At 67.2% G+C, this 57110-nt stretch carries 56 protein-coding genes (2 of these 56 cut by a window edge); 32 read left to right on the plus strand and 24 right to left on the minus strand.

The features are described from left to right. A protein-coding gene (locus ACQP2T_RS55855) for a hypothetical protein (RefSeq protein ID WP_433512849.1) crosses the window boundary here: on the minus strand, positions 1 to 399 show its 5' portion. It extends 108 nt beyond the left edge of the window; the window shows 399 of its 507 coding nt (coding positions 1–399); it begins with the start codon at positions 397 to 399; the stop codon falls past the left edge of the window. A gap of 86 nt (positions 400 to 485) precedes the next feature. On the opposite strand from ACQP2T_RS55855, the gene ACQP2T_RS55860 reads away from it, so the two are divergent. Then, positions 486 to 1025 carry an SMI1/KNR4 family protein gene (locus ACQP2T_RS55860; protein WP_433512850.1) on the plus strand — a complete coding sequence of 180 codons (540 nt, stop codon included), beginning with the start codon at positions 486 to 488 and terminating at the stop codon, positions 1023 to 1025. 46 nt (positions 1026 to 1071) lie between these two features. On the opposite strand, the gene ACQP2T_RS55865 is transcribed toward ACQP2T_RS55860, so the two are convergent. Beyond that, on the minus strand, positions 1072 to 1863 hold the full coding sequence (locus ACQP2T_RS55865) for a DeoR/GlpR family DNA-binding transcription regulator (RefSeq protein WP_433512851.1): 792 nt from the start codon (positions 1861 to 1863) through the stop codon (positions 1072 to 1074). A 156-nt stretch (positions 1864 to 2019) separates the two neighbouring features. Between ACQP2T_RS55865 and otnK the strand changes: the two genes are divergently transcribed. The 4 genes from otnK (at position 2020) to ACQP2T_RS55885 (ending at position 5385) form a co-directional block, all read left to right on the plus strand. Further along, positions 2020 to 3312, plus strand: coding sequence for a 3-oxo-tetronate kinase (gene otnK / locus ACQP2T_RS55870; protein ID WP_433512852.1), 1293 nt, complete (start codon positions 2020 to 2022; stop codon positions 3310 to 3312). Next, positions 3309 to 4013 (plus strand): class II aldolase/adducin family protein, encoded by a 705-nt coding sequence (locus ACQP2T_RS55875; RefSeq protein ID WP_433512853.1) that lies wholly within the window; start codon positions 3309 to 3311, stop codon positions 4011 to 4013. The genes otnK and ACQP2T_RS55875 overlap by 4 nt, the downstream gene beginning before the upstream one ends. Next, entirely contained in the window at positions 3982 to 4929 is a 948-nt protein-coding gene (locus ACQP2T_RS55880; RefSeq protein WP_433512854.1) for a DUF1152 domain-containing protein, read from the plus strand. Before ACQP2T_RS55875 ends, ACQP2T_RS55880 begins: the two co-directional genes overlap by 32 nt. 96 nt (positions 4930 to 5025) lie before the next feature. Beyond that, positions 5026 to 5385, plus strand: a complete 360-nt coding sequence (locus ACQP2T_RS55885; protein WP_433512855.1) for a hypothetical protein — start codon at positions 5026 to 5028, stop codon at positions 5383 to 5385. 101 nt (positions 5386 to 5486) lie between these two features. On the opposite strand, the gene ACQP2T_RS55890 is transcribed toward ACQP2T_RS55885, so the two are convergent. Genes ACQP2T_RS55890 through ACQP2T_RS55920 form a run of 7 tightly spaced genes read right to left on the minus strand, consistent with a single transcriptional unit; the run spans position 5487 to position 13315 of the window. Beyond that, the gene (locus ACQP2T_RS55890; RefSeq protein WP_433512856.1) at positions 5487 to 6680 is read right to left on the minus strand and encodes an ATP-grasp domain-containing protein; all 1194 of its coding nucleotides are present in this window, start codon (positions 6678 to 6680) and stop codon (positions 5487 to 5489) included. Then, a complete protein-coding gene (locus ACQP2T_RS55895; protein WP_433512857.1) occupies positions 6677 to 8011 on the minus strand; it encodes a condensation domain-containing protein in 1335 nt (444 codons plus the stop codon). Before ACQP2T_RS55895 ends, ACQP2T_RS55890 begins: the two co-directional genes overlap by 4 nt. After that, on the minus strand, positions 8008 to 9690 hold the full coding sequence (locus ACQP2T_RS55900; RefSeq protein ID WP_433512858.1) for a non-ribosomal peptide synthetase: 1683 nt from the start codon (positions 9688 to 9690) through the stop codon (positions 8008 to 8010). The genes ACQP2T_RS55895 and ACQP2T_RS55900 overlap by 4 nt, the downstream gene beginning before the upstream one ends. Before the next feature lie 2 nt (positions 9691 to 9692). Further along, a complete protein-coding gene (locus ACQP2T_RS55905) occupies positions 9693 to 10496 on the minus strand; it encodes an ABC transporter permease (protein WP_433512859.1) in 804 nt (267 codons plus the stop codon). Further along, on the minus strand, positions 10483 to 11241 hold the full coding sequence (locus ACQP2T_RS55910; RefSeq protein WP_433512860.1) for an ABC transporter permease: 759 nt from the start codon (positions 11239 to 11241) through the stop codon (positions 10483 to 10485). Before ACQP2T_RS55910 ends, ACQP2T_RS55905 begins: the two co-directional genes overlap by 14 nt. Then, on the minus strand, positions 11238 to 12209 hold the full coding sequence (locus tag ACQP2T_RS55915) for an ABC transporter ATP-binding protein (RefSeq protein ID WP_433512861.1): 972 nt from the start codon (positions 12207 to 12209) through the stop codon (positions 11238 to 11240). The genes ACQP2T_RS55910 and ACQP2T_RS55915 overlap by 4 nt, the downstream gene beginning before the upstream one ends. Continuing rightward, positions 12206 to 13315, minus strand: coding sequence for a GNAT family N-acetyltransferase (locus ACQP2T_RS55920; protein WP_433512862.1), 1110 nt, complete (start codon positions 13313 to 13315; stop codon positions 12206 to 12208). Before ACQP2T_RS55920 ends, ACQP2T_RS55915 begins: the two co-directional genes overlap by 4 nt. A gap of 335 nt (positions 13316 to 13650) precedes the next feature. Here ACQP2T_RS55920 and ACQP2T_RS55925 point away from each other — a divergent pair, with 335 nt between their 5' ends. From ACQP2T_RS55925 to ACQP2T_RS55940, 4 genes are all read left to right on the plus strand, one after another. Next, positions 13651 to 16110: an L-tyrosine/L-tryptophan isonitrile synthase family protein gene (locus tag ACQP2T_RS55925; RefSeq protein WP_433512863.1), complete on the plus strand. Its 2460-nt coding sequence runs from the start codon at positions 13651 to 13653 to the stop codon at positions 16108 to 16110. A gap of 62 nt (positions 16111 to 16172) precedes the next feature. Continuing rightward, a complete protein-coding gene (locus tag ACQP2T_RS55930) occupies positions 16173 to 16676 on the plus strand; it encodes a hypothetical protein (RefSeq protein WP_433512864.1) in 504 nt (167 codons plus the stop codon). After that, complete coding sequence (locus ACQP2T_RS55935; protein ID WP_433512865.1) at positions 16673 to 18910, plus strand: bifunctional polysaccharide deacetylase/glycosyltransferase family 2 protein; 2238 nt, start codon at positions 16673 to 16675, stop codon at positions 18908 to 18910. Before ACQP2T_RS55930 ends, ACQP2T_RS55935 begins: the two co-directional genes overlap by 4 nt. A gap of 71 nt (positions 18911 to 18981) precedes the next feature. Beyond that, positions 18982 to 19965, plus strand: a complete 984-nt coding sequence (locus ACQP2T_RS55940; RefSeq protein ID WP_433512866.1) for a BtrH N-terminal domain-containing protein — start codon at positions 18982 to 18984, stop codon at positions 19963 to 19965. Here ACQP2T_RS55940 and ACQP2T_RS55945 read toward each other — a convergent pair. Next, positions 19962 to 20906, minus strand: coding sequence for a GntR family transcriptional regulator (locus tag ACQP2T_RS55945; protein ID WP_433512867.1), 945 nt, complete (start codon positions 20904 to 20906; stop codon positions 19962 to 19964). The genes ACQP2T_RS55940 and ACQP2T_RS55945 overlap by 4 nt on opposite strands. Before the next feature lie 136 nt (positions 20907 to 21042). Here ACQP2T_RS55945 and ACQP2T_RS55950 point away from each other — a divergent pair, with 136 nt between their 5' ends. The 4 genes from ACQP2T_RS55950 to ACQP2T_RS55965 all read left to right on the plus strand — a co-directional run bounded on the left by ACQP2T_RS55950 (position 21043) and on the right by ACQP2T_RS55965 (position 24421). Then, the gene (locus ACQP2T_RS55950; protein ID WP_433512868.1) at positions 21043 to 22083 is read left to right on the plus strand and encodes a hypothetical protein; all 1041 of its coding nucleotides are present in this window, start codon (positions 21043 to 21045) and stop codon (positions 22081 to 22083) included. A gap of 57 nt (positions 22084 to 22140) precedes the next feature. Next, a complete protein-coding gene (locus ACQP2T_RS55955) occupies positions 22141 to 22602 on the plus strand; it encodes an NUDIX domain-containing protein (RefSeq protein WP_433512869.1) in 462 nt (153 codons plus the stop codon). 32 nt (positions 22603 to 22634) lie between these two features. Beyond that, a complete protein-coding gene (locus tag ACQP2T_RS55960; protein WP_433512870.1) occupies positions 22635 to 23234 on the plus strand; it encodes a DUF3885 domain-containing protein in 600 nt (199 codons plus the stop codon). Positions 23235 to 23374: 140 nt separating this feature from the next. Then, the gene (locus ACQP2T_RS55965) at positions 23375 to 24421 is read left to right on the plus strand and encodes a DUF418 domain-containing protein (RefSeq protein WP_433512871.1); all 1047 of its coding nucleotides are present in this window, start codon (positions 23375 to 23377) and stop codon (positions 24419 to 24421) included. Here the strand turns inward: ACQP2T_RS55965 and ACQP2T_RS55970 are convergent. Continuing rightward, positions 24402 to 24818: a hypothetical protein gene (locus ACQP2T_RS55970; RefSeq protein ID WP_433512872.1), complete on the minus strand. Its 417-nt coding sequence runs from the start codon at positions 24816 to 24818 to the stop codon at positions 24402 to 24404. The genes ACQP2T_RS55965 and ACQP2T_RS55970 overlap by 20 nt on opposite strands. Positions 24819 to 24906: 88 nt before the next feature. Between ACQP2T_RS55970 and ACQP2T_RS55975 the strand changes: the two genes are divergently transcribed. Together ACQP2T_RS55975 and ACQP2T_RS55980 are read left to right on the plus strand one after the other, a co-directional pair. Further along, a complete protein-coding gene (locus ACQP2T_RS55975; RefSeq protein ID WP_364008224.1) occupies positions 24907 to 25335 on the plus strand; it encodes an RrF2 family transcriptional regulator in 429 nt (142 codons plus the stop codon). A 33-nt stretch (positions 25336 to 25368) separates the two neighbouring features. Beyond that, positions 25369 to 26586: a globin domain-containing protein gene (locus ACQP2T_RS55980; protein ID WP_433512873.1), complete on the plus strand. Its 1218-nt coding sequence runs from the start codon at positions 25369 to 25371 to the stop codon at positions 26584 to 26586. A 49-nt stretch (positions 26587 to 26635) separates the two neighbouring features. On the opposite strand, the gene ACQP2T_RS55985 is transcribed toward ACQP2T_RS55980, so the two are convergent. Together ACQP2T_RS55985 and ACQP2T_RS55990 are read right to left on the minus strand one after the other, a co-directional pair. Beyond that, the gene (locus ACQP2T_RS55985; protein ID WP_433512874.1) at positions 26636 to 27283 is read right to left on the minus strand and encodes a GNAT family N-acetyltransferase; all 648 of its coding nucleotides are present in this window, start codon (positions 27281 to 27283) and stop codon (positions 26636 to 26638) included. A gap of 80 nt (positions 27284 to 27363) precedes the next feature. After that, complete coding sequence (locus ACQP2T_RS55990) at positions 27364 to 28308, minus strand: LysR family transcriptional regulator (protein WP_433512875.1); 945 nt, start codon at positions 28306 to 28308, stop codon at positions 27364 to 27366. Positions 28309 to 28422: 114 nt separating this feature from the next. Between ACQP2T_RS55990 and ACQP2T_RS55995 the strand changes: the two genes are divergently transcribed. The 9 genes from ACQP2T_RS55995 (at position 28423) to ACQP2T_RS56035 (ending at position 36958) form a co-directional block, all read left to right on the plus strand. Continuing rightward, on the plus strand, positions 28423 to 29265 hold the full coding sequence (locus ACQP2T_RS55995; protein ID WP_433512876.1) for a sugar phosphate isomerase/epimerase family protein: 843 nt from the start codon (positions 28423 to 28425) through the stop codon (positions 29263 to 29265). Continuing rightward, entirely contained in the window at positions 29262 to 30023 is a 762-nt protein-coding gene (locus tag ACQP2T_RS56000; RefSeq protein ID WP_433512877.1) for an SDR family NAD(P)-dependent oxidoreductase, read from the plus strand. The genes ACQP2T_RS55995 and ACQP2T_RS56000 overlap by 4 nt, the downstream gene beginning before the upstream one ends. 32 nt (positions 30024 to 30055) lie before the next feature. After that, the gene (locus ACQP2T_RS56005; protein ID WP_433512878.1) at positions 30056 to 31390 is read left to right on the plus strand and encodes an MFS transporter; all 1335 of its coding nucleotides are present in this window, start codon (positions 30056 to 30058) and stop codon (positions 31388 to 31390) included. A 253-nt stretch (positions 31391 to 31643) separates the two neighbouring features. After that, entirely contained in the window at positions 31644 to 31997 is a 354-nt protein-coding gene (locus ACQP2T_RS56010; RefSeq protein WP_433512879.1) for a hypothetical protein, read from the plus strand. 80 nt (positions 31998 to 32077) lie between these two features. Then, positions 32078 to 33619 (plus strand): amino acid adenylation domain-containing protein, encoded by a 1542-nt coding sequence (locus tag ACQP2T_RS56015; protein ID WP_433512880.1) that lies wholly within the window; start codon positions 32078 to 32080, stop codon positions 33617 to 33619. Then, complete coding sequence (locus ACQP2T_RS56020) at positions 33616 to 34896, plus strand: hypothetical protein (RefSeq protein ID WP_433512881.1); 1281 nt, start codon at positions 33616 to 33618, stop codon at positions 34894 to 34896. The genes ACQP2T_RS56015 and ACQP2T_RS56020 overlap by 4 nt, the downstream gene beginning before the upstream one ends. Positions 34897 to 34928: 32 nt before the next feature. Beyond that, positions 34929 to 35705: an enoyl-CoA hydratase-related protein gene (locus ACQP2T_RS56025; protein ID WP_433512882.1), complete on the plus strand. Its 777-nt coding sequence runs from the start codon at positions 34929 to 34931 to the stop codon at positions 35703 to 35705. A 24-nt stretch (positions 35706 to 35729) separates the two neighbouring features. After that, on the plus strand, positions 35730 to 36239 hold the full coding sequence (locus ACQP2T_RS56030) for a sigma-70 family RNA polymerase sigma factor (protein WP_358026731.1): 510 nt from the start codon (positions 35730 to 35732) through the stop codon (positions 36237 to 36239). Continuing rightward, a complete protein-coding gene (locus tag ACQP2T_RS56035) occupies positions 36239 to 36958 on the plus strand; it encodes an anti-sigma factor family protein (protein WP_433512883.1) in 720 nt (239 codons plus the stop codon). Before ACQP2T_RS56030 ends, ACQP2T_RS56035 begins: the two co-directional genes overlap by 1 nt. 111 nt (positions 36959 to 37069) lie before the next feature. Here ACQP2T_RS56035 and ACQP2T_RS56040 read toward each other — a convergent pair whose 3' ends face one another. Both ACQP2T_RS56040 and ACQP2T_RS56045 read right to left on the minus strand, forming a co-directional pair. After that, positions 37070 to 37720 (minus strand): DUF3159 domain-containing protein, encoded by a 651-nt coding sequence (locus ACQP2T_RS56040; RefSeq protein WP_433512884.1) that lies wholly within the window; start codon positions 37718 to 37720, stop codon positions 37070 to 37072. Next, on the minus strand, positions 37717 to 38862 hold the full coding sequence (locus ACQP2T_RS56045; RefSeq protein ID WP_433512885.1) for an FAD-dependent oxidoreductase: 1146 nt from the start codon (positions 38860 to 38862) through the stop codon (positions 37717 to 37719). The genes ACQP2T_RS56040 and ACQP2T_RS56045 overlap by 4 nt, the downstream gene beginning before the upstream one ends. A gap of 167 nt (positions 38863 to 39029) precedes the next feature. Here ACQP2T_RS56045 and ACQP2T_RS56050 point away from each other — a divergent pair, with 167 nt between their 5' ends. From ACQP2T_RS56050 to ACQP2T_RS56065, 4 genes are all read left to right on the plus strand, one after another. Continuing rightward, complete coding sequence (locus ACQP2T_RS56050; RefSeq protein ID WP_433512886.1) at positions 39030 to 39569, plus strand: TetR family transcriptional regulator; 540 nt, start codon at positions 39030 to 39032, stop codon at positions 39567 to 39569. Positions 39570 to 40077: 508 nt separating this feature from the next. Next, positions 40078 to 42099, plus strand: a complete 2022-nt coding sequence (locus ACQP2T_RS56055; protein ID WP_433512887.1) for a sugar transferase — start codon at positions 40078 to 40080, stop codon at positions 42097 to 42099. A gap of 74 nt (positions 42100 to 42173) precedes the next feature. Continuing rightward, positions 42174 to 42731, plus strand: coding sequence for an N-acetyltransferase family protein (locus ACQP2T_RS56060; protein ID WP_433512888.1), 558 nt, complete (start codon positions 42174 to 42176; stop codon positions 42729 to 42731). A 164-nt stretch (positions 42732 to 42895) separates the two neighbouring features. Beyond that, positions 42896 to 44044 (plus strand): ankyrin repeat domain-containing protein, encoded by a 1149-nt coding sequence (locus tag ACQP2T_RS56065; protein WP_433512889.1) that lies wholly within the window; start codon positions 42896 to 42898, stop codon positions 44042 to 44044. Positions 44045 to 44069: 25 nt separating this feature from the next. Here the strand turns inward: ACQP2T_RS56065 and ACQP2T_RS56070 are convergent, their stop codons facing one another. The 6 genes from ACQP2T_RS56070 to ACQP2T_RS56095 form a co-directional block, all read right to left on the minus strand. Continuing rightward, positions 44070 to 44366, minus strand: coding sequence for a hypothetical protein (locus tag ACQP2T_RS56070; RefSeq protein ID WP_433512890.1), 297 nt, complete (start codon positions 44364 to 44366; stop codon positions 44070 to 44072). A gap of 92 nt (positions 44367 to 44458) precedes the next feature. Continuing rightward, positions 44459 to 44914, minus strand: a complete 456-nt coding sequence (locus ACQP2T_RS56075) for a VOC family protein (protein WP_433512891.1) — start codon at positions 44912 to 44914, stop codon at positions 44459 to 44461. Positions 44915 to 46076: 1162 nt separating this feature from the next. Next, the gene (locus tag ACQP2T_RS56080; RefSeq protein WP_433512892.1) at positions 46077 to 48164 is read right to left on the minus strand and encodes an NACHT domain-containing protein; all 2088 of its coding nucleotides are present in this window, start codon (positions 48162 to 48164) and stop codon (positions 46077 to 46079) included. Positions 48165 to 48554: 390 nt separating this feature from the next. Then, positions 48555 to 49073, minus strand: coding sequence for a MerR family transcriptional regulator (locus ACQP2T_RS56085; protein ID WP_433512893.1), 519 nt, complete (start codon positions 49071 to 49073; stop codon positions 48555 to 48557). Between the two features lie 700 nt (positions 49074 to 49773). Further along, a complete protein-coding gene (locus ACQP2T_RS56090; RefSeq protein ID WP_433512894.1) occupies positions 49774 to 50838 on the minus strand; it encodes a Shedu anti-phage system protein SduA domain-containing protein in 1065 nt (354 codons plus the stop codon). A 545-nt stretch (positions 50839 to 51383) separates the two neighbouring features. After that, entirely contained in the window at positions 51384 to 51980 is a 597-nt protein-coding gene (locus ACQP2T_RS56095; protein WP_433512895.1) for a hypothetical protein, read from the minus strand. Positions 51981 to 53138: 1158 nt separating this feature from the next. On the opposite strand from ACQP2T_RS56095, the gene ACQP2T_RS56100 reads away from it, so the two are divergent. Beyond that, entirely contained in the window at positions 53139 to 54167 is a 1029-nt protein-coding gene (locus tag ACQP2T_RS56100; protein WP_433512896.1) for a hypothetical protein, read from the plus strand. A 110-nt stretch (positions 54168 to 54277) separates the two neighbouring features. Here the strand turns inward: ACQP2T_RS56100 and ACQP2T_RS56105 are convergent, their stop codons facing one another. Next, a complete protein-coding gene (locus ACQP2T_RS56105; RefSeq protein WP_433512897.1) occupies positions 54278 to 55012 on the minus strand; it encodes an XRE family transcriptional regulator in 735 nt (244 codons plus the stop codon). A gap of 150 nt (positions 55013 to 55162) precedes the next feature. On the opposite strand from ACQP2T_RS56105, the gene ACQP2T_RS56110 reads away from it, so the two are divergent. From ACQP2T_RS56110 to ACQP2T_RS56120, 3 genes are all read left to right on the plus strand, one after another. After that, positions 55163 to 55516, plus strand: coding sequence for a hypothetical protein (locus ACQP2T_RS56110; RefSeq protein WP_433512898.1), 354 nt, complete (start codon positions 55163 to 55165; stop codon positions 55514 to 55516). Then, positions 55500 to 55973, plus strand: a complete 474-nt coding sequence (locus ACQP2T_RS56115) for a GntR family transcriptional regulator (RefSeq protein ID WP_433512899.1) — start codon at positions 55500 to 55502, stop codon at positions 55971 to 55973. Before ACQP2T_RS56110 ends, ACQP2T_RS56115 begins: the two co-directional genes overlap by 17 nt. Positions 55974 to 56046: 73 nt before the next feature. Then, entirely contained in the window at positions 56047 to 56622 is a 576-nt protein-coding gene (locus ACQP2T_RS56120) for an HD domain-containing protein (RefSeq protein ID WP_433512900.1), read from the plus strand. Here ACQP2T_RS56120 and ACQP2T_RS56125 read toward each other — a convergent pair. Both ACQP2T_RS56125 and ACQP2T_RS56130 read right to left on the minus strand, forming a co-directional pair. After that, the gene (locus tag ACQP2T_RS56125; RefSeq protein ID WP_433512901.1) at positions 56590 to 57066 is read right to left on the minus strand and encodes an NUDIX hydrolase; all 477 of its coding nucleotides are present in this window, start codon (positions 57064 to 57066) and stop codon (positions 56590 to 56592) included. The two genes, ACQP2T_RS56120 and ACQP2T_RS56125, sit on opposite strands and share 33 nt — an antisense overlap. A 3-nt stretch (positions 57067 to 57069) precedes the next feature. Then, a protein-coding gene (locus ACQP2T_RS56130; protein ID WP_433512902.1) for a helix-turn-helix domain-containing protein crosses the window boundary here: on the minus strand, positions 57070 to 57110 show its final stretch. The gene runs 700 nt beyond the window's last position; 41 of the gene's 741 nt are visible here — the last part of the coding sequence; the start codon falls outside the window, past its right edge; its stop codon occupies positions 57070 to 57072.

The raw sequence follows: 57110 nt of genomic DNA on the forward strand, positions 1-57110 counted from the left end.
GCGGGGATCGGTTACCCACACGTCGTAGTCGGTTTGGACCAGCGACTCTTCGCCGGTGAACCAATGCAGGTCGTAGCGCCTGGTTGGCAGGTTGGCGATGTCCGTCTTTGTGAATGGCACGTTCTTCGACATCACGGCTTCGTACCGCTCGATGAACCGCCAGGTGTTGCCATCAACCCAATCGTCGTCGAGGATCTCATCCAAGCCGACCTGCTCGCCCAGCGGACCGGCATCCTCGGCCTCGTCCCATAGCACGCGTAAGAAGAAGCTCGTATCGCCATCCAGCAGCGCCTGGTCGTACTCATCGGCGTCGTAATACGTGACGAAGACGCGCAACCGGACCCGCCGCTGCCCCGGTTCCAGCGCCATCACGCGGATTCCGTAAAGGTCTGTACTCATCACATTCCCCGTCACGATCAAGGCGTCCGACGTCGATGATCGTATAGAAGTCGTAGTTCTTCTCGGGCGACAGTACAGTCGACGCCGTGGCATACGACCCCGCGCCGCTTGAGCAGCTCACTACCCTTGTTCCCCCGCCGCCCTCACCGGTCTTCGGCATTCGTGCCTGGGATGAGGTTTTCGCGGATATCGGGATGCGGCTTCCGGATGATTACGTCGCCTTCATAGAACGCTACGGGAGCTGCGACTTCGCCCGCTGGCTGTATGTCTGCGACATACGCCTGCTCACCAAAGAGCAGTGCGCCGCGTTGCCTGAGGAAATGGACGACTACCGAGACCTCAGAGAGGACTCTCCCGAAGATTTCACGCTCGCCATGTGGCCCGAACCCGGGGGGTTCTTCAGCTGGGGCAGCACTGTCAACGGCGATGCGATCGGCTGGTTGACCGTGGGCGAGCCCGAAGTCTGGCCGGCGATCATCGTTCCTCACGAGGCCGAGCAAGAGCCACCCATCGCGGAGACCATGACCGAGTGGCTGGTGGGTTGGGCATCCGGTGCTCGATACGACACGAGTGGATTCGCGGAGGGTGTCGAAGGCCATCCGCTCGTCTGTGAGCCGCTGTCATAGGGCTGGAGGGAGTCAGGCGGCAGACCGTACCGGAGCGGAGAAGGCGCTAGATCCCGGCCAGCTCAAGGTCGGTGCCGCCGGCGCGGATCCCTTCGGCGGCCGCCTCCGTGAGTGCGGCGTCGGTGATCACCATGTCGAAGGCGCTCAGCGGCGCGACCCGGTACATCCCGAAACTTCCGTACTTCGACGACCCGGCCACCAGCACCGAGCGTGACGCCGCTTCCATCGCCGCCTGCTTGATCTCCACCTTGGCGGCGGTCGGGGTGGTGACGCCGCGGATGAGGTCCCACGAGCCGGCGCTGATGAAGGCCACGTCGAAGGCGAGCTGCCGTACGGTGGCCGCGGCCAGCCGCCCCACACTGGAGCGATTGTCGGGCTCGACCTGGCCGCCGGTGTGGATGACGGACAGGTACCTGGCCGCCTGAAGCTCGTCGACCGTGGTGAAGTCGTTGGTCACCACGGTCAGCGCCTCGCGCGGCAACAGGAACGAGACCATGGACAGGATGGTCGTTCCGGCGTCGAGGTAGACGGTCATGCCGTCCTTCACCAGCTCGGCGGCGGCCCGGCCCATGGCCCGCTTCTCGGGCTGCTCGATCAGCGACTTGTCATGGAACGTCGGCTCGGTATGCACCTGGTGGGCGATGCGTACACCGCCCGGCACGGAGAAGACCCGCCCCTGCCGCTCCAGCTCCGCGATGTCGCGCCGGACCGTCATGTGCGAGACGCCGAAGATCTGGGTGATCTGCTGAACGCTCAGCACACCCTCGCGCCGCAGCTGCTTGAGCAGCCGTTCGCGGCGCTGGTCCGGGATGAGTGGGGGCTCCTCCGGGGCGGTCATCGTGCGTCTTCCCTCCCTGTCGGCTCCATTCTGTCCGCTCCTCTGTACGGCTCGGCACCGGCAGTGGTGCGGATTCACAGAAGCTCGTCATTGATTCACATCTGCGTAACGTATTGTACTTTAACTTCACATGAACGCTGTCCGGAGGGCTGAGCCATGCCGTACCTAGGGGCCGTCGCCGATGACTTCACAGGAGCGACGGATCTCGCCACGATGCTGGTCGCCCGCGGGTTCCGCACCGTGGTGGCCGTCGGTTCCGGCGGCCTTGTCGACTCCCAGGCCGATGCCGTGGTGGTGGCGCTGAAGTCGCGCACGGCGCCCGTCGCCGACGCCGTGCGTGACTCGGTGGCGGCGCTGGACGCGTTGCGCGCCGCGGGATGCGAGCGCTTCTACTTCAAGTACTGCTCCACCTTCGACTCCACGCCCGAGGGCAACATCGGCCCGGTGGCCGACGCGCTGCTGGACGCGCTCGGTGAGACCCGTACGGTGGTGGTGCCCGCCTTCCCGGCGACCGGCCGCACCGTCTATCGCGCCCGGCTGTTCGTTCACGACGACCTGCTCGACGAGAGCCCCATGCGCGACCACCCGCTGACGCCCATGCGGGATTCGCACCTCGGCCGCCTGCTGTCCCCTCAGACGCGGCGGCGGGTGCACTTCATCGGTCACGACACGGTACGGGCCGGCGCCTCGCACATCCGTACGGCCCTGAACGCCCCGGAGGCCGACGGCGCGCTGACCGTCGTCGACGCCACCACGGACGCCGACCTGCGCGCCATCGCGGCGGCCACCGCCGACCTGCGGCTGGTGACCGGCGCGGCCGGTCTGGCACTCGGCCTCACCGGCCCGCACCCCGGATCCGCCCGAGCGCTCGCCCGCCCCGCCGATCCCCGGTTCGGCGTGGTGCTGTCCGGCAGCGCGTCGGCGGCGACGCGCGCACAGGTCGCCCATGCCCGCCCGGCGCTCCCCCACCGGCGCCTCGATCCGGTGGCGCTACGCCGCGACTTCGAGGGCGCCGTCGCCGACCTGGTCGGCTTCGTCACGGCCAGCTGGCACGAGGACCCCGACCGACCACCGCTGATCTACTCGACCGGTCCGGGCGATGACCTGGGCGCGGACCTCGGCCCGGACGCAAACCTGGACGGGGACCTCGGCCCGGACGCAAAGCTGGATGCGGCGCTCGTGGAACGCGCGCTCGCCCGGTGCGCGGCCGACCTGGTGGCAGCCGGGGCCCACCACCTGCTCGTGGCCGGTGGCGAGACATCGGGAGCCGTGGTCACCGCACTCGGCGCCCGGACCCTGCGCATCGGCGCCGAGATCAGTCCGGGCGTGACCTGGTCGCGTACGGAAGCGCGGTTGAACGGCCGCTGCCTGCCGATCAACATCGCCCTCAAATCCGGCAACTTCGGGGAGACGGACATCTTCACCACCGCATGGGACAAGCTGTCGTGAGCGCCGAACTGATCGAAGCGGGCGCCCACCTGGCCGCCCTCGGCCTGAGCCCCGGCTCGTCGGGCAACCTCAGCGTCCGCGAGGGCGACCGCCTGCTCATCACCCCGACCGGCGCCGACCTGTCCGCCCTGGACCCCGAGGGGCTGTCGGTCCTGGACGAGCACGGCACGCACGTCGCCGGGCCCATGCCGTCGAAGGAGTTCCCTCTGCACCTCGCGCTCTACCGGCGCGATCCGGCCGCCAAGGCGGTCGTCCACCTGCACGCACGGCACGCCGCCGCCGTCGCCTGCCTGCCGCCGTGGTCGCCACGCAGCGCGATCCCGCCGCTCACGCCGTACTTCGTCATGCGGGTCGGACAGACGCCACTTATCGGGTACGCCGCTCCCGGGGACGCGGCCCAGGCCGGGGAACTGGAACGGCTCGACTTCCCGTTCCGGGCCGCGCTCCTGCAGAACCACGGCCCGATCGTGACCGGCTCGTCGATGAGTGCGGCGGTGGACGCGGCCGTCGAGGTCGAGGAGGTCTGCGCGCTGCTCCTGCTGCTCGGCGACCGCGAACCCCGCTTCCTCGCCGACGCGGAGATCCGCGAGCTCACCGGCAGGTACGGAACTCCCTGGGGCACAGGCGCGGACGAAAATGGGCCCACGTCTCTACGGCAAGATGTGACGCATGTTCGGCACACCCCTGTCCGCCCGGCTTGAGCGTTCCAGCCGGATCCTCGTCGCCGGTGCGGGCGGAGGCTTCGACGTGTACGCCGGGTTGCCCCTGGCCCTGTCTCTTCGGGAGGCCGGCAAGGAAGTGCATCTGGCGAACCTGTCGTTCAGTCACCTCGATGCCCTCGACCTGGGCGTCTGGCTGTTCGAGGATGTGGCGGAGATACGCCCGGACACCGAGGCCCGCGACTGGTACTTCCCCGAGGGCTGCCTGGCCCGCTGGCTGGCCAGGCACGGCCAGCCGTCGACCGTGTACGCCTTCCCCAAGGTGGGCGTCCGCCCGCTGCGCGCCGCGTACGCCAAGCTCGCCAAGCACCTCGACCTGGACGCGGTCGTCTTGGTGGACGGCGGCACCGACATCCTCATGCGCGGCGACGAAGCCGGCCTCGGCACCCCGGCCGACGACATGACGAGCCTGGCTGCCGTCCAGGCTCTCGACGTCCCTGAGAAGATCGTGGCCTGCCTGGGCTTCGGGGTGGACGCCTATCACGGCGTCAACCACGTACAGGTCCTGGAGAACCTGGCGGCCCTGGAACGCGACGGCGCCTACCTGGGCGCGTTGTCGGTCTCCAGGTCCACGAAGGCGGGTGCGCTCTATCTCGACGCCGTCGCGCACGCCCAGGCCGAGCTGCCGGCGTACCCGAGCATCGTGAACGGCTCGATCGCGGCGGCCGTGCGCGGCGAGTTCGGGGACGTGCGCTTCACCGACCGGACGAAGGGCAGCGAGCTGTTCGTCAACCCGCTCATGGCCATCTACTTCGCCGTGGACCTGGACGCGCTGGCCCGGCGCTCGCTCTATCTGGACCGGCTCCGGGACACCGAGCTCATGCGCCAGGTCGCCTCCGTCATCGAGACGTTCCGCGACGAGGTGACACCCCGCCCGCCGAAGGCGTTCCCGCACTAGAGACTCCCGCCCGAGCATGTCGTGCGAGGTCATTGCCATGTTCCTCAGGATTTGCCCCAGTCCCCCATTACGCTGCTCCGCATGAACCAAACGGCCATGATCGAGACCTGGCGTCGCCTGCTGGACCCCGCCAAGTCCTGGGTGCTCTTCGCCAACGGAACATGCGTGATCTTGATGGAGCCGACCGACGATCTCGGCCGGCAGGCGACCTCGCTCTTACGGGAGTACGGTCCCGTTCACACGGGCACCCCGGCCGGAGACTTCGACATCGTTGACCTGGACGACGCACCCGGTTGGGCCGTAACCGGCCATCATCCCGACGTTCTCACGTATGTCGATCCCAGCGAGTTGGAGAACCACGAGGATCTCGCGGTCGGCCTCTTCGGCCGTAGCAAGCGCGATCAGGACGGGCACGATTTGATCGTCATTCACATCGAAGACAAACACGCCGCCTGAGGACCAAGGCCTAGCAACGACGTGCCGCAGAGCGCCGATGCCCGGCTGATGTATATGCGGGTGATCCGGGAAAGTGCCGCGCCGGATGACCTGCGGCGTGGTCAGGCCGACTCCGGCGTGCCCATCAGCTTGCCGAGGTCGGTGACCGCCGTCCGGAGTTGGCCGGTCAGCGACTCGCCGTCGTCCGTGGACCAGCCGAGGGCGTACCCGGCCCTGGCCCAGTTCGCGGTCAGCGGTGGAAGGCGGCAGCCGGCCGCCGCGAGCTGCCGGACGATCTTGACGTCCGGCAGGCCGGCGAGCACCTCCACCGGGGCGACGTTCCGGCGGACGATGCCGGAGGCCAGTAGAAAGCGCACTTCCGCCCGGCGGGCGGGGGGTGGGTGGTCCGCCGCGAGCGGCTGGCCCAGTGCCAGGTGCGCCTGGTCGAGGTAGAGGTCGCGGCCATGCACCGCGGACACCAGTTCGGTGATGTAGTCGCCTGCCGGCCGGACCGTCCCTTCCAGCAGGACGGGGCGGCCGTCGTCGAGCTTCACCTCGACGTGCAGGATGGCCGACTCGATCTGCCAGGCGGCGATCAGGTCTCGGACGAGCGCACTGACGGCGGCATCGGGGCGTTCGGCCTGGTCGGTGGTGTGGGCGACTTCGAGGAAGCCGGTGGGGCCGCCTGTCTGCTTGCGGGTCAGCGAGGAGAAGGCCAGCTCGCCGCCCCGCACCACGGCCTCGACGCTCGCCTCCGCTCCGGGCAGGTACTCCTCCACGATGCCGGTACGGCTCGGCGAGATCGCTCGCACTCTCGGCCAGCGGTCCAGCGCCTCTTCGACGTTGTGTACGGCGAACACGGCGGCGCTCGCGGAGGCGTCCGGCGGCTTCAGCACCGCGGCCTGGACACCGGCGGCGAAAAAGCGTACGAGATCGTCGGGGCCGGTGACGGCCGAGTGCCGGGGGCCGGTCAGGCCGTGCCGCTGGCCGGCCCAGCGCTGGCTGATCTTGCTGCGGGCGATGCGCGCCGCGCCGACGCCCGGACCCGGCAGGCCCAGTTCCCGCGCCACCGTCGCGGCGGTGATCAGCGATCCCTCGGCCAGCGTGGTCACCCCGTCGTGGCCGAGCGCCATCCGCGCCAGCGACTCCACATCGGCCTTCTCATCACGGACCTCGACCGGATGGAAGCGATCGACGGCGTGCTCGAAACCGCCGGCGCTGACCCCGTCCGCGAGGGTGACCGACAGGCCGGCGCGCAGCCAGGTGGAAAAGGCCCACTCGCGGCGCGGGTCCGCGCCTATGACGAACAACCTCACCGGTCTGTACTCCCAACTGTCCGGCCGCCCACGCTTTCGGCGAACCGGTCGAGGTTTGCGATGGTGCTCTCCCAGAGCGCGAGGACGTCCGCCTCGCTGTAGCGTTCGGGCTTGTACCGCAGGGCCGCCCGCAGGCCGCCGCCGTCGTCCTCCGACCAGTACGTCAGGAGCGCCCCGTCCGGTCGCCCGAGGTGGACAGGGAACTCCTCGATCTCGGTGCCGGCGAAAGCGGCCGGGCGCAGGGCGGGGCCCATCCGCAGCGGCTGGGCGTTGAACGAGATGTACGGCAGCGACATCGAGTGGGTGAACCATTCCGGCACGGTGTCCGCGACGACCAGCGCCCATGGAACGCGTGCCGAGTCCAGCGCCGCGACCACCGCCTCGCGGAACGACCGCATCTGCTCCGCTGGATCGGCATGCCTCCTGCCTCGATTGACGACGGCTACCTGGTCGGCGAACCAGCCCACCGAGCCGTGCAGGTCGGGGCGGGGACGACCGGCGACCGCCATGATCGTCGCAGCGGGGAAATGCTCGCCCAGTTCGGCCGACGCCGCGTCCAGGGCGGCCAGGACGAGCTGGAGCCGGGTCAGCCGGAACCGCTTCGCGGCCGGCAGCAGACGCTCGTACGAGTCCGCGTCGAGCTGCCGCTCGATCCGCGGAACGTCCGCCCCGCCGGCGAGCCTCTGATCGGCGGCCCCCCGACCGACAGGCCTCCGCCCAGCGGGCCCCCGGTCGGGGAGGAGGATGTGCCGCGCGAGCTTCCGGCGCAGGTTGAGCCCGGCTGTGGACTCCAGGTAATCGTTCTGGCGTTCCACCCAGCCGACGTACGCGCCCGGCGCCGGGGGCAGGTTCGTGGTCGACGCGCCGATCTCCAGGTCGTAGAGGCGGTACAGGTCGTCCAGGAGGATCCGCCGCGACCACGCGTCAGAGACCAGGTGGTCGACCACCATCCCCAGCAGCGTCTCCGCGGTATCCGGAAGCGGGATGGCGACCAGCCTGGCCAGCGGTCCCCGCTCTAAGTCGAACGGCCGCTCGGCCTCCCGCACCAGCGCCTGCCGAGCTTCGGCGAGGTACGGCAGCCGTACCAGGTCGACCGGGTCGGCCGGGTCCAGCCGCCACAGCGGCTTGTGCGGGTCGAAGGACGTGAGCAGGATCGGGTGCCGCCGTTGCAGCCGGAGCCAGGCCAGGTTCAGTGCGGCGAGGTCCAGTGAACCGCGTACGCGCAACGCGGAGATCGTGTGCTGCGGCCGGTAGAGCCCGGCCTCCGCGTCCTCGACCAGCCGGAGCAGGCGGCTGCGCTGGGTCCACGACGGGGTGATCGGGCCGGTCACCCGAGGCTCCGGTCGGCGAGGTAGCGGGAGATCTCTTCGACGGTGGGGTGGTCGAAGACCAGACCGTAGGGGATCTCCGCTTCCAGCTCGTCCTCCAGCCGGGCGGCGATCTCCATCGCGGACATCGAATCGACGCCGAGCTCGAAGAGATCCGCGGTGAACGGGACCGATTCGACGCCCAGGACACGTCGGCAGGTTTCGACCACCAGCGCGTTCCCCCCGGTTTCGGCGTCGACCTCGACCTCAACCGGGGCCGGGGCGCGCAGGTCTGTGCGGTCGATCTTGCCGTTCGGCAGCAGCGGCAGGTCCGTACGCACGACGAACTCATCCGGAACCGCCGCGGCCGGTAATTCCCGCAGCACCGCCTCCCGCAACACCCGAACCGGCGGCACGGCCGGATCCCCCACGAGACAGGCGACAAGCCGTGCGTCGCCCGCGACGACCACGGCGGCCTCGCGGACGCCGGCCACGCCGCGCAGCACCCGTTCGATCTCCGGCAGCCGCAGCCGGACACCACGCACCTTGACCTGCTGGTCCAGCCGGCCGAGCAGATGCAGCGACCCTCGCTCGTCCCATCGCCCAAGGTCGCCGGTGCGGTACACCTGCTCACCCGTGGGAGCCGTCTCGAACGTACTGTCCGTGCCGAGGTATCCCAGTGACCGATACGGCGTCGTCAGCACCACCTCACCGACATCGTCGGGCTCCCAGGACCCCGGCCGCAGTACGCCGACCGAGCACCCGGGCAACGGCCGCCCGACCGGCAACGGGCCGGTGCCCGGCTCGTCAGGCACTTCGAAAGCGCACTGGGCCAGGGTGGTTTCCGTTGGTCCGTACAGATTGACCACCCGGCTGCCGGGCGCCACCCGGCCGCGCCAGTCGTTCACCAGCTCCGCGTGCAGCGGCTCCCCGGCGAAGAAGGCGGCCCGCAGGGTCGGCACGGCGGTGTCCACGGCGGCGGTCGCCAGCCACCGCCGGACCAGCGACGGAACCGTGTGAACCAGCGTGATCCCGTACGTCCGCGCGAACGAGAAGACCCGTCCGGCGTCCCGCGACCGCGACCCCGGCAGGCAGAGTGTGGCGCCGCTGATCAGGGGGGTGAAGATGTCGCGCAGCACCACGTCGAAGGACCAGCTCGTCAGTTGCGCCATCCGGTCGCCCGGTCCGACCTCGAAGGTGTCCCGCTGCCAGCGGACGAAATGGGCGAGCGAGTCGTGCGCGCCCAGCACCGCCTTCGGACGCCCGGTGCTGCCGGAGGTGAAGCAGAGGTACGCGGGCGAGCGGGCGTCTAGCTTGGCGGGCTCGGCCAGCGGTTCCACCTGCTCCGGGACGGCCATCGGCCGGGTCTGTCCAGGCTCGAAGAGGTCGTCCGCGCGTACCAGGAAGCGCGCCACGCTGGTCATAGAGTCACGAAGCTCCGGCGACAGCACCGGATCGATCGGGAGGATCACGCAACCGGCGTAGAGCGTGCCGGCAAGGGCGATCACCGACGCCGGTGTGCCGCCGTCCTCGACGGCCACTACCTCGCCGGGCGCGGCGCCCAGCGCACGCAGCAGCCCGGCGAAGCCGCGGGCCCGCCCGATGAGTTCCCCGTACGAGACAACGCCCGTCGGGCCGGTGATGGCCGGCGCGTCGGGACGCGCGGCTGCCGCCGTTTCGAGCAACTGTGGAAGATATGTCATGGTCAAATCCATCCGTCGGTGTCATGTGTACGGGCCCGCCGCGCCTGCAGCGTCAACAGGACCGCGGCCACCGCCAGCCAGCCCAGGCCGACGGCCGCCTCGGCGGCGGCGTGCCCCAGCCAGGGCCCGCCCGCGAGCGCGCCGCGTATGGCGAGCAGCCCGTTGGTCATCGGCAGTCCGTGTGCCACTGCCTCCAGCGCGTCCGGCAGCCGTTCGAGCGGCGCCACCGCGCCGGTCAGGGCCAGCAGCAGGTAGCTGGCGACGTTCGTGATGAAGGAGTCGACGCGCTGGGTCATCGCGAACGCCGCTACGGCCATCCCCAGCGCGCTGGTGGACAGCGCCACCAGCACCACCAGCCCACTGGCCACCCACATGCCCGCCAGCAGCGCGGGCCGGTCGAAGAGCAGGCACGCCGCCGTCGCCGCCACCAGCCCGCCCAGCACGCCCTCCGCGGTGAAGATCCACCATCGGGTGGCCGCCACCACCGGCAGCGGGATCCAGGCCAGCCGCATCCGGTAGAGGATCCCGAAGATCCGGTCCTCGACCAGGATGTCGGCGGCCTTGATCACGGTCGCGATGGTGACCACCTGCAGGGCCGCGCCGACCAGGGCGAAGTCCCGCCCGGCCGGACCGGCCCCCATCAGGCCGACGTACGCGACGAACAGCGTCTGCAGGATCGCCCGTGGCAGCGAGCTCGCCAGCACCACCCGCAGTGGATAGACCGCCCGGTATTCGCGCCACGAAAGGATCGCGACCGTACGCAGGGCGGCGACGGTGCGTAGGGCGGTGGGATCAGACCAGCTCAAGGGTGCCCTCCGCGCGAATCCGCCGCAGTACGGCGCGCAGGCCGACGACGGCGCCCACCGCGTACCCGGCGGAGGTCGCCACCAGGAGCAGCCAGTCGCCCAGCTGCTGTCCTCGTCCCGAGGCGGCGTCGAGCAGCAGCTCGCCCGCCCACCGCAGACTGATCAGCGTCGAGAGCTGTTGCGCCCAGCCCGGCAACAGGGCGGTCGGCACGAACAGCCCGCCCAGGATGAACACGGGATAGATGAGCGTCTCGGCGATCCGCACCGCCGAGCGGGCCAGCAGGAACACCGAGCACAGCAGCAGCCCGAGCGAGGTCGCGGAGATCAGCGTGGCCAGCGCGGTGAGCGTGAAGACGACCGGTGCGGCGATGCCGACCGGATGCCCGGCCACCGCCGCCACCACCCCGACGGTCAGCACCGTCAGGGCCGCCGACCGCAGCACCGCGCCGAGGCTCTTGCCGATCAGCACCACCACCAGCCCGGCCGGTCGGCTCACGATGCCCGGCAGGATGCCACGCTGCCGCTCCTGCCGCAGTACCAGCCCGAACCTCCACACGGTCGCACCCCACAGCCCGAGCAGCCCGCAGCCGATCGCGGTACGGGTGCCGGCCGCGGCCGGTCCGGAGGCCAGCAGGGTGATCGCCATGAACACCGCCGGCTGCACGACACCGGCCATCACGCCGGCCAGCCGCGTCTCGCTCTTGAACTGGACCCGGGCGGCGGCCATCAGCACGCGGGCGATCATCGACCACCGCCATGGCTGAGATCTCGGAAGATCTGTTCCAGACCCACCGGCTCAACGCGTACGTCGGCGATCTCGCCGTGCGGCCACTGCCGGGCGAGTTCGGTCAGCGTCGCCGGCTCCCAGCGGGTCACCTCGTAGCGGGCGGTCCACATGCCGGATCCGGCAGGCTGGGCATCCACCAGCCGTACACCCGACTGTCCGGCGTCGCCGCCCGGCCACACCGGCTCGTCCCCGCGCACGCTCACCGTCACCGCCGCGGCCGAACCCGCCTGGCGCAGCAGTTCCTTCAGCGGCAGGTCATGGGTGAGCCGGCCGTCCTGAAGGATCGCCACCCGGTCCGCCAGATCCTCGATGTCCCGCAGGTAATGGCTGGTCAGCAGGATGCACGGCCGATAGCCGGCGGCCCCGGCGGCCAGCTCGCCGACCACTCGGCGCAGCCGGTCCGCCTCTATGGGGTCGAGTCCGACGGTGGGCTCGTCCAGCATCAGCAGCTTCGGCGCGGCCATCAGCCCGATGGCCAGGTGCAGGCGCTGCTTCATGCCCCGCGAGTACGTCTCCACCGGCCGGTCCGCCACCTTCTCCAGGGCGACCATGGCGATCGCCTCGGCGGCCCGCCGCTCCAGCCGCCGGTGGTCCAGGCCGGACAGGGTGCCGAAGAAACGCGCGTTGTCGCGGCCCGACAGCCGGCCATAAAGGCCCTGCTCCCCGCCGAACACCACCGACAGCAGGCGCCGTACCTGCCGGGTCCGGGTGGCCACGTCCACTCCGCCCACCCGGACGCTGCCGGAGGTCGGCAGCAGCAGGGTGCTGATCACCTTGATCAGGGTCGTCTTCCCCGCGCCGTTGAGCCCCAGCAGGCCGACCACCTCGCCCGCCTCAGCCGTGAAGGAGACCTCGCGCAGCGCCTCGACGATCCCCGGCCCGGTCTTGAAGACACGGCCTACCGCGTTCACCTCCAGCGCGGTCACCAGGGCACGTCCCAGTCCTCCGCGGGGAGCACCCGTTCGTCGTACCGCCCCCGCCACGCGCGCCGCTCGGCGGCGCAGCGCTCCGCCGGGACACGGGCGGATCCGTCGCACGGCACCGCCACCGTCCACAGCGGGTGGAGTCGCGCGCCCCGCTCGGCCTTCACCCGCGCCGACTCGATGCCCAGGTGCAGGCGGCGCAGTCGGGCCCGCTCCATGTACTGAACAGGCAGGTAGTAGGACAGATTGAAGTACTCGTACGCGTTCGCCAGCCGGGCGTAATCGAAGCCGATCATCCGCGCATAGAGCGTGTCGCCGAACCGATACTGCAACGCGCCGGCCACCAGCCGCCCCTCCCTGCGCACGGTGAACGCCACGCTCTCGTCGTCGAGGAACTCGGCCTGCGAGCCCAGCACCCGCCGCATCGACTCCGGGGTGGTGCGGTAGCCGTACTTCTGTTGCAGGTTGGCGACCAGCGTGGCCAGCGCCTGCCAGCACTCGCTCAACGGCTGCTCCGCCAGGTCGTAGGCGGCCTGCTCGAACCGGCGCCGCTCCCGCATCGTGCTCTTGCGCCGCCTGCCGCCCAGGCCGGCCAGGTACGTGTCCCACCCGTCGGCGGTCAGGCACGCCTCGACCGTGTCGAACGCCACCGACCCGCCCTCGGCGTGGAGCCACCTGGCGACGCGGGTCGGCGCGAACATCCACACCAGCCCACGGGCGTCCCGCTCGGCGGCCAGCCGGAGCCCGGCCGCCAGCAGCGCGCGCAGCACCGACCGGCGCTCGCGCTCGTCGCCGGACAGCAGGATCCCGCTGTGGTGGGCGCGGCGCCCGCCCGCCAGCAGCCAGCGGCCCCCTCCGGTGAGGGCCTGACGGTGCCGCCTCGGTGCGTAGAAACTGCTGCCTTCCACGCGGATGTCATAGATCGGCAGCGCGCCGGCCAGAGCGCCGTCATGGTGGGCGAGGACGTAGTAGTCGCTCACGTACGGATCGCCGTCCAGCGTCCGTAACCATCGGTACGACAGGTAGAAGTCGTCACCGGTCGCCAGCCGATCCCAATCCGGCTGTCCGACCTTGTCGAGTCCCTGCGTCACCGAGATGTCCAAGTCCACTCATTCACTCCAGGTCCGGATGTCAACGGATCCCACGCCGAACGGCGACTTAGAGTTTGGTCTCCCGGCTTGGCGACTATCCAGGGCAAGGACCGGACATCGACCGGACTTTTGCCGCCTGCCTGCCCACAAACTCGCCGCTGCGAAATCTTATGTCCGGTCGATGTCCGGTCGCTGACCTGGCCCGGCTCGCCATGAACTGGCAATGTGGCTTTCCGGTCTTCTTGCCGACCCATTTAGGGAGCGGAAAGCGAGGTGGAAAGAATGCGAAATCAGATTCGCCGATGAATTCGGCAGCGCTGCTAATGAACAAAATCTCATGCCAGGAGAAGTCGATGTCCGGCACGCTGCTCGCCAAACTCATCGAGACCGATCCGATTCTGCGTCTGCATTGCGCTGTGGCGCGCGACGGCGGGCCATATCCCGCCCATCCCGTCCACGGAAAGGCCACCCTCGTCGTCGACCTGGACGATGTCCGGGACGGCGCCGACGAGTTACCGACCTCGTTGGCCCGGGTGTTCAGGATCTGCCTCGACAGGTACGGCATCGGCATGAGCGATCCCCGCTTCGAAGTGGCGCCCGGGGGGCGGGCCACAGGCCGGGTGGTGCTGCCGGACGTGGCCATGGAGGAAGCAAACGAGGAGCGGGCACGGCGCGCCCTGGCGGAGCTGACCGAGACGATCGCGCTCCTGGAAAAGACCACCGGTATACAGGCACAGCTCGTCCTGGCGACGGAGCTTCGCTTCCTGTCCGCTCGCGCGGCGGCCCTGCTCGACGCCTCGGGGAACGGCCCGGCTCACACGGTGGACGAGCGTCAGCACGCCGTGCTGGCCGAGGTGCTGCGGCGGGTGGCCGAGCGTGCGCGCCTGCGGCGGGCTGATCCAGCGATCAAGCCGCCGGCCGTGATGCTCGACATCGACATGTGCGCGCTCGATCCCCGCGCCCGGGTCGTCCACGCTCTCAGGGCCGTCGGCGTCGATCCCCACGAGCTCGCGGCTCTGCCCTCCTACCATCGGCCGGCCTGGGATCTGTGGGTTCAGGAGGCCGACGTGGAGATCGACCACGAGGTCTTCTGCCGCGCCCTCTTCCGGCCGTGGGAGAACCTGCGCTGGGACACGCCGGTGCCGGGGCTGGCCCGCTTCGTGTGGGACGTGTACGACGCCGGCGGCCGCGTGATCTTCAACACGGGACGGCGGGAGCGGGTCCGCGAACACACCGAGCACGCGCTGGCCACCGCCGGCATCACCGGGCCACGCGTCGCCTTCCTGCGGAACGACCGCTCCCGGCCGGTTCATGAGTTGAAGGCCGAGAGTCTGCGGACCTTCGCCGACCTGGACATCGTCGCGGTGTTCGACGACATCTGCGAGAACCGGCAGGCGATGGCCAAGAGGCTCCCCGACGCCCTCTTCGTCGCGGTGGAACTCCCCGGCTACGTCCACGAGCGACCCTATGACGGCGCCGAGGTCGTCCAGTCCTTCGAGACCGTTCCCCGCTGCGCCCGCACCGCGCGGGCCGCAAAGCTCCCGGCGCTGTCACATGCGAACTCGCTGGCCGAACTGCCGCTGGCCGAGATGTTGGAGGGGAGATTCGCCTTGGCGCACGCCGTCCGGCTCAGCGAGCGCGAATCCCTGGAAATCGTCAGCACGCTGATCCAAGGCGCCGAGCGCGCCGCGATCCGGACGGCCGAGCGTGCTCCCCGGACAGACGATCTCGCGGCCGATATCTATCACCTGCTCACCCGCCCCCAGTTCCGCAAGGGAGCACGGGCGAGCTATTCCTTGGCCATGGCGAGGCGTGAGATCCGGCCCCATGTGGCCGACGGCGCCCCCATTCCCATCATCACCAGGGGATTTCCGCTCAAGTTCCACTACAACAAGCTCAAGACGATGGGCAGCCTGCCCGACCTGTCCGAGCTGGCCGCCATGATCCGGCTGCGCGAGCTGCAACGTACGGTGCGGCGGATCTATCCACCGGGGTTGGCGATCACGGTGCTCGGCGACGGCAACCACTTCCGGTCGCACCCGCGGAGTCTGCTGCGCGCCTACCGCGAGAAGCTCCGCTCCTATCACGCTCTGGTCGGCGAGACGGAGATCCTCACGATCCTCGACCTGAACGAGGTCGCCGAACAGCGCATGGGACCCTCGGCCATGCGACAGCATGCCCTTCTCGTCCCGCGACGAGTGGCGGAAGTTCGTGACACCCTCGCCGGGCTGGACATCGCCGCCACCCCCATGTCCGCGCTGGAGCACGCCACGCTCCGCACGGCCCGCGTGATCGGCGAGGCGCTGCCGCGTTTCGAGAGCCTGTTCCGATCGTTGATGTACACGGTCTCCGTGACGCGGAGCCACAGCGCCGCTTTCGCCAGGCGCGTCTACGCCGATCTGTTCAACCTGGCCGACCCGGCACTCGCCGTCGAACGTCGCGCGGTGCTGGTCAGGGCCTGGCATGACACCATCCGGTACATGGCGGTCCTGTGGGTCGATCGTGAGCTGGGATTCGACGCGGCGATGTTCGCCCACCAGATCCGGCTGACCCCGAACCCGCGCGGCGGCTGCCTCGGCTTCACCTATCTTGGCGGGGCGTCCGTCCTTCCCTGGCACGGCATGGCGGCCCTGGACGCCTTGGGCCAAGTGTCGACAGATTTCGCCGTCTCCCTGCTCGACCAGGGCTTTGTTCCGGCGTACTCGCCTTTGCTCGGCCCAGACCAGCCGTGGACGATGGTCCCGGTCACCGCCACCGAAGGCGGCCGCCTCAACGACGGCTTCCGCGCCGCGGTACGACTCAGACACCGCTGAACACCCCACCCAAATCAAACTATTTCCCCACAAGTTACATCTGGTCACTACTCTTTCCCGATGTGTCTCCTGAGCATCACCACACGACAGCCGTCTTCGTCGACCAGAGCGGTCGCCGGCGACGGCTGATCATGATCGGCTCGATCGCGGCCGGCGTGCTGGCCATCGCGCTGCTCGCGGTCGTCATCGGCGGCTTGTTCTCCAACACGACGCTGTCGGTGACCGGGTGGCCGGGCGATCAGAAGGGCGGGATGGGCAGCACGGCATCGCCCGATCCTTCACCGACGCCTCGGACAAGCCGGACCAAGCGGCCCACCCCTTCGGTGACTCGCGCCTCCACGCGTCCCACTCCAAGCAGCACCCGGTCCGCCGTACGGTCGACGGAGCCTGTGACCGTACGGACCCCGTCGCCGTCGCCCAGCGTGAAGCCGAGCACGGAACCGGCACCGAAGCCGACCACCGAGCCCACGGTCGAGCCCGTAGCCGAGCCCACCGACCTACCCCCGGGCCAGAACAAGACGCCGCCAGGGCTCAACCCGGACCGGGCCAAGGGGCCGAAGAAGTGAGCGGCCTGGCCGACCCCGACAAGCAGGTCTGGCCGCGCCCGGTGGTCGCCGCCTGGCAGGATCCCGCTTCGGTCCAGGCTGAGCAGGACCGACCGGCCGCGCCATCTTCCGCCAAACGGGCCGACCCGAGGGGCCACTGGTTCCTGCTGGCCATCGGCATGCTGCTGGCGGCCGGCGCCCTCGTACTCAACGGGTACGTGACCAACGTCGTCGGCGAGACGCGCGCCGCTCCGCCCGCCACCGACCACCCTTCCCCGCAGCTGGCGGAGATGCGGCGCGGCGGACCCGTGCTGAACCTCACCGGCAGCGAGCCCTCCAGCGCGCACCTGCCGAACAAGACGATCGCTCTCACCTTCGATGACGGCCCGGATCCCGCCTGGACGCCGGCGGTGCTCGACGCCCTGAAGAAGCACGGTGCCAAGGCGACGTTCTTCGTCGTCGGCTCGAAGGTCGCGCAATACCCCGAACTGGCTCGGCGGATCATCGCGGAAGGTCATGAGCTGGGCAGCCATACCTACACGCACGCCGAGCTGGCGGCTGTTCCCGGCTGGCGGCTCAGGCTGGAGCTGTCTCTGACGCAGAAGGCCCTGGCGGGAGCGACCGGGCTGCACACCGCTCTGGTCCGCCCGCCGTACTCCTCCACTCCCGAAGCGATCACGGGCCCGCAGTGGGAGAGCATGAAGGCGCTGGCCACCGAGGGGTACCTCGTCACGCTGACGGATCTCGACACCAAGGACTGGAGCCGCCCCGGCACGCCGAAGATCGTGGCCTCGTCACTTCCGGCCGGGGGCCGGGGCGCGATCGTCATGATGCACGACTCGGGTGGCGACAGACGGCAGACCGTCGAGGCCGTCGATCTGGTCCTGAAGGAGATCGCGGGCAAGGGCTACCGGGCGGTCACGGTGACCAAAGCCCTCGGCATGCCACCGGCACAGCAGCAGGCCGGCGGAGTGGACCGGTTCGTCGGCTCGGCGTTGAACGTGGCCCAGCGCGCGTCCGGATGGTTCACCGACGCGCTGTCGTGGGTGCTCGTCGCCGCGGGCGCGCTCACACTGGCGCGACTGTTCTTCTTCGCCGTACTCGCGTGGGTGCATGCCCGCCGTACCAGAGGTGGAAAGCGGCGAAGAGGGCGCGCGCCCGCGTGGCCCGCGCCCCCGCCCGTGACGGTGATCGTGCCCGCCTACAACGAGGAGGCGGGGATCCAGGCGACGGTACGCTCACTGGCCGACACCGCCTACCAGGGCCAGTTGGAGATCCTCGTCATCGACGACGGCTCGACCGACGCGACCGCCGACCTGGCCGCCGGGCTTGGATTGGCCAACGTACGGGTGATCCGGCAACGCAACGGCGGCAAACCCGCGGCGCTCAACACGGGCATCGCGGCGGCCGGGCACGAGTTGCTCATCATGGTGGACGGCGACACCGTCTTCGAACCCGCGACGATCGGCCACCTGGTAGGCCAGCTCTCCGACCCCACGGTCGGCGCGGTGAGCGGCAACACCAAGGTCGGCAACCGGCGCGGCATGATCGGGCGCTGGCAGCACATCGAGTACGTCATCGGGTTCAACCTCGACCGGCGTGCCTTCGAGCAGCTCGACTGCATGGCGACCGTACCGGGCGCGATCGGGGCGTTCCGGCGCTCGGCACTGGTGGCCCTGGGCGGCGTCAGCACCGACACGCTGGCGGAGGACACCGACCTCACGATGGCACTGTGCCGGGCCGGATGGCGGGTGGTCTACGAGGAGAAGGCCCTGGCCTGGACCGAGGCCCCGACCACGCTCGGCCAGCTGTGGAAGCAGCGCTACCGCTGGTGCTACGGCACCATGCAGGCGATGTGGAAGCATCGACGCGCCGTGCTCGACCAGGACCCGTTCGGCCGCCGCTGCCTCGGCTACCTGGCGCTGTTCCAGGTGCTGCTGCCGCTGCTCGCACCCGTGGTCGACCTCATGGCGATCTACAGCACGGCCGTGGGCGATCCCCTGCCGGTGGTCGCGGTGTGGGCCGGGTTCGTCGCGGTGCAGGCGGTGACCGGCTGGTACGCGCTCCGCCTGGACGGCGAGCGCGCCTCGGCCCTGTGGGTGCTCCCTTTGCAGCAGTTCGTCTACCGCCAGCTGTTGTACCTCGTGGTGATCCAGTCATTGGCGACCGCGGTGCTGGGCGTACGGCTGCGCTGGCACACGGTACGCAGGGAGGGCACGTTCAGCGCGCCCACCGCTCCCGGTCTCTTGCGTTGACGGCTTGACTCTTCCTCTGTGGGAGGCCCCATGCTGCTTTCGCCGATCACCCGACCACCGAGGAGAGCGACATGACCATCGTGCCAGGCATCGAGGGCCGTGGCCTGCAGCACTGCGAGACGACGGCCATGGGAGTGCTGCTGCGGCATGAGGGACTTGATCTGTCCGAGCCCATGCTGTTCGGGCTCGGCTCGGGCCTGTCCTTCATCTACTGGGACAGCAAAAGCATGCCGTTCCCCTTCCTCGGCGGCCGCGTCAAGCCCTTCGAACTCACCAGGAACCTGGCTGCCAGGCTCGGGCTGACGCTGTCGGTCGATGAGACCACCTCAGGACGCAAGGCGTGGGAGAAGGTGGCCGCCCAGATCGACGCCGGTCGACCAGTCGGTCTCCAGCTCGACTCCTTCCACCTGGCCTACTTCCAGTCCAAGGTGCACTTCGGCGGCCACATCGTCGCCATGTACGGCTACGACCAGCACGATGCCTACCTGGTGGACACCGCGCAGCAGGGAGGGGCCGTACGTACGAGCCGGGACAGCCTGGCCACGGCGAGGGCCGAACGCGGCCCGATGACCGCCAGGAACCGCTCGTTCTCCATCACCCTGCCGGCGCACGCGCCCTCCTGGCAGGACCAGATCATCCCCGCGATCAAAGCCTGCGCGGACGCCTTCCTGGCCCCTCCCATCGCCAACCTGGGCCACCGCGGAATCGAAAAAGCCGCGAGCCAGGTGCCCAAGTGGCTGCTACGCATGGACGATCCGCAGCGCGACCTGCCGCAAGCCGCCGTACTCATGGAGAAGGCCGGCACCGGCGGCGCCCTGTTCCGCGCCCTCTACCGTGACTTCCTCGGCGAGTGCGCCGAACTCGTCGACGATGACCGCCTGCGCACCGGTCACCGGCTGTACGCCGAGGCCGCCGCGCTGTGGACGAGCGTGGCCGACCTGATCGCGAAGGCCGGAGAGAGCGGCGACGCGGCGCACCTTGAGCAGGCCGGCGCCATCCTCCACGACCTTTCGCGGATCGAGCGGGAGGCCATGCACGTGCTGTGTGGGCTTTAACGCCCGTCCACCAAGACGGCGAAACCGTCGAGATGGCGCGCGAGGGCGTACTCGAACAGTCCGTTCAGGTCCGACGCCGCTTCCTCGGGAATCGCGGCCAGCAGCGGAAAGCGTCCGCTGTGGAGGAGTTCGTCGGTGCGCTTCCGCTGGGCCAGCCACCACCGGTCGAGCGTCACGCCGGTCTCCTGCTCCGCTTCGACCTCGTCCGCCATGGACAGAGCGATGGTGAGGACCAGTGTGTGCAGCGTGAGCGCCTCTTGGATCCCCGTCGCCACGGGCAGCCCGAGCCCGTCGAGCGCGCGCAGGGTCCACTCTGTGTGCTCCATCATGTTGGGGACGAGCGACGGGCGAGTGAACGAGATGGCCCTCGGCAGCCAGAGGTGTCGGCGGCACAGCTCCCATTGACTGCGGGAGATCAGTTCGAGCTTGGCCCGCCACCCCTCCGGCCCCGGGATGGGCAGATCAGGTTCGCCGAAGGCTTCGTCGACCATCTGCGTGACCAGTTCGTCCTTGTTCGCCACGTGCCGGTACAGCGACATCGGACCGACGCCGAGTTCGGCCGCGAGTCGCCGCATGGAGACGGCGTCGAGCCCCTCGGCGTCGGCGGTCGCGATGGCGGTGCGGAGAACCTGCTTCCTGTTCAGCCTGGTGATGCCGCCCTGACGCGGCTTCGGTGACGCGCTCGGGCCGGTCGGCTGCTGCCGGGCCGCGCGTGCGCTGACCACCGCGCCGGAGCCGACCTTCGTCTCGACCAGCCCGTCGTCGCGGAGCGTCGCCATCACTTTGGTCGCGGTCGCGACCGCGACGCCCCATCGCTGGGCGATCTGCCGGATGGACGGCATCCGCTCGCCGGGCCGCAGGTCGCCGGTCAGGATCCGAGTGCGGATCTCCGCGACGATCCGCCGGTATGGCGGGTCCGGTCGCTGCGTTGACGACGACATGTGCCCCCGATTCGTTTGGTGAGGTTCGCTACGTGCAGGCAGTGTACTAGTTCAATGGCTATAGCACTAGTTCACTTTATTTGTCTTAAGCGCAGAATAGTGCGGCTTTCATGCGATGCGTAGCTACTCTGTACGCATGACACTCAATACACCGTACGCATCGACCCGATCGATCTCGTTCACCGAAGTGCGGTCGTGGCATCGACCGCTGATGATCATGGTTACGGCGATGTCCGCGCTCATCGTCGTCGCGATCTTCGGCCTCCTCGCAGACGGCCGCGAGCTCATGCAGCAATCGATCTGGGTGAAGCCGTTGAAGTTCGGGGTGTCGTTCGTCATCCATGGCGCGACCCTCGCCTGGCTGTTGCCGAAGCTCCACAAGGCGAAGCGCACGATGTGGAACCTCGGAACGGCGTTGGCCGTCGCCGGGATCATCGACGTCGGCTTCATCGCGGTACAGGCCGCCCGCGGCACCTACAGCCACTTCAACACCGGCGCCGACACCTTCAACACGATCGGACAGCTGGTCTTCTCCACAGGCGTGGTCGGGCTGTTCGCGGCGAACCTGCTCATCGCCATCATGCTGCTGTTCCAGCGGATCGGTGAACCGGCGCTCACCTGGGCCCTGCGTGCCGGGATCGGGCTGGCCGTCATGGGCATGGGGCTGGCGTCCTTCATGGTCGGGACTGCCAACAGGACGCCCCGGACGGTCCAGGATGCCTACGGGAACCCGGTCCCGCTGGTCGGAGGCCACGGGGTGGGGGCGCCCGACGGCGACGGCATGCCGATCACGAACTGGAGCACCGTGGGCGGCGACCTGCGCGTTCCGCACTTCATCAGCCTGCACTCCATGCAGGTGTTCGTCCTCGCGGTGCTGGTTCTCACCGCCCTCGCGGCCCGGGTCAGCTGGCTGCGCGGCGAACGCGCCCGCGCCCAGCTGACCGGGGTCGTCATCGTGGGCTACGCCGCGCTGTTCGCCATCACGGCGTGGCAGGCGCTGCGCGGCCAGTCACTGATCCACCCCGACGCGGCCACGTGGATCGCGCTCGGGGTGTCGGCCGGCGTGACCGCGCTGCTGGCGGTGCTGGCCATCTTGGCGGCCCGCCGCAGGGAGATGGCACCCGCCCGCCATGGGCGCACGCCCAACGTGCACCACTTGTCCGGCAACCCCCGCTGAACCCCAGCAGGCATAAAGGCGTGGTCGACCTCAGGGGCGAATCGTATGATCAAATTCATGTCGATCCCCCGAGCAGTCGCCGTGGTCACCGACGGTATCCGAGTCCTGGTCATCAAGCGTTTCCTCATGCGCCGCCCCGGCATCCCGTGCGTCATGTGCGAAGCCGCAGGCTGGGAGGGGTCGTCGTGCCCTGGTCACCGTTACACGGTTCTCCCCGGGGGCCATGTGGAGGATGGCGAGTCGCCAGAGACCGCGGCAGTACGCGAACTCCACGAGGAGACGACTCTCACCGGGAAGATCGACCGGCTGCTCTTCACCAGCTCACACAATGGCCGGCCCGCCTTCTACTTCCTCATAGGTGACGTCAGCGGCGTTCCGTCGCTGGCCGGGGAGGAAGCTCTGGATCACGGGCCGGACAACACCTTTGAGCTCAGATGGCTGAGGGCTGACGAGTTCGAGCCGCTGAACCTGTATCCCGCCGATGTGCGCGGGCCGCTCACGGAACTGCTTCACACCTGACCCCGCCGCGCCGCGACCCGAAGGTAGGACGCATGCCCGCCCGCGAATTGCCGGACCCCGCTCTGCCGGAGCTTTCAGCCAGGTGGCAATCCCGCTGGCCGGACTGCCCGCCCGTCGGCCACGAACTGCGGTCCGACCCGGATTGCTGGGTACGCTTCCACAGCCTGCCGAACTCCAAGCGATACGCGGAGACGGAGGCCGAGTATCGCACGGTGCTTCACCGCTACAACGCCGTACTGACAGAGATGTTCGCCGGCCAGGAGGTGTACGTCACCACCGTCACCTACGTCATGGACGAAGGCGTCACCGACCTGGTCCCTTTCGACGCGCATGCACTGAACCCCGGCTCCCGCCCGTGGACCAGGATCCGTGAAGATGAGGACCCCGGCCCGGGTAGCACGACGCACGTACACATCGGCCGACAAAGATGGCAGCCGGGCTGCCTCGACCCTCTCCTGCGAGCCGTCGCGGACAACAAGTGCAACAGCGTCATCATCATGGACACCGACCTACGCCGCCTCTACCACCCCTACGACGGCGGCGCTGACGTAAACCTCGCAGACAAGGAGGAACGCGACCAACTGAAGACCGCACACGCCGACTGGCTTCCCCGAACTCGACACGGACGGTAGCCGAGATCAACTCAGGTCTGTCGGTTTAGTACGCCTAGCTGGCCTCCCCGCGCCAGATCAGCCAAAAGTGCGATCGCCCCAACGCTGATTACGCCTTTCAGCCGATATACGCAGCGGAGCCAGGGCCGAAAAATCGCTTCATGTCGTCAGAGAGCGCACCTCCAACGTCGCCGGCTGAGAGCCTGGTTGAGTCAGGGCGGACTTCAGGGCGGGCGCGGATCGCCGCACTCGACGTGCTGCGCGGCTTCGCGCTGTGCGGGATCCTGCTAGCTAACATCCAGCCGATAGCCAGCGCTGGTGACATCGTCACCGGGGTGGCATGGATGGACCTGCTCGTGCACGAACGCTTCTTCCCGATCTTCTCCTTGCTGTTCGGCATCGGATTCGCGCTGCTCATGGAATCCGCCGCGGCACGCGGCGCTTCCCCGCGGCTGCTCCTGCTGCGCCGTCTTCTGACGCTGCTCGCGATCGGCCTGGCGCACTATGTACTCCTGTGGCAGGGCGAAATCCTGACCGTGTACGCCATCCTCGGTTTGCTGATCCTGCTGCCCTCGACCTGGCTGCCACGCTGGGCCACAGCCGGCCTCTCCGCCGCGCTCCTCGCGACATCTCTGCTCATCGGCGGCTTCTATGCGATGGTTCCCGCCCTGTTCCTGCTGGGCTCGACACTGGTCCAGTACGGCGTGATCGACCGCATCGACCGATCCGCCCGCGTGCCCGCCCTCCTGGCGACAGCCTTCGCGGCAGGGGCCGCACCCGCCCTATGGGTGCAGGCCAGGTGGTTAACCGGCAGCGACATGGACAGCCCGGTCGTCCGGCTCGCTTCTGTCGTGGCCGGATTGCTCCTCGCGGGCGTGTACGTATGTCTCATCCTGATACTGCTCAGGACACCGCTCAGATCTGCGCTGCAGACCGTATTCACCCCGCTCGGCCGCATGGCGCTGACGAACTACCTGACCGCCACCCTCATCGTCCTGGCGGCCGGTCACCTGATAGGCGGCAGGCCACGCGAATGGCCCTCTACCACGGTGATCCTGATCGCCGCCTCGATCCTCGTCATCCAGTGGCTGTTCTCCACCTTCTGGCTACGCCGTTACCACTACGGCCCTGTCGAGTGGCTCTGGCGCTGGGCCACCTGGGGCCACCGCCCACGGCTCGAACGAACTGTCAGACCTCGAAGAGCGTGAACTTCACGTCCCACAGGCCACCGAAGCTGACGCCGGTCCTGTCGAACAGGACGCCCATCGCCCACGTCTCGCCGTCCTCGCCATCGGGTTTCCGCTCCTCCGCCACCGGTTGACCGTTCACGAAGTGCAGGGCGATGGCCTGATCGTCGATCCGTACGAGATGCAGCTCGGTCCCGGCCGATCTCTCCTCCAGGTAGTCGGTGCTTCCGGACAGCCTGTGGCCGGTCTCGATGGTCACGGCCCAGTCGCCGACCTGCGCCACACACAGGTTGGGGAAACGCGAGAAGGAGGTCGCGTCCTCGAACCCCATCGTGGTCTCCGTCTCCAGGAAGACGTCCGGCACCGCCATGAACAGCTCGTCGGTCTTGACCGCCGCTACCTCTAAGTTCCAGCCCATGGACATAGCCTAACGATCGATCGTTTCACCCCCGTGAAGTCGCTCACAAAAGAGGACTTTCAGACTCCTGTTTAAGTAGAGTCGTCCTGTGTACCTCAACCGCTCCACGGACATCAGCCTCCGCATCCTCATGCTCAGCGCGACCCGCGACGACCTGCTCACCATCGACGAGCTGGCCGAATCCCTCGTCGTGCCCCGGCACCACCTGGCCAAGGTGGTCCAGCGGCTGCAGCACCTGGGCCTGCTGGAGACCGTCCGTGGTCGCAGTGGCGGGGTACGCCTCGCCGCCACGGCCCGCACCGCCTCGATCGGCGGCCTCGTACGCGAACTGGAGGGCGGGACCGAGGTCGTCGACTGCGACGGCGACCCGATCTGCCCGCTCAGCCGAGGCTGCCTGCTGCGCGGAGCCCTGCGCCGCGCGCAAGAGGCGTTCTACGCCAGCCTCGACCCGCTCACGGTCGGGGACCTGACCGCGCCGCCGACCCGGCAGGTGCTGCTGAGCCTCGGCCGTCGCTGATCCGCCATCCATCCCCGCACCTGGAGGAAACAAGTGCTCTCCGCAACCAGTCTCCCGATCGTCAAGGCGACTCTCCCCGTCGTCGGCGAACACCTCGGCGCCATTTCGGGAGTCTTCTACGACACGATGCTCGGCGAGAACCCTGACCTGCTCAACCTGTTCAGCCGCAGCGCGCAGGCGACCGGCGAGCAGAAGCACGCGCTGGCCGGTGCGGTCGCCGCCTTCGCCGGGCACCTGATCGGCGCCGGCCCGGACGGCCCGGTCTTCGACCACATCGTGGAGCGCATCGCACAGCGGCACTGCGCCCTGGGCATCCGCCCGGAGCAGTACACGGTGGTCGGCAAGTACCTTCTGGGCGCTGTTGGCACCGTGCTCGGCGACGCGGTCACCCCGGAGGTCGCCGCCGCCTGGGACGAGGTGTACTGGTTGTTCGCCGCCCGGCTGATCGGCCACGAGGCGCGCCTGTACGCCAAGGCCGACGTGAACAGCGCCACCCCGTGGCGGGAGTACGTCGTGGCGAACAAGATCATCGAGGCGCACGACACGGCGTCGTTCATCCTCACGCCGGCCGACGGCGACCCTGCCCCCGGCTTCCTGCCCGGCCAGTACGTCACCGTCGCCGCCGACCTGCCCGACGGCACCAGTCAGTTGCGCCAGTACTCCCTCTCGCAGGCGGCCGCCGCCGGCATGCTGCGGATCACCGTACGCCGGGTGCGCGGCGCCAACGGCACCCCGGACGGCGTGGTCTCTGGCTTCCTGCACGACCATGTGGGCATCGGCGACCACCTGCGGCTGAGCCACCCGTACGGCGAGCTCACCCTGCGCGCAAGCGATGCGCCGTTGGTCCTGGTCAGCGCGGGCGTCGGCATCACCCCGATGGCCGCCATCCTGGACCACGTTTCGCGCACCCAGCCCACCCGCGACGTCACGGCCGTGCACGCCGACCGCAGCGTGGAACGCCACCCGCTACGCGCCGACATGATCGCCAACGGCTCCCGGCTGCTGTCCTTCCGCAACCTCGTCTGGTACGAGCAGACGCTCCCGGACGCGCCGGACGCCTTCACCGGTTTCATCGACACCGACGCGATCCCTCTGCACCCCGAGGCGGATGTCTACCTGTGCGGTCCGGTCCCGTTCATGCAGATGGTCCGGGCCGGTTTGCACCGCCGCGGTGTGCCGGACGAGCGGATCCGCTACGAGGTCTTCGGCTCCGAACAGTGGCGCCCGGCCCCCGTACCGACGCCCGCCTGACCGTACTAGCCCGTGCCTGAGGTCCCTGAGAGCACCATCAACCAACGGATCATGGAGTGTGCCGCCCGAATGAGGAGGGTGGGACGAGAAGCGCTTCCGCGCCGATCGGAACGTAGCCGGCGGCGAGGAATGTCCGGACGCTCGCCGCGTTGCCTGGGGCGATTTGCGCCCAGAGGGGGTGCGTGACGAGATGCCTGGCGGCGCGGGCGAGGGTTCGGCCCAGACCGCCCCCTCGGCTGGAAGAGTCGACCTCGACCGCGACCTCCCATCGACCGGCGACGCCTCGTCCGATGACCAGCAAACCTCCTGGACAGGTCCAGACGCGTACATCGTCCCGATAGCGATGGGCGCGCCGGACACGAGGATGGGCCGCGTCCGTGACCTCGACCAGTTCGATCGGCGGAGGACCAACACAGGGGACGGCCACAGCGAGCATGTCGATGTTGCCGACTCTGCGCCCCATGGCTTCCTCCAGTTCCCTGAGGAAGAGCGGGTTCAGTGGCGCCGATAAGTCTCCGTCGGGAAGCCTGGATCTGATCCAGTCCTCATCGAGGTCGGCGTAGATCACATTGTGCGCGGTGAAGGCGATCACTCCCGCGTCACGCGGGGACGGCTGCGGGACGATCGTGGGGCCGGCCCCAGGCTGGGGCATATGTCCGCTAGCCGCATCGGCGAGGATGTCCTGCAAAGCGACCATCCGCAGACCGTAGTCGCTGGCCAACGCACTTTCAAGGACCGTCAAATCCGGCTTGTTCCCCAGTCTCAACAGTCGCGATCTCAGGCTTGGTCCGCACCGGACAGGCCGGCCGCCTGCGCGGCGATGACGGCCGCGACCTGCTCGACGACCGTCCGCGTGTGCGCCGGCCGTACCGCCCAAGTGATCATGGGAAGGGACAGCCCGGCCAGCGGGCGCCATGGCCACTCGGGGAGCTGGCGGGCGGCGGTGTGCGAGCCGACGACGACAGCGTCGGCTTCCGCGGCCTCGGCACAGGCGAGCGCGTGCTGGACGAAGTGGGTGAAGAGCCACTGCGGCCGGATGTCCGCGGCGAGCGCGGCCGCCATGAGGCTGTCCTGCTGGGTCGGCACCTGGTCACGGGAGTGGACGAGAACGCGGAGGCCGTCGAGGTCGTCGAGCGCGTAACTGTCCTGCGCGGCCAGCGGGTGGCTCGGCCGTACGGCGGCGCCGAGCGGTTCCGCCCACAGCCGGCGGCACACATGATCGGCGGGCGGCGCCTGGTGCACGATGGCGATGTCGAGGCTGCCGCGCCGGAGCAGGCGCAGCTGTTCGTTGCTGCCCGCCTCGCGGTAGGCCGGTTCGCAGTGCGGAAGCTCGGCGTGGAGCGCGCGTGCGGTGTCGACGAGCCACGTGTCCAGAACTCCGGGAGGCACGCCGATGCTGACCAGTTCCCTGGGGCGCGTCGGGCCCGCCACGATCTCGGGCGTCGCGGACAGCAGCGCGAGCAGCTCGCGGGCGTGACCGACGAGTGCGACACCCTCCGGGGTGAGCGTGGTCCCTTGCGGGGTGCGGTGGAACAGCGTCTGGCCGAGGTGGCGTTCGAGGTGACCGATCTGGCGGCTGAGGGATGGCTGGGAGACCAGCAGGGCCGCCGCCGCCCGGTTGAACGAGCCCTGCTCCGCCACCGCCATGAAGTAGCGCAGATGCCGGAATTCCACGTCCATGATGTCGCCGCCCAGGTCGCTACAGTCGGATGGGTTATGCATGCGGAGCATAACGGGGGTGCGTGAGCGGACTTGGACATTACAGACAGACTTATCCTCTAATTCCCATTACGGGAGCATTTCGCTCGCGTGTACGCCAGCCAGACGGGATGTGAGATGAAGCTCGGCGTCTACTCGATATGCCTGCCGGATCTGACCCCGGCGCAGGGCATCGCCGCAGCAGCCGCGGCCGGGTACGCCGGGGTGGAGTGGCGAGTGGGCGACCTCCCAGCTCCTGGGGACGCGCCCGGCTTCTTCCGCGGGAACCGATGCACCGTACCCCCGGACCCGGCGGCGGTCGCCGCGGTGGCGCGAGAGACGCGTGCGGCCGGCCTGAAGGTCATCGGGCTCGGTGTCTACATCGACCACGGCGACGTCGGAGGGGCCAAGGCCGCACTGCGGCTGGCCGCCGGCGCGGACGTGCCGTGGATCAGGCTGCGCGCGCCTTGGCGGGATGGGAGCAGCCGGTACGGCGCGCAGTTCGCCGCCGCGGTGGAGTTCTTCTCCCGAGTGGCGGAGCTCGCCGAGCGGTATGGCGTCATGGCGCTCATCGAGCAGCACCAGCGGACCATCTGCCCGAGCGCCTCGCTCACCGAGCGTCTCGTGTCGCGGTTCGATCCCGCGTACATCGGCGTGATCTACGACGCGGGGAACCTCGTGCTCGAAGGGTACGAGGATCACCGCATGGCCCTTGACATCCTGGGCCCCTATCTCGCCCACGTCCACGTCAAGAACGCGGCCTTCGACCGACCGGCCGGCGGCGGCGTGTGGACACCTCGCTGGACGCCGATGGACGACGGCGTACTCGACGTCTCCGCACTCCTGGCCGAGCTGGACCGCGCCGGATACGAGGGCTGGATATCCGTCGAGGACTTCAGCACCGACCGGACCCCCGTCGACGCGCTGCGCTTCAACGCCGAGTTCCTGCTCGGGCACGGCAGAAAGGGAACCATTTCGTGAACACGCAATCCGTGGCGCTCGTCACAGGAGGGGCCGGCGCGCTCGGCGCGGCGATCGGAGCGCGGCTGGCCAAGGACGGCGCCGACGTGGTGCTCGTCGACATCGACGGCGACCGTGTGGCGCGCCAGGCCGATCTGCTGGCCAGGGAGACCGGCCGTCCCGTGGTGGGCCTGCGAGCGGACGTGGCCGACCCCGACTCCGTCCGCGCGGCCGTCGAGCGGGTCGCCGATGGCTTCGGCCGGCTCGATCACGTGGTCAACAACGCGGCGCTCAACCGCCGAGCCGACCTCGCCTCGCTCACCGAGGCCGGATGGGACCCGGTGATGAAGGTCAACCTGTGGGCCCCCGCGCTGCTCTGCCAGGCCGCGGTACCACTGTGGAAGCAAGCCGGCGGCGGCCGCGTGGTCAACATCGCCTCCCGCACCTGGCTCAGCGGCGGGCCGCTCGCCTACACCGCCTCCAAGGCCGGCGTCGTAGGGCTCACCAGGTCGCTCGCCCTCGAACTCGCCCCGCTGAACGTCACCGTCAACGCCGTCGCGCCGAGCATGGTGGTCACGCCGTTCACCCGGGCGGGGCGGAGCGAGGCGGAGTTCGACGCCTTCCTCGACAGACATCGCGCGATGACCCCGCTCGGCCGCCTCGCCTCCCCGGACGACGTGGCCAACGCCGTCTCCTTCCTCGCCTCCGACCGGGCCGCGTTCATCACCGGCGAGGTGCTGCACGTGTGCGGCGGCGCCCAACTCGCACCGTCTCCCTGATTCACCCCATCTCAACTGGAAGTAGTCCCAACATGTCCGCACAGGACCCCGGTCTCGCCTTCAGCGCCGGCACCGCACTCCCCCACGTCTCCGCCAGGCGTGCCTGGACCGTACTCGGCATAGTGGTCGCCAGCCACGCCGTCGTCTTCCTCGACAAGGCGCTGCTCGGGCTGACCGCGCAACCACTGATGCGGGAACTCGGGCTGAGCAAGGCCGAGTTCGGCTCTATTTCCGGCGCCTCCTATCTGCTCTTCGGCGTTACCTGCCTGATCGCGGGCTACGTCGCCGACCGGTTCTCCGTCCGGTGGGTCCTGCTGGCCTGCGGGGTGATGTGGGCGCTTGGGCAGATACCCGCGATCTTCGCGGTCAGCGGCGCGATGCTCTATCTCAGCCGGGTCGCGGTCGGCGCGGCTGAGGGACCCGCGCAGCCGCTGTCGCACGTCGCCGCCTACTCCTGGTTCCCGAACGAGCGACGCGGCCTGCCCGCCGCGCTGATCACCTGCGGGACGTCCATCGGCAAGTTCGCCCTCGTCCCGCTGGTCGCGCTGATCATCGCCCAGTTCGGCTGGCATGCGGCGTTCGTGACGGTGGGACTGCTCGCGCTGGTATGGAGCGGGCTCTGGCTCGCGTGGGGTCGGCTCGGGCCGTACGGGGACACGAAGGCCTCGGCCACGAAGGTCACATCGGTCACCTCGACTGCATCGGTCACCGAGGGAGGCTCGGGACCGGCCGTCTCCTGGTGGCGGATCGTACTGAGCGGGACCTTCATCGGCAGCTTCGCCGCCGTCTTCACCCAGGGCGCGCTGGCCGCGGTCATCTTCACCTGGCTGCCGTCCTACTTCCACGAGGGGCTCGGCTTCTCCACCACCACCGCCGGCACGCTGTTCACCGTGCCGAGCGCGATGGCCATCGTCTCGCTGCTCTGCGTCGGGCCGATCACCGACATGCTGCTCCGCAAGGGCGTGCCCTCACGCCTCGCCCGCGGCGTCTTCGGCGGCTGCTGCCTCATCGCGTCCGGGCTGATGTTGATGCTGCTCTACTGGGTGAGCTCGCCGGTTCTCGCCATCGTGGTCCTCACTCTGGGGTACGGCCTGTCGACCACCGTCAATGTCATCGCCAACCCCTCGCTCGCCGAGATCACCCCGGTCGCCAAGCGGGCGCGCGCACTCTCCGCGCTGGTCGCGCTGGGATCGCTCGCCGGGGTCACCAGCCCGATCTTCACCGGCTGGCTGCTCGACATAGCCGACACCCAGCAGCGCGGCTACGCCGAGGTGTTCCTCGTCTTCGGCGCGCTGGTGGCGCTCGGCGGGCTCTGCTTCGCCGTACTCGTCCATCCGGAGCGTGACCGGCGCAGGGTGATGGGCTGATCTGTCGGAGCCCTGCCAGTGGACCGACCTCGTCCCGCTCCAGGTCGTCCGCGACATCTTCGGCCACAGCGACACCGAAGTGACCACCCACGTATTGGAAGGCGGCAAAGGAGGCCATCTCCACTGCTCTCCTGAGCAAACAGCTCCCGAAGACACCGACTGAAGATCGAAAAGCACAAGGCCCCTGACAGCGTAATGCCTGTTCAGGGGCCTTTAGCTTGCAGAGCCGACGAGAGGAATCGAACCCCTGACCTTGCCCCTCGTCTCGTTTATCTCAACAGTCAGCGCGGCGATCGCCGAGAACAACACCGGGCTGACCTGGGGATCCGCCAACAGCTCCGCAACACTCTCGGAGAAATGGCAGCGGCGCCGTACCAAGCTCGCGGTAGGACTCCATCCGCCGGCCACCTTAAAGCGCGTCGGCGACGTCTCCATCGGAGCCGACGACGCCACCGGAATCGACTACTCGAACCAGGCGCTCCATTGCGGCATTCACATCGCCAATGCCGAGCAACTGCGGTGTGACACCCGGCAGGTGCCGGGGTGGTTACCGAGACCCCGTCGCAGCCAGGGCGAATCGATTGCGAAAAGTTCACCCCATCGTTGAACCGGGTCGGCGGCTACATCGTTTCGAAGATCAGCCAAACGCGGACAGCAAGCTCACGTCGACTCAGCGGGAGACTTCCAGTGGCACTGCGTCTGAATCGCTCGGCTCTCGTCGATCTTCCTTCTGCGGATCGGATCCTGTTCCAGAGTTTCGGCGCCGGCCCGGAGGCCGCCCCGGCGTTCGACCGCATTCACCACGCCTTCGAGGCCCACGCCAAGGCCGCGCCGACCGCGACCGCCGTCACTCATCTCGGCGAGAGCATGACCTACCTGGAACTCGACCGCCACGCCGACCGCCTCGCCGCGTCGCTCGCCCACCGTGGCGTGCGTCCCGGCGACCGCGTCGGCCTGTTCATGACACGGTCGATCCCCATGGTCGTGGGCATCCTCGCGATCTTGAAGGTCGGCGCGGCCTACGTGCCGCAGGATGTCCGCATCACCCCGGCCGTCCACCTGCGCCACATTGTCGACACGGCCTCCGTCAAGGTGATCCTGACGTCCTCTGATTCGGCGCCGAGGATCCCCGCCGGCGATCGTCACGAGGTCATCGCGGTGGACGAGGTCCCGCGCTCGGGCGAGTGGTCCTCGCGAGTCCCGGGCGGGTCGGGCGACGTGGCGGTGGTCATCTTCACCTCTGGGACGACCGGCCATCCCAACGGTGTCAACGTGACCCACGCCAACCTGTGCAACATCCTGCTGAACGAGCCGGGCTCCCTGGGAATCGGCCCTGGCACCAGGGTGGCCCAGATCCTCAACATCGCCTTCGACATGGCGGTTTGGGAGATCCTTGGAGCCCTGTCGCACGGCGCCACGCTCGTCATCCGCGGCGACGACATCGAGGAGACCGTACGCGACGTCGACGTCGTCATCGCCACGCCGGGAATCTTGAGCTCCCTCGACGCCTCTCGGTGCCGCAACGTCAAGGTGGTCGCGGTCGCGGGCGAGCGCTGCCCCCGGCATCTGGCGGACACCTGGTCTCGCTTCAGCGCCTTCCACAACGCGTGCGGACCCACCGAGGTCACCATCGTCAACACGATTCAGCGCTACGATCCGCGGCGCCACGTCCTGACCATCGGCAGACCGCTGCCCAACACCACGGTCTACATCCTCGACCAGAATGGCAGGCCATGCCCGATCGGCGAGATCGGCGAGATGTGGGCGGGCGGCGCTTGCGTGACCGCGGGCTATCTTGGAAACGACGTCGTGACCATGCAGAGGTACCGGCCCGATCCCTTCCGTGGCGGCGGGCACATGATGTTCCGCACTCGCGACCTGGGCCGCTGGACACCGGACGGTGAGCTGGAACACCACGGCCGCACCGACGACCAGGTGAAAGTCAGAGGCTTCCGGGTCGAGCTGGACGCGGTCACCGGCGCACTGGAGCTGACCGCGGACTGCGCCCGCGCCACCACGGTCCTGCGCGAGGGCGAGCTGATCGGCTTCGTCAGCCCGGCGAGCGTGGACGTCGAGGCGGCGAGGAAGTCCGTCGAGCAGTCGCTGCCGTATTACTGTGTGCCCTCCCGCGTCGTGGCCGTGGACGAGCTGCCGATGACCGACCGCGGCAAGGTCGACAAAAACGCCCTGCCCGACCTGATCGACCCGCTGATCGACGTGGTCGCATGACGGTCGTGCGCTCCTTGTCGGATGCGCTCGAACTGCCTCCGCCGCGCTCGGCGATCAGGATCCTCGGCAGTGGCCGGCGCTACATGCACTACAACCGGCTCGCCGCCGTCGTGTTGGCCGTCAACACAGGGTTTCTCGTCCACGCGATCACCGCCGGCTGGTGGGCCGACCCGAGCACCCTGTCCCTCCTGGTGGTCGCCAATGTCACCCTGGCCGTGCTGATCCGCCAGCAGTACGTCATCAACCTGCTCTTTCACGTGGCCACCGATGCCCCCGTCCGCTGGCCGCTGGCCATCCGCCGCATTCTGGGCAAGGTCTACCATTTCGGTGGACTACACGTGGGCGGGACGGTCGCGGCCACCTTGTGGTTCGCCTTCCTCACCGGGGTGATGACCGTGCGCCCCGCCGAGGTCTCCGCGGGGCTGTTCACGCTCACGTACGCGATCCTGGCGCTGCTGCTCACGATGGTGGTCTTCGCGCTGCCCTCGCTGCGGGCGCGGCTCCACAACGTGTTCGAGGTCGTGCATCGGTTCGGCGGCTGGACGGCACTCGCCCTGTTCTGGGCGCATGCGCTGCTGACCGCGGCCCACCAGGCGACGTTCTGGGCGCTCACGGCCATCACCCTCAGCGTCGCGCTGCCGTGGCTGCGCCTGCGGCGCGTGCCTGTCCGGATCTCCAGGCCGTCGTCGCACGTGGCCCTGCTCGGGTTCGACTACGGAGTCACGCCGTTCGCGGGCTCGTCGACCACCGTGAGCCGTAACCCGCTGATCGAGTGGCACTCCTTCGCCAATGTGCCCGCCCCCGGCAGGAACGGCTTCCGGCTCACCGTCTCGCGGGCCGGCGACTGGACGGGGTCGCTGATCGACGACGGTCCCTCTCACCTGTGGGTCAAGGGCATACCGACGGCCGGCGTCGGCAACATCGACAAGCTGTTCGCGCGCGTCGTCTGGGTGGCCACGGGCAGCGGCATCGGCCCGTGCCTGCCGCACCTCCTGTCGCGCGACACGCCGTCGCGGCTGGTCTGGTCGACACGGCGCCCCCGCACGACATACGGCGACGAACTGGTGGAGGAGATCCTCGCCGTACAGCCGGACGCGGTCGTCTGGGACACCGATGCCAAAGGCAAGCCCGACCTTCTGGCCCTGGCCTACCGGGTGTATGTGGAGTTCGACGCCGAGGCGATCATCTGTATCTCCAACAAGAAGACCACATGGCACCTCGTCGAACAACTTGAGATGCGAGGTGTCCCCACGTACGGAGCGATCTGGGATTCCTGACCTGACAGCGCGTGATCTCTGGAGGACGATCCATGGCTTTTCGAACACTGACGGTCGACGACAAGGGTGAGATCGTGACGCTCGCCATTGACAGGCCCGGCGTGCTCAACGCCCTGTCCCGGCAGACCCTCACCGAGCTGCGACGCTTCCTCACCGGCCTGACCGGCTTCCGCGGGATGATCCTCACCGGTTCGGGAGAACGCGCCTTCGTCGCCGGTGCCGACATCCGGGAGATGGCGGCGATGACGCCGGAGGAGGGCGAGGAATTCGGCAGGCTGGGCCAGGAGGTCACCCGGCTGATCGAGGCGGCGCCGTTCCCGGTGATCGCTTGCGTGAATGGGTACGCGCTCGGCGGCGGGTGTGAGCTGGCCATGGCCTGCGACTACATCTACGCGACGGCGGACGCCGTATTCGGCCAGCCAGAGGTACGGCTCGGGCTGATCCCCGCCTTCGGCGGATGCGTGCGGCTGCAACGTCACGTCGCCCCCGGCCGGGCCCGGGAGATGATCTACACGGGCCGCAACGTCGATGCCGGGGAGGCCCTGCGGATCGGCCTGGTCAACCGGGTGTTCGTGACCAGGGAGGAGATGCTGGAGGCGGCGTACCAGTCGTTGGCGCTGGTCTCAGCGAACTCGCCGATCGCCGTGGCGTTGTGCAAGGAGGCCGTCAACGACTCGCGCGGCCGGGAGATCGACGCCGCGCTCGACATCGAGGCGCACGCTTTCCGCCGCACGTTCACCAGTGAGGACATGCGCGAGGGCACGCAAGCCTTCCTGAGCAAGCGAAGGCCCGTTTTCCCGGGAAAGTAACCCCCTTCTCACATGGGTGTGGACATGACCGATGCGCATGCGGCACTCCTGCGGGCACTGTACGACGAGCACGCGCCCGCGCTGTGGCGCTTCGTTGTCCGCTTGACCGGCGACAACCAGTTCGCCCATGACGTCGTCCAGGAAACGCTGCTACGAGCGTGGAAGAGCCCGGAGGTCTTCCACAAGGGTGAGACGGCGTCGCGCGCCTGGCTGTACACCGTGGCCAGGAACGTGGTGATCGACCACAGCCGCAGCGCTCGGGTACGCCGGGAGGTCGGCACCGACCGGCTCCCCGAAACGTCCAGCGCCGACCAGATAGACGCCACACTCGACGCCTGGCTGGTCACCGACGCTCTCGCGCAACTGTCGGAGAACCACAGAACCGTCATCGTGCGCACCTATTATGGCGGCGAATCCGTCGCCGAACTCGCCGACGAGCTCGACCTGCCGCCCGGCACGGTGAAGTCGAGGCTGCACTACGCTCTCAGGGCCCTGCGACTCGCGCTGCAGGAAAGGGGGGTTACCACTCATTGATGTCCTCAACGGATCCGTACGCGGAATGGGACGCGGCGTACGTCATCGGAGCCCTGTCACCCCGCGAACGACTCGAGTACGAAGAGCACTTGAGCGGATGCGCCGCCTGCTCGCAGGCGGTCGCCTCGCTCGCCGGCCTACCCGGCATCCTCTCGACCGTCCCGGCGGACCGCGCCCTCCGCCCGCCGCACGCCGACCCCCCGCTTGCCGAGGTGCCGGCGAGTCTGCTCCCCGAGCTGATGCACTCCAGCCGGCGGGCCCGGCGGTTGGGCCGGATACGTACCGCCGCGGTCGCCATCGCGGCGGCCCTTGCCGGGGTGATGGCGTCCCAGCTCCTGCCCGAGCGGCAAGAGGCCACCCTGCCGATGCAGGCGTCCCCACTCCCGCCCGAGCGGCAGGAGGCCGCCCTGCCGATGCTGCAGACGATTCCCAGCCCTGTCACCGCCGAGGTGCGCGTCATTCAGGAACCTTGGGGCACTCGAGTGGAGTTGACCTGCCGTTACGCCGTGCCCGCCGACCCGGCCCCGCCCAAGACGTTCGAGTACGCCATGTACGTCACCGACCTTCTGGGCAGCAGTACCAAGCTGGCCACCTGGATGGCGTCGCCCGGCACCACGACCATGCCCGTCGGCACGACCGGGCTGACCATGAAGCAAATCAGGAGCATCGACGTCCGGCTTACCAAGAACGGGCGCATCCTACTCGACAGGCACCTGTAGCGGCCGGCTCCGAGGGCGACGCTCCGGTGCGCGCGGAGTCAGGACCGGGGTCGTCTCCCCCGCCTACCATCCGACATCAGGCCGCCGGATTCGACACAGGGCGCCACACCTTCACCCGCGAGGCTGAATGACAGCCATGGCCGGGTTTGTCGGGTCCGCTTGGGCGCGCAGGATCCGCCAGCACAGATAGATGCAGACGCCCATTGCGGGCGCACCACCCAGCAGTGTGGCGGCGATGCCGAGCGGAATCACGTTCCCGGCCAGGTACAGAGGTACCAGCACCATTGTGGCAATCACGTACCTCGCCAGGAAGACCGCCGTACACACTTGATAACGCCGTCGCCGTGCAGGGTCTCGCCGCCAGCCGAACCGTTCACCCCGTGCCGCCCCCACCGCCAACCCGATCACGGGCCACCGCACGAGAATGGATACCAGGAACACCGCACCCCCAGCCGCCTGCCAGAGCACGGTCGGAAGGTAGAAGTCGACCGCGTGTCCGGTACTCCCGGCCAGCGACGCGGAGGCCCCCACGACAACCAGCCCGACCGCCGACTGCCAGTACTTTCTGTCGGTGAATACTCGGGCCACGGCGAACACCACCACGCCACCGACCGCCACCAGCGCGGAGGTCGACACCTGATCGGTCACCAGGTAGGCGATCAGGAACAGCACCCGGGACGCGGATCCCTCGGCGACCGTGCGCCAACCACCCACTGCGGCGAACAGGGACAACGACTTCTGGGTCATGGCATTGAGACTCATGTGCCCGCCTTCGCCGCGGCAGGCGCGGAGAAGCTGTCCCGGCGCATCGTGTCTTCGTACGCCTCGATCGCGTCGATCAGGTCAAGCCGGCCGCGATACGCCTCGACCAGGGCCTCGCAGAGGCGGTGCGCATCCTGCATCGCCAAGTTGCCGCCGAAGCCCGGGGCCAGGTGGATGGCGTCACCGATGACCGTCACCGGGCCGGCGGGCCAGGCGGGTATCGGCGGGATCGTCCCGCCGCGCAGTGCGACCGTGATGTCCGGCCACGCCTCGGCGACGACCAACCGCAGGGCCGAGGGCAGGTTCACGACCAACTCCTTGGCCTGGCGCCACATCGCAGCCGGCGGCCCGGCCGAGCCCAGCTGCTCCCGCGTGATCGGTAAAGCCCACATCGCGAAGTCCTCGACCGGGGCGTCCGCACTGAGGGACAGGGCAGGCAGCCACCGCTGCCGCGCGGCCACCGGCGACTCGGTGAACCGCAGCGCGCCCAGCACCATCATCGTGCCGTCCACCCGCACACTGGCGGGGCTGTGGCCGATCAGCTCGGGCAGCCCGGTATCGGCAATCGCCCGCAGCGCGGTCGCGCCCATGAGCATGCGCCGTCCCGTATCGACCACCCGCGCGTGCGGCAGGTACTGACGGCGGACCGCCGAACCGATCCCGTCCGCGCCGACCAGCACGTCAGCCGTGTCCGTGCGGCCGTCGGCGAACCACACCTGGACCGTGCCGTCGGCTCCCTGCTCGAACCGCGTGAACTCCGCCCCGAATCGAACCACGTCCTCCAGCCCCGTCAGCAGCACCGCACGCAGCAACGGACGATGAACCTGTCGCCCAGGCCGCGGCCGGCCCGCCACGCCGTCGGACGGCTGAGCGCCCGCGATGGTGAGCTCTCCATCCACTTCGGATAACGTCAGCGTCTGCTCGCGCGGCCCACCCATCGTGGCCTCAACCATCGCGGCGTGCGCCGAAGGCAGGCACGCTCGCAGCGCATTGGCGCCTCGGTCGTCGACATGCAGGCTGACACCCTGCGCACGTCCCCGCGCGCCGTCTCGCTCGTACACGACGACATCGATCCCCGCCCGACGTAAGCCCTGTGCCAGGGTCAACCCACCCAGACCTGCGCCAACCACGATCACCTTCATCGCGACCCCTTTCTTCATCGCTGATGAAGTTCAAGCTAGAGGGACGTGACACGAAAGTCCACCTATGATGAAGAAACTCCCGATAGACTGGTCCGGTCATGACAGAACACAGTTCCCCCGCTCGCCCCGGGCGCTGGCGAACGGGCGCGGAGAGCAAGCAGCGGATCTTGGACGCGGCACGCGCACTGTTCCGCGAGCACGGCTACGGCGGCACCACAGTGCGCGCGGTCGCCGCCGCCGCGGGGGTCGATTCAGCGATGGTGTTCTACTTCTTCGGCAACAAACAGGGCCTGTTCGCCGCCGCTGTCGAGATGTCCGCCCAGCTCCCGCCGGCCATCGAATCGATCTTCGCCGACGGCATCCACGGCATCGGTGAGCGCATCATCCGGACCCTCGTGGAGACCATCGACGCATCAGGCCGCACCCCGCTCGCGATGCTCACCCGGTCGGCCCAGTCCAACGACCAGTCCGACACACTGATTCGCGAATACATCGACCGGGAAATCACCAGCCGGGTGGCGACACTGCTCGGCACACCTGACGCCGCATTCCGGGCCGGCATGGTCAACGTCCAACTCTTGGGCCTCACCGTGGCGCGCTACATCGTACGGATCGAACCGATCGCGTCATCGTCCGTCGACGAACTGGTCAGCCGGTTCGGACCGCTCGTGCAGCACTGCCTGACCGGGCAAACCGCACCGCCCTGAGTGACGCTCACCGAGCATCGGTTCTACCCCGCCCAGTTCCTGATGCCCAAGCTCATCGAGACCCACAACAAGCAGAACCCGAGAGACCCCTGAACTTCTGTTTACACTCGCCCAGCGCGCATCGCTCGGCGATGCTCAGACGCAGCAGCCTGGCAAGAACGCGGGACAGGCTGGGGAACCGTCTCCACACCGCGCATGCGGCCTCGTCGTCTCGCGAGGTCGGCGGTGTGGCCGCACTTCCGGCAGTCGGGGCGGTCATATGGGTGAGGACTACGGCTACGTAGCGAACGGACCAGTGGGCATTGACTCGTGATCTTACTGGCTATATAAATGGCGTATTTCGCGGCTTCGTCTGGTCCCCAAGACGCTCGCCATCGGCGGGGGTGCTACGTTGCCGAACGCGCATCAACCACCACTGCATCGAGCCTTGCCGGCCGACAGTGAAGGCGGCCCCGCCGTGCGTCGGCGTAGATGCTCCGTTAGTGATTGCGAGCGGTTGCTGTAGATCATGAAGATCAGGAACATCGCCGCCGACGATCTGGCCCATGCGGGGACACTGGTATTCGACCCGGAGAGCTGGATCAGCGCGGGGAAAGGCGTCCGGAAGGCCGCTGATGATCTGGCCGAGGGCGTGGACGAGTTCTGCCGGGCGGTGGATGAGCGCCCCTTCGGTCAGGACGATCTAGGCCGGGCGCTGTTCGAGGGCGATCCCGAGGCGGGCCTGCCGGGGTTCGCCCGACTACGTGACGACCTGCTGAAAGACCTGGTCGGAGCGGTGAACCTGCTACGCGCGATGGCGGCCGGGATGGTCGTCGCCGGGTGCGGATATGCCGCGACCGAGGACTTGAACGCCAGGATGATCGCCGGGGGCAGGTACGCCGAGGCCGCGGAGGCGACCGCCGAGATCCCGTACGCGCAGGGGTACCCGGGATGGCTGACGGATCCGGATGTGTACCAGCCCAGGCTGAGCCCGAGCGGTCTGCCGACGACCACACCAGCGCCTGACTTCGTGAGCCAGGCGATCTGGTTCCTCGAATCTGTGGGAGTCGGGTCCGCGTGGCCGGATGGTGATCTCGACGGTGTGGCGCGGCTGCGGGATGCCGCGACGACGGTGGGACGCGTGGTCGCTGACGTCCGGGAGCAGGTCGCCGGACAGGCCGGGCGGGTGACCGGGGCCGGGTCCGGGCTGGCCACGGCTGTATTCGGACGTACCACGCGGGTGGTGCACGGCGAGAATGGGCAACTGGCGGACCTGCGGCGGCGGTGCGCGCATCTCGCCGACAGCGGCCAGATCGGCTACGACGCGATCGTGGAGGCCAGATGGCGATTCCTGGCATCCGCGGCGTTCGTGGTGGCACTGATGCTCATCGCAAAGCTACTGGCCCCCCGACTTGGCCCGCTTCTCGACGCCGTGGTGAAAAAGCTGCTCCGGACAGAGGGCCAGGTACTGCGGATCACTTTGCTGATCATCCGTCAGGCAGCGTTGGGTGCGATGTTCTCCGGCGGGCTGGGCGCGATCAACCAGTTGTTCGCCACCGGCACCATCGATGTCGGGAAGCTGGTTCGGGATATGTTGCACGGAGCGCTCGCCGGCGGGTTGATGGCCGGTGCGCACGGCGCGCTGCCCGCGTTGCTGCGCCGAGGCGGACCCGCGCTCACCGGCCTGGCCGAGGCCATGGAGTCGGCCACATGGGAGCGGGCATTCTCCCGGATCATGGTCGGCGGAGCGGTGAGCTCAACCGTGCTGGCAACCACGGGATGGGCCAGCGGCGCCGGCTGGGATTGGAAGCACGCCGCTGAAATGGGCTTCGGCATGGCCGCACTCAGCACCGGCGCGGGTATCGCCGCTCGGTCCTGGCCTGCCCCACCCTATGCGAGCCTGAGGGGCAGAGAATGGAAGCAGAGCCCGGCCAAGCGGTGGCATGACGTCAAGTGGGCCACCGGGATTGTCCTGATCACTACTCCTGCGAACGCCATCTTCGCGCTCGCAAAGTTTGCCGAGGACGGAAGGAATCCCTTCTTCTTCCAGAAACGGGTTGGCCAGTTCGACCGCGAGTTCGACATGGCCAAGGGCCGTACGATGAAGATAACCGACGGTATGAAAGGCGGTAGCGGCGAACGTACGAGCGTCGGCGAGGGGTGGTCGCGTACCACTCTCGACGAGACCGTTCAAATGCTCTACAACGTCATCATCAAGGGAAACATGTCGGTAGTGAACGACCGGCCGCTATTGGCCCCCGACAGACAGAGAACAATAGCGGCGCTCGGGCCCGTTCTGGGGCCACGCTGGAACGAAGCGGATCTGGCCGGAAAGCCTGGGTGGCTCGGCCCGTTCCCCAACAAGACCGTCGAGCTCAATCTCAAGCAGGGAACATTCGCGTACGACCTTCAACGAGGCTTCACGGGCCTCTGGCATGACCAGCACGCGAGCTTGAAATTGGACCGGGAGATCGCCCGGCAATTCCTCTCCACTTACTGGCAGCGCATTCTCTCGACTCGATCTTCTGTGCACCCAGCAGAACAGGAGTGAAGCCGTGACGTAGCGGTGAATCTGCCCCCACCAGGACGAACCGAGCCCATCACCCAGTAGAGGAAACGGAGCCCGTGACCCTGCCGACCCGCATCGAACGCGACCTGGTCGAGATCGTTCAGGCCAAGCGTCCGGAAGACATGACACCCGAGGTGACTCGCGAACTGGTCAACTGCTGGATGACCGTTGCGAACAACGGCGGAGCCGTCGGCTTCGCGTTTCCTCCGGTCTGCATCGATGACGTGCGACCTGTCGCAGATCAGCTCATCGCAGACCTTGACCCCGAATACAACCGGCTCCTGCTCGCCAAACTCGACGGTGTCCTCGCTGGATGGCTGAGCCTGAGCCGATACCGGGACCGGCTCGTCCCGCACTGGGGCATGGTCAAACGGGTTCAGACCCACCCCGACTTCCGCGGCCGCGGTATCGGCGCCGCTTTGATGCACCGTGTTCGTGAAGTTGCTCGTGACGAACTGGGCCTCGAACAACTCCGACTCGAAGCGCGAGGCGGAGAAGGACTCGAAGACTTCTACGACCGGCTCGGTTGGCAGGAGATCGGCCGCTGGCCGGATGCGCTCCGCTTCGACCACGGCGATCGCGACGAGGTGCTCATGCTCCTGGCTCCACTGTGAGGTTCACCATCACCGAGGCATTCAGACAGTTCTGAGCGGGCGTTCAGGCCCCTGGCGGCACCCGCCGCCGAGAAAGGGCCTCGTGCCGCCGCGTTCCAATTCAGGCATGTGTTCCCGGTCCGGGACCGCAAAATGCCTGGGCCAACCCTGGAAGGAAGGCGCCCTTGAACGACACGACACCCCAGCGTTCCGCCGCCGCCGCATCAGCGGGGTGTCCGCCCGGAGGGCTGCATCCCGAGGTACTGCGTCAACTGGGCCGACTGCGAGGCGCGGTGCCGGACGACTTCGCGCCCCGCGACGGGTGGACCGTCGCGACGCCAGTCGGCGAACGGCGGCTCCCTGCCGAGGTCCAAGCCTTGCTGTCGATCGGCTGGCCCGAGGCCCACGTCCTGCTCGACGAGGACGACAGCGGCCCGGTCGAGTTCCCGATGCTGCTCGAAGTCGACGAAGAGGACGGACCATGGGGGCGGGCGTGGCTCTTCGTAGGCATGACCAGCACCCAGTTCTACTGGCTGGTGGATCTCAACGACGCCGGAACGGGAGACCCACCGGTCTACGTCATCGACCACGACTGGTACGACGACGGCGAGGAGGAATTCCCCGAGCCGAATCCGCTGTCGACGATGCTCGCTGACCTGACGGCCGTCCCACCGCCGTCCCCAGAGGACCTCTTCCCGCGAGCCTGCGCGCTCGGAGACCTCACGGCCGTCCGGGAGGCCCTTATCGGCACACCCGCCCTCGGCCCGCTGAACGACTCGGGGCTCACCCCCATGCACCTCGCCGTCATCGGCCGTTCCGCCGACGTCGTGCACGCTCTGGCTGAAGCCGGCGCCGCCCCAGGCGCGGCACTCCACGAGACCTGCCGGATTCCCTGGACATACCGCCACCCGCAACGGCACTGCCCCGACTTCGGGGAGCTGAACGCCGGTACTACGCCCCTGCACCTGGCTCTTGCCCCCTACCTCCGCGTCATGTCCGGGCCCGACATCGCGCCCGACGTCATCGAGGCCCTCCTCGCCGCAGGCGCCGACCCCAATGCGACCGACGAGCACGGCCGCACCCCACTCCACGACGCGGTCACCTGCGTCGGCCCTGACGCGCTCGAAGCCGTGCGGCTCCTCGTGGAAGCAGGCGGCGACCCCCATACGCGTATCGAGGATCCCAACCAACTGCGGTACCCGGTCAGATCACATACGCCCCTGACTATCGCCCATGAACTCGGCCGCACCGAAGCAGCCGACCTGCTGAAGAACGCGAAAGGACACCGTAGACACCGTCCGCGCGGAGAAGGCCGGTCGGCGTCAACAACGTAGAAGGAGACCACGGGGGTACGAGGTGCTACGCCTGATATCCGATGGTGCCGTTACACCTACTCGAAGGCAACCAGCGCGCGGCAACAGGGGCCATCCCCACCGCGCCCCCGATGGCGCCCAAAGAGGCCGCGGATCGGCCGCCAACGGATTGTTGAGGAGCCAGCCGCCGATGTCCTCGACTCTCCGCGGCTTCTACAATCATGATCGCGCCGCCCGCCACGGTGTCGGAGGCGACTGGGCACAGGATCGCGATCACCCCCTCAGCGCGCAGCGACACCATGCGTCGCTGGTGTTCGAGTTCGATTGCATGCGCGCCGTCCATGATCCGCTCCGGCCCTCACTGAAGGAGCGCCAGGCTGTAGGTCTTCGCGGTCGCGGCCAGAGCTCGAATCTCTTCATCTGTCACGGTCGTGCTCATGGTGTCTCCTTATTCTCGATGCGCTCAGCCAACGAGACGATGATTCCTTCGGGCCCGCGGACGTAGGCCATCCGCCACACGCCCTCGTATTCGCCGATCCCTCCTACCAGGCCGTAGCCGTCGACTGCGGCGTGGTCGACCGCGGCTCGCAGGTCGCGCACCTCGAAGGCGACATTGCGCAGGCCCAGCTCGTTGGCCGGCGCGGCAGGCGAACCCGGGAGGTGGTCCGGCCGCCTAAAGCTCGAGAGCTCCAGCGTCGTGCCTCCGCCGGGCGCTCGCAGCATGACGATCTCGGTGCGGGCGTCGGTCATGCCGATCACCGTGTCCAGGAACTCGCCTTCGACGGCCATCTTCGGACTGGCCTCCAGACCGAGATTGACGAAGAACGCCGTCACGGCGTCGAGGTCGGCGACGGTGATGCCGACGTGGTCGAAGCGCCTAATGAAGGTCATCGGATCCCTTTCGAGGTTTCTTTAGGAGACGCCGAGAAAGATAGCACTCTAGGTTCCCTAAGGGAACCCCAATTGCTAGATGGCTGCCATGCAGCGAACGCGGTTCGGGCTAGCGAGATCTCAATATTGTCCTGGCGAATCAGAAGCTCCTGGCGGCGTAACGCCCGTTCAGGGCCTCCTACGCGAGAGTTGACGAGGGGAAGCGAACCCCTGACCTTCTGTTTACAAGCCACTTCGAGACCGTCCACAGGTGTCCAGGGGACTCCTCCTTGCCTGGTCGCGAACGCCTGGACGCCGTCGCCAGTCCCTCACCGTCCGCAATCGTCCGCAGCCGTTGTTAGCAACAGCGTTAGCAAGATCTGCCGTCATCGTGATGCTGGTTCTCCAGCAGGGCTCGTAGACGACGCACCTCGGCTACCAGGCGCGGGACATCGGACCGTGCGTGCGCTATGAACGCCGCGTTCTCATCCCACCGATCATCAGGACCTGCAACATAGGGCCTCGGAAACTGCACCAAAGTGGCAGCCACCATCTCCCCGCCCTCCCACTCTGGCCAACGCCTGCCCTCGCCATCGTCGGGTACGGTGCTGACGGCGACCAGGTTCGCGGCAGCGTCATCGTCAAGGAACCGCACATACCAGGGTCCAGGTGTCGCGCTATGGGCACGGTCCTCGATCTCATGCAGTTCGCTGTCACTGATCGGTACGCTCATGTATCAAGCATCCAGGCCACTGACCAGCGAACGCCAAAGTGACCCCTCGCAGATCTGGGTGATCTCCGACCCACAACTGGCTTACGTGTGGAGACGGCTTAATTATGCCGTTGAGCAGCGGTTTCGCTTGCGGGCGTCCCACATCCCTTCTCGCTGTTTCCGATGCTCTCACGGAACAGCGACGGATAAGGAGCAGAACTTCCAGGCCCGTATAGCAATGCCAACGAAAGGCTCACGGCTCATCACCGTCGACGGCTCCGTCTTCCGCTGGCGCGTCTACCATAAAACAACCCACAGTCAGAGCAACGCTCGGAGTCCTCGCGCCTACCCCGCCGAACAAGGCCTTCTTCTGTCTGTGCAGTGTGAGAGTCACCGTCGGCACGACGGCAACACCGGCATGGCCCACGCCATGCACCCTGAAGGCACAACCCACTTGATGTATGCCACCACCTAGCCATGGCCGACTTCCAGATCGGTGGAGGCTGTCGGTTCGGCAAGGAAGTCAAGGAGCTCGCGGTGGACGAAGATGTAACCAGGTCCGACCTTGCGGAGGATGAGGCACTCCGTCATGAAGTCGAGAAACGGCAGACACGGCCATGGGAAGCGGCGGGACCGATTGAGATCGTAACGTAGTACTAATTGTTCAAGCAGTGGGCCTCCGCCTATTGAGACGAATGTCAAGAGGAAGAACGCCAGGCCGACGAGCACCCCGTAGACAGCCGGAGGCAGAGATTTCGCGGGCGCAGCCCCGGCGACGTAGGTTGCGACAAATCCGGTGATCAGGCTCCAGGCCAGCCCAACGCGCAGTGCGAGTTGAACACGAGGGCGCAGCGCAGGACTCGGCACCTCTCGGCTCGCCGTGATCGTGCGGCTGGACGTGGCCAGCTCATTCACGAAACCGTCAATCACTCCGGACACCAGGAGGTACGAGGCGAGCAGCACGATCGCGTAAACCGGTCCCGTGAGAGCAGTCTCCTGCAGACTGAGAGCCGCGCCAACTGCCAGAGCGATCACCGACGCGGCAAGTTTGTCGCCAAGCCCGTGCACCATGAAACCTCCGACAGCCATGTACAGGGACTTCATGACAGAGTTGGAGGTGATATCTCCTCGCCGCGGTACATCTCTGGGCGGCCATACCTCTCTTGTGCTCTCTCGGCTGCGCCACGAGATGCCGGCATTGTTTTCGTAGTCCTGGCTGAGCAACTGCGTGATGAGTGCGATCCCTAGAATGGCCGCGGCGATGGCTGCTGTTGTGATGGTGGCAAGGAGCCAGGAGACGGCGAAAACGAGAGCGCATGACGGTATGACTGCCAGCAACAGGATGCCTCTGGATCTGCTCAGGTGCAGGCCCTGAGGAAGCCAGTCGGCCCCCAACAAATCGAGCGAGAACACGGTCTGCCGATCGCTTCGCAGCCGGTAAGCGAGAAGATGGAGATAGTGTCGGGCCTTTTCAGGAGGATAGTGCCGGTTCTTGCGCCAGCGCAGCATCGTTCTCACGTACTGGGCGTACAGACGGCGACGCAGGCCCTCCTGTTGGGCAGGTGGAGGTGACTCGGGACCGTCCCGGTAAGCGAGGGCCATGATGCTGAGCAGAAGTGGCGAGGAGGCAAGCTGCCACAGATCGGGATCGGCGGCCAGAGCTGCTCGCAGTCCGTCCAGCCCGGGTCCGGCGTCCTGAAGGAAGCGCTGGGTCTGCTCGGCCGACATCGGCTGGATCGTCACGATGCCATGCGCGCTGATCTCCTCACCGAGGACCGTGTACTCGGCTTGGCGGCAGCAGATGGCCGTGCTGGTTGGATTAGCCCGCAGATACTTGTTCAGTTGGGACACGCATGCCGGACGGTGCTCTGCCGCAACCTCGTCGAGCCCGTCAAAGAGCGCGAGGACATGGTGCGTACGCAGCCAGTCGGCCGCAAGTTGCCGTGGCATGCCGTAACTCTCGACGAGCTCATCGACTATCCATTCGGCAATCGTCTTTTGGTGACGGGCCCACGATGCGAGCGGCAGCACAACGGGGACCGGCTTGCTCTCATCCTTGGCCGTCTCCAGGAGGCTCTTTGCGAGTTCGAGCAGCATAGTCGTCTTGCCCGCCCCCGGCGCGCCCAGGATGACGATCCGCTGATCCATCCGCGCGAACACATCCGCCATGTCCGTACCCGGCGGCAGCGACTCCTGGCTGCCATTAGTCCAAGTGACGGCTATATCCCATGGCCGGTCGGTCGTCTCGCGGACCACCAACTCTAGCTGGATCCGTGCCTCGTTGTAGAGCGACTTCTCCAACACGCCGGTGACCCAGAATCGCCGTACGCGGCGGATCAACTCAGTCCGCGCTTGCGTCGAAGGAAAGTCTGCAGGCCGCTCGTCCTTCTGTACGACTTCCAGCACTGCCGTGGCGATCACGATCACGAGCATCAGCGGCCACGCCACCCACAGTCTGCTCTCCCACGCTGCCGGCAGAACGCCGGTGGCGACATTGGTCGCCACGCCGAGCATCGCGATGAAGAGGACCGAGAGCACGATCTGAGCGCGACGCAGCATGACACTCTTTCTACATCTAGCGTTTACTCCATTGACCCCATGCAGCATGTGGAGGCTTGACCATTCTCGGAAGCCGACAGGTTAGCGCTCTCGAGACGTGTGGCTACCTAGGTGACGGCGCGGGAATCTTCCTGAGCATCCCTATCGAGTCGAGCCCCGAACCACTTCTCTCCGGGTGCAGTGGAGAGCTGCGGTCGAGAACTGGCGCTGCTGCTCAACCCTGTGACCCCGCACGTGGCGATCAGGCTACGTAAGGCGTCACGACTGACCAGGGACTCAACGGACCAAGTCGCGAAACCGGCGGGCGGCGCGCCGTATGTTGGTGTCTCCCGGTGATGTCGGCGACTCCGTAGAGCCGAGCTACTTCATACCGTCCTCGCGAAACAGCGTCTAAAAGACGTTGCCAGCAACACCAGAGAGTAAACATTTTGGATCGCGTGCAGGGCAACTGCTGTTGTGCCGTTCAACATCCTTCTGGGTGTTCACGGCGCACTCGCGGAACATGATCAGGACTCGTTCGACGAAGCGGGTGTCCTTGATCGATCGGGCATGGGGTTGAAGAATGCCTTCTTCTTTGGCGAGGTCGTGGATGGCTAGAACCTGGGATCGGGTGTACAGGCGGCGCGTCCCGCGTGGGTCGTGGCTGGGGGCGCGGAACTGAGGTGCAGGCAGAACACCGTCGCGTTCCCATTTGCGAATGGTGCCGGCCTCACGATTTAGGACGGTGGCGAGCTGACCCATACTGAAGAGCTCAATGTCTGTACCGCACAGGCGATAGACGCGGGGCCTGCAACCCTTCAGACGCGGATCTCTTGGGGTGGAGGGGTCGTGTCCAGCGGGGTGCAGCTCACCTCGTTCGCGCGTGACTTGGACAAGCTCGCCGAAACGCGTGAGATCGTCAGGATCCATCACAACTTCGATGATGCCTCATCGTCGATCAGACTGCCTTGGTTCTGGTGAGACAGGACACCCGTTCCTCTGATCTCGCATAGTTCTGACGCAACCGCCATCGAAGTACGGGATCCACAGAGATCAATAGGTAGCTCGGCCGATACGGTCGAAGTCAGCGATCGTTCCGATGTCCGCTGACAACCTCATTACGAGTGAGAACACGATCGTCCAGGGCCGTCCGAGGGAGACCATGATGCCTGCTCAGCGCCCCCTCAATGTTGGGACACTGTCCACCCGCGTCCATGATCGTCCAGGACCATTGTTACCTCCATTGGCAAGAGGGGACCTCAGCCCTCATGCTCAGTGGCAAGCCGACCCGGAGCGCAGGGCCGCCAGGCCCGAGCACCGGCAGCGGCGCGGCAGCCTGTTCCGCTTTTTGGGCAGAGCAATAGCCCTGCACGGCTGACCAAGACGGCGCGGTGATCGCCGCAGCCCCAGGGCGCCGGTAACAACCGAAATAGCCGATCTTCATAACCCTACCTCTCATCGGCCGCGTCCGCGATCAGACAAACTTCCCATCCGCAGGCACAGTGTGAATTGTCGTGGCGCGAAAAGGTGCGTTCGGCTACACCATGGCCATGGTCGATGGCCCGCTAGCTCTGAACTAGGGACACTACAATCTGAGGCCGGAACGGGACGAGCTTACCCACGGACGTCCTCATTCATCGAAATATCCACTTTCCCAGAGGGTTCCCGGCGCAACTCCATCAGAGACGAATAGAGCCTGCTCACGCCAATGTTTCCATCGATAAGCAAGGTAGGCTTTCCTCTCGTTCGAAATTAGAGGCGTGGAAGAGATAGCCGCCTCGATATTCGACACCTCCGCCGCAAGGGTCTGCGTAGCCTCACCAGTACCCAGCGTGGGCGGGACGCCCCGCAGCGAGAAGTTCCCTCGCATGCCAGAGATGCAGCAGGCATTCTGCGCATCCTTCGCCGGACGAAGCTGGTCGAACGTGTAGAAAAACTCGGAATCCCTTGGCATCAAATTACGCTTTGCCCTGAGGAGATCGGGCCGCTTATGACGACTTCGCCCAAGGCGGAACTCTGAATCTCTGCCATAGATTAGGATATATTGCGTCTCGATTCGCCGATAGCCAAGTTCGGCAGGTATGTAAGCGTGGCGAAAAAAGAGAGCATTCTCCGGATTGGAAAACCAGAGCTTCCAGTCCAATAGTTGATCAAGTGCCTGATTGAGCTCTGCGGTTGCCCATCCATTTTCAGTGAACCAGGGCTTGCGAGGCGCTTCGATTTCAATGAGAATCACATACACTGTAGCCGTGTCGCGCTTTACCCACATAAAGTCTGGAAGGCGGTCCCCGCCCAAGCCCTTTAGGCGCGGTTGAGTTATGACCGCATCCCAGCAAGCGCCATGATGCCCGCGGCCGACATCATCTGCAGCAGCGGGAAGTAGTGAGGGATGCTGCTCAAGAAACTTTTGTACTTCTAATTCAGCGGGATCCGACTTAAGTATATTTAGCCACTCAGATGCAAGCCAAGCTTCATACTGATCCCAGGAGACTGCTAGCGGTCGGCGCTGATCACGGGAATCATCTCCAACATTCAAGGCTAGGGCGACTTCATCGCCGTCTTGTGAAAAAAGATCGGCGCCGTACTGCCTAGACGCCCCCCAAAGCGCCTCGCCAGCAGCCTCATAGCTACCATAACGCTCAAGCATGTCAAGCTCGACGCGCAGGTGGTTGTATGGGCTAGAAGAGATCTCCACAAAGAACACCTCTTACAAATAGAGAGGGGGTCGGTATTCGCAGAGCTAGGTATAGACGCTTAGGACCATAGATCTTACCGCACCGCTTGCCGCGCGTGGTTGTCTTTGACACTGCGGCGCCTCGACCCACCAGTCGAGCCGACCCAAAGCGCAGGCCTATACAGCGGAAGCAGTTCAGCCTCATCGTCGCCCAAGCCAAGCGATCATAAAGGCATCCAATGATCATCGTCTAGGCGCGCTCCACGTCTCGGGCTGTGACGGGGTGAGCTTCTCGGCCTCCGGTAGCAGGGTGTCGACTTGGAGGCTGGCACTTGGGAAGTAATCCAGACCCTCCAGTGCGTACGTGGACGTCTTCGGTTCGTCCAGCCAAAGTCGGGGGACTCCGCACGTACATTGCCGCTCCCTTCGATCTACCTCAACGCTCTGAAGGAGGCCGCAAGTAGCAGTTCCTTGAACGGTCCGATAGTTACCCGAATTGGGAGGACCCTTAGGTGGTCACCTACGGAGCATGCAGCTTGAGCCCAGACGCCTCTATAGGCGCTAGTTCAGCCTGCACCCGCTTCGCTATTGGTCCGAACAGGGGCCGGCATCATGGGTTGCATCTCCGAAAGGATCTCTTCGCCGTGAGCTTTAATTGCTGCTTCAAGTGTTGCAGGACCTGCAAAATTCATTATCAGTAGGCCCAAGTTTTTGGCCTTCTGAGCATCTGTCATCTCCTTGTTTGATTCCAGCGCGTCTACTGCGCGACGCAGTCTCTCCTGGTCATCGGCAGGTGCATTTTGCATTAGCGATAGACAGAAGGCGGGAAGCGCAACCTTGGCTTGCATAAAAGATACGCCTGCCATTATTCGCGTCACCTCCTCCGAGCGACTCCGCGCCCGCACTCGATCAACGCCTCGATCTGCCGCGTCAAGTAAAGGCAGCAGAAAAGCACTCGGTCCAATTGGAACGACCTTTGCATCTACTTTGAGATTAAACAATGAACTTCGAAGAAGTACCATCGACCCCGTACCAGCAATCATGACTTGTGTTGCAGGCTGGCTTTGAAGGTCAGCTGACGGCCAGTTGTAAGCCTGAATCAGATGCAGAGCCACAACGCTTGCTGAAGCGTTCAGCAGTATGTAGAGCCAGGCGCTCGGCATCGAGAAGACAGCTCCTGGCTTATCTCTGTATCTGCTTACAAGCTCAGCAAGCCCAACGAGTGCACCTAATGCCCCTGCCGCCACAAAGGACCACATTCGAGCCCCCTATGCATCATGAGGAGATCGACGACGCTCAACGCCGTCCGAGTCGCCAAGGAATGTGCTTATGGGATCGCTGAAATGACTCCTGTCAAGCTCATTTAGCTCCTGCTCCTCAGCTTCTGCCATGCGGGTCAAGGTAGGCGCTTGGCTATCTGCAGGAACGATCCGAGCAAGCTTTTCGACAACAAGTGGCGCAGCGACGCCAAGACCGAGAGCTGCAAACGGTCCGGCCACCTGACCTCCAGCAACTGCCGTTGCTGCTAGCAGGGACCCGAACAACCCACGGATCAGAACCGATGTCAGATATGCAGCCATTCCCTGAGGAATGGGCCGTTTCCATGACCAGCCGGGAAGGCGCATTCGCGCCAAAAGCTCAAGCACCTCAACGGCAAGACTGCCCGTAAGTCCCCAAAGCGCAGCTTCCCACCAGGACATCCTCTGACCGTAACGGGATCCTCAGCGGAGGACAAGGTTCTCTGCGTTCTAACCCTTCTCCAGCGGGTAATACCGCCGCTACGACTCGATCTTCCCGTCCGTCTTGTGCACATAGACTGCTGCGAGTCAAGGGGCTACCGGGCCCTGCCCGGACGTAGTAGGCAGGAAGATTAGGCCAGCCCAGCTACGCGCGACCGCGCTCATGTTTGCCGCGATCATCCCGGAGCGGAGTCCCCGCCGGTAGCGCGCCCTGACCCGTAGCGATGTTCGATCTGCTGATCGGGTGACTAGACCGTCTGAGTAACTACCTGGTCCAGCGTCGACTGAGCTTCCGGCCCGTGCAGCTCCCCGCGCGGGACCGGCCCCCAGGGCCGCACGCCCGCGCGGGGAGGGCTGGACGGGCGCGGAGGAGCGCAGCGACGACGCCTTGATGACGTGTAGATAAGTTGCTTTCAGTACTATCCGGTAGTGGCTGTTCGTGAGTGTCTCAGAGCCTGCTGACAAAGCGATTTGGTGTCGGAGTTCGAGCCAGGAGACGGTCGGGTTTGGTCATGTTCGGGCTATTGACCCGCGAATGGGAGCGGGCTCCCAGCAGCTGACGTATTGTCTAAGATCGCATCCGTGACGAGGACCACCCCACCGCGCCCGCTCGACGTTGAGCTGCTCTTCCCGGAGTTGGCCGCTTACCGCGGCACGACTACCCGGCTGCACCCGCGGCCAGGCAGCCCGAACGCGTCGTCCAGTTCCGTGGGCGGGCCCCTTCTATGGCCGGCGGACGAGCCATGGCCGGTGTGCACGGAGCCGCACAAGCGCGGGACCGGCCGGCGCCCCGCAGACATCCATCGGGAGCGACAGGTCCTCACTACTGCCTGGGCCCGCCACCCGGACGCGGGCCCCACGACGGAAGAGCAGGCACTCCTGGAGGAGCTGTCGCGGAAGCATCGCGTCGCCGGGGTGGCCGACACCGATCCGCTGCCGATGATCGGCGTCGCCCAGCTGTACCGGCGGGACCTTCCCGACCTGCTGGCGGGACCGGACGGGTGCGACCTGCTCCAGGTGTTCTGGTGCCCGTTCGACCGGCACGGACCGACCGGGTACGGCATGTCACTGGACCTCCGCTGGCGCCGGTCCTCCGAGGTGGCCGAGGTCCTGGCCGCGCCACCCCGACCAGCAGTCGTGGGCTTTGAGGGGTACGTACCGGAGCCCTGCGTGCTGCACCCGGAACAAGTGGCCACCTACCCGTTCGCCGGACTGCTGCCCGAGGACCTGCGCGCCCGGATTGACGCCCGGGAGGAAGCCCTCGAGGAGGAGGCCGAAGAGACGGTGGACGACGACGCACCCGAGGCGCCCGCCTACCAGTACGACCTGTCCATTCCGCCGGGCTGGCGCGTCGGAGGGTTCGCGTCGTGGCACGTGACCGACCCGTCTTCCATGGACTGCCGGGCCTGCAGGGCACCGATGGACCTGCTGCTGACCATCGACAGCAGGGAGTGGGACGGCGGCAGCGGCAGCTGGAAGCCGATCGAGGAGCAGGACCTGCCCACGCACCGGTTCGCCACGCCGACCGAGGTCACCGTGGGGAGGTGGGGTCAGCTGAACGTCTTCGCCTGCCCCGTTCCCTCGCATCCGCATCGCTGGAGCATCCAGTAGGCCGCCAGACCTGTTGTCCTTCGTGTGTGCGTGATGCAGTCGCAACCTGATCGAGCCAGCCCTCTACTGCCCCCCATGTCCACGGGCACTAAGCCTTTGTCAGCAGGCTCTCAGTGCTGGTTGTGGTAGGGCTGGGCTGTGGTCCAGGTGCGTTCGAAGCTGGTGAGGTAGACGTCGGCTGGGCCTTGGTCGTCGGTGCGGTGTAGGTGGATGACGGGGGCGTTGGCGGCTGGTGTGGCGTAGGCGTGGGTGTTGACGAGGAGTTCGTCGTCGGCTCGGTAGATGGAGCTGTAGAGCACTGTGCGGTGATGGCGGATCTCGACGCCGTCGACGTCGAGCAGGGGCCGGTAGAGCGTGAGAGCGTTCTTGGCTCGGGCGGCCATCACCGCGGGGCCAATGCCTTCGTCGGTTCCGCGGGCTGCGACTTCGGGGCTGTCGGGGTCGCCGAGGAGGATGCGGATTTTGACGCCTGCGCCTGCTTGGGTGCTGAGGATGTCGAGGAGTCCGCGGTCTTCGGCGAGAAAGAGTGCGCTGTAGGCGAGGATGCCGATCTGCTCGGCGGCTTCTTGAAAGTGGTTACGCCAGACGGTGCGGGGGACGGCCCAGCGGTGGGGGTAGATGGCTTCTACGCCTGCGGTGAGTGCTTGGTGTCGTGGGGCGAGTTCGGGCCATAGGTCGGCCTCGTCGAGGTGGAGGAGGTCGGCGATGGCCCAGCGGTGGCGGGGGTAGGGTGTGCGGCCGTTGATCCAGCGGGCGACGGTCTTGGGGTCGACGGCGAGTGCGGCGGCGACGTCGGTGGTGTTGAGCCGGGCGGTAGCCAGCGCGTAGCGGAGGTTGTTGTTCATCTGATCCGCCTGCTTGTCTCGCGAAACGGTCGTGTGCTGCGACGTTAACATCAGACGTCCCTAGACGTCCCCAAGTTGCGGTGTTCCGGCCCCTGACCCCAGAGGGAGTCTCGACACGTACACCGAAGCGAGTGCGTCAGGAGGACGGGCATGCCGCCGAGCAAGACCATCAAGGAGCAGCAGCGGGCGTACGCCGAGCGGTTGCTGACCGCGCTGGGCAGCCAGTTGGCCATGCGTGAGGTCACGGTGGTGCTGATCGTGGCCGAGGACGGGCGGCCGGCTCTGGATGTGACCGATAGCCGGTGCAGGATGCGGCGGGTGTTCGTGCAACTGCCGTTCTGCTGGTTCTACTGGGGCGACCAGGACGACGAACGGGTGTCCTTCCTGCAGATGCCGGCCGCTGTGGAGCGGATCGAACAGGCCGCACGGGCCGGGTGGCGTGCGGGCGAGCAGGGCGAGCTCAGCATCGACCTGAACAAGATGCTCGATGCCTACCGCGGCTGATCCGGTGACCGAGGGCCGGTGGCTGACCGGCGGGCGGGTCTACCCCCAGATCGCCGACCGCCTTCGCGAGCGGATCGTCACCGGCGAATTCCCGCCGGGCAGTGTGCTGCCCTCTGAGGCGTCGTTGTGCCGGACGTTCGGGGTGGCGCGTAACACGGTGCGGCGGGGGATGGCTCTGTTGGAGGCTGAGGGGTTGCTGGTCACCGTTCCGTCCATGGGGCGGGTGGTGTGCGGGGCCGGGCCGACGGTGCCGTATCGGTATCAGGTGATCGCTGCTGAGCTGCGTGGGCAGATCGAAGGCGGGCAGCTTGCTGGCGGCGCGGCCGTGCCGAGTGAGGCCGAGCTGAGGCGGCGTTTCGCGGCCTCGCGTAACACGGTGCGGCAGGCGTTGTCCGTGCTGGAGCGTGAGGGCCTGATGGTGGCCGAGCATGGCCGGGGCCGGTTCGTCCGGTCCTAGAGCAGTATGGGGTGAGACGTCCTGGGACGTCTCACCCCGCCCTCTAGATCTATCCCGGTCCCGGGTGCCTATCGTGGGGCTCGTGGGAGATGTTGATTGGGCGTACAGCCTGGCCAAAGACCTGCTGGAGACCAAGTTGCCCCGGCGCTGGGCACACACCCAGGGAGTCGCCGAGCAGGCCGAGACCTTGACCTGCATTCTCGGCCCGGAAACGGACACCTTGATCGCCGCCTCGCTGCTGCATGACATCGGGTACGCCCCCGACCTGGTGGACACCGGGATGCATCAGCTCGACGGCGCCCGGTACCTGCGTGATGTGGTGAGGGCCGAGGATCGGTTGTGTCGGCTGGTGGCCTACCACTCGTGTGCCGACAATGAGGCGCGGCAGCGTGACCTGTTCGATGTCCTGGCGGCGGAGTTCGACCAGGAAAGGCCCGAGCTGGCCGAGGCACTGACCTACTGCGACATGACTACCGACCCGAATGGTCGGCACCTGGATGTGCGGGACCGGCTGGCGGAGATCCACTCCCGCTATGGCCGGGAGCATGTGGTGAGCCGGTCGATCGTTGCGGCGACGCCGTGCATCGTGTCGTCGGTTCGCGCGGTGGAGGCGGCGCTATCCGATGTGCGGCAGGCCGGTGCCGGATAGGTAGTGCTCGATCCGCATGCGCATGGATTCGGCCATCGGCAGAGACAGGGCCTCCTCGCGGGGTATCCACCGCACCTGGCGGGATTCCGCGCTCGGTGTCGGTGTTCCGGAGATGGCGCGGCCGACCAGGACGATGGAGAACTCTTGGCGGGCTTCGCTGTTGGAGGTGTAGAGGATCACGTGTCCGGGGTCGGTGTAGGTGCCGACCAGGCCGGTGATCTCACAGGTGATGCCGGTCTCCTCCAGCGTCTCCCGCACGCCCGCCTGCGGCAGAGATTCGCCCAGGTCGATGGCTCCGCCGGGAAGTGCCCAGTTGTCGTTGTCGGAGCGCAGGATCATCAACAGATCTTCGTGGTCGTTGGTGACGATGACGTTCACCGACGGCACCAGGCTGTTGGCCTTGGGTGCGTTGGGGTCGTGGTGGAAGTCGATGCGCCGGGCCATGTTTCAGGACTCTATCGGGGTGGCCTTGGCCCACACCTTGTCGT

The organism is Nonomuraea sp. CA-143628, from assembly GCF_050942315.1.
Taxonomy (GTDB): Bacteria; Actinomycetota; Actinomycetes; order Streptosporangiales; family Streptosporangiaceae; genus Nonomuraea.

Coding starts and splice junctions, on each gene's coding strand:
- ACQP2T_RS55865 (WP_433512851.1), bottom strand. CDS start 1,863: ATGACCGCCCCGGAGGAGCCCCCACTCATCCCGGACCAGCGCCGCGAA.
- otnK (WP_433512852.1), top strand. CDS start 2,020: ATGCCGTACCTAGGGGCCGTCGCCGATGACTTCACAGGAGCGACGGAT.
- ACQP2T_RS55880 (WP_433512854.1), top strand. CDS start 3,982: ATGTTCGGCACACCCCTGTCCGCCCGGCTTGAGCGTTCCAGCCGGATC.
- ACQP2T_RS55885 (WP_433512855.1), top strand. CDS start 5,026: ATGATCGAGACCTGGCGTCGCCTGCTGGACCCCGCCAAGTCCTGGGTG.
- ACQP2T_RS55900 (WP_433512858.1), bottom strand. CDS start 9,690: ATGACATATCTTCCACAGTTGCTCGAAACGGCGGCAGCCGCGCGTCCC.
- ACQP2T_RS55910 (WP_433512860.1), bottom strand. CDS start 11,241: ATGATCGCCCGCGTGCTGATGGCCGCCGCCCGGGTCCAGTTCAAGAGC.
- ACQP2T_RS55925 (WP_433512863.1), top strand. CDS start 13,651: ATGTCCGGCACGCTGCTCGCCAAACTCATCGAGACCGATCCGATTCTG.
- ACQP2T_RS55940 (WP_433512866.1), top strand. CDS start 18,982: ATGACCATCGTGCCAGGCATCGAGGGCCGTGGCCTGCAGCACTGCGAG.
- ACQP2T_RS55945 (WP_433512867.1), bottom strand. CDS start 20,906: ATGTCGTCGTCAACGCAGCGACCGGACCCGCCATACCGGCGGATCGTC.
- ACQP2T_RS55950 (WP_433512868.1), top strand. CDS start 21,043: ATGACACTCAATACACCGTACGCATCGACCCGATCGATCTCGTTCACC.
- ACQP2T_RS55955 (WP_433512869.1), top strand. CDS start 22,141: ATGTCGATCCCCCGAGCAGTCGCCGTGGTCACCGACGGTATCCGAGTC.
- ACQP2T_RS55960 (WP_433512870.1), top strand. CDS start 22,635: ATGCCCGCCCGCGAATTGCCGGACCCCGCTCTGCCGGAGCTTTCAGCC.
- ACQP2T_RS55965 (WP_433512871.1), top strand. CDS start 23,375: ATGTCGTCAGAGAGCGCACCTCCAACGTCGCCGGCTGAGAGCCTGGTT.
- ACQP2T_RS55970 (WP_433512872.1), bottom strand. CDS start 24,818: ATGGGCTGGAACTTAGAGGTAGCGGCGGTCAAGACCGACGAGCTGTTC.
- ACQP2T_RS55985 (WP_433512874.1), bottom strand. CDS start 27,283: ATGGTCGCTTTGCAGGACATCCTCGCCGATGCGGCTAGCGGACATATG.
- ACQP2T_RS55990 (WP_433512875.1), bottom strand. CDS start 28,308: ATGCATAACCCATCCGACTGTAGCGACCTGGGCGGCGACATCATGGAC.
- ACQP2T_RS55995 (WP_433512876.1), top strand. CDS start 28,423: ATGAAGCTCGGCGTCTACTCGATATGCCTGCCGGATCTGACCCCGGCG.
- ACQP2T_RS56005 (WP_433512878.1), top strand. CDS start 30,056: ATGTCCGCACAGGACCCCGGTCTCGCCTTCAGCGCCGGCACCGCACTC.
- ACQP2T_RS56020 (WP_433512881.1), top strand. CDS start 33,616: ATGACGGTCGTGCGCTCCTTGTCGGATGCGCTCGAACTGCCTCCGCCG.
- ACQP2T_RS56025 (WP_433512882.1), top strand. CDS start 34,929: ATGGCTTTTCGAACACTGACGGTCGACGACAAGGGTGAGATCGTGACG.
- ACQP2T_RS56030 (WP_358026731.1), top strand. CDS start 35,730: ATGACCGATGCGCATGCGGCACTCCTGCGGGCACTGTACGACGAGCAC.
- ACQP2T_RS56035 (WP_433512883.1), top strand. CDS start 36,239: ATGTCCTCAACGGATCCGTACGCGGAATGGGACGCGGCGTACGTCATC.
- ACQP2T_RS56040 (WP_433512884.1), bottom strand. CDS start 37,720: ATGAGTCTCAATGCCATGACCCAGAAGTCGTTGTCCCTGTTCGCCGCA.
- ACQP2T_RS56045 (WP_433512885.1), bottom strand. CDS start 38,862: ATGAAGGTGATCGTGGTTGGCGCAGGTCTGGGTGGGTTGACCCTGGCA.
- ACQP2T_RS56055 (WP_433512887.1), top strand. CDS start 40,078: ATGAAGATCAGGAACATCGCCGCCGACGATCTGGCCCATGCGGGGACA.
- ACQP2T_RS56070 (WP_433512890.1), bottom strand. CDS start 44,366: ATGGACGGCGCGCATGCAATCGAACTCGAACACCAGCGACGCATGGTG.
- ACQP2T_RS56075 (WP_433512891.1), bottom strand. CDS start 44,914: ATGACCTTCATTAGGCGCTTCGACCACGTCGGCATCACCGTCGCCGAC.
- ACQP2T_RS56080 (WP_433512892.1), bottom strand. CDS start 48,164: ATGCTGCGTCGCGCTCAGATCGTGCTCTCGGTCCTCTTCATCGCGATG.
- ACQP2T_RS56085 (WP_433512893.1), bottom strand. CDS start 49,073: ATGGATCCTGACGATCTCACGCGTTTCGGCGAGCTTGTCCAAGTCACG.
- ACQP2T_RS56095 (WP_433512895.1), bottom strand. CDS start 51,980: ATGCCGAGCGCCTGGCTCTACATACTGCTGAACGCTTCAGCAAGCGTT.
- ACQP2T_RS56105 (WP_433512897.1), bottom strand. CDS start 55,012: ATGAACAACAACCTCCGCTACGCGCTGGCTACCGCCCGGCTCAACACC.
- ACQP2T_RS56110 (WP_433512898.1), top strand. CDS start 55,163: ATGCCGCCGAGCAAGACCATCAAGGAGCAGCAGCGGGCGTACGCCGAG.
- ACQP2T_RS56115 (WP_433512899.1), top strand. CDS start 55,500: ATGCCTACCGCGGCTGATCCGGTGACCGAGGGCCGGTGGCTGACCGGC.
- ACQP2T_RS56125 (WP_433512901.1), bottom strand. CDS start 57,066: ATGGCCCGGCGCATCGACTTCCACCACGACCCCAACGCACCCAAGGCC.